This is a genomic window from Leptospira chreensis (assembly GCF_016919165.1).
Classification (GTDB): Bacteria; Spirochaetota; Leptospiria; order Leptospirales; family Leptospiraceae; genus Leptospira_A; species Leptospira_A chreensis.
This window is the reverse complement of the sequence record NZ_JAFFPS010000071.1, coordinates 346,030-403,700: the sequence shown is the minus strand read 5'-3', so window position 1 is coordinate 403,700 and position 57,671 is coordinate 346,030. Positions and strand designations below refer to the sequence as shown.

46 protein-coding genes and 2 pseudogenes (2 of these 48 only partly in view) are annotated in these 57,671 nt (G+C 38.6%); 33 read left to right on the top strand and 15 right to left on the bottom strand.

Features of this window, described 5'->3' with window-relative positions:
- From JWG41_RS20100 to JWG41_RS20060, 9 genes are all read left to right on the top strand, one after another.
- Window positions 1–646, top strand: the 3' portion of a protein-coding gene (locus JWG41_RS20100) for a hypothetical protein (protein WP_205271270.1). 116 nt of this gene lie to the left of the window's left edge; 646 of the gene's 762 nt are visible here — the last part of the coding sequence; its start codon lies beyond the left edge, outside the window; the stop codon is at window positions 644–646.
- Window positions 647–744: 98 nt separating this feature from the next.
- Entirely contained in the window at window positions 745–1,572 is an 828-nt protein-coding gene (locus JWG41_RS20095) for a hypothetical protein (protein ID WP_205271271.1), read from the top strand.
- Between the two features lie 170 nt (window positions 1,573–1,742).
- The gene (locus JWG41_RS20090; RefSeq protein WP_205271272.1) at window positions 1,743–2,471 is read left to right on the top strand and encodes an Ig-like domain-containing domain; all 729 of its coding nucleotides are present in this window, start codon (window positions 1,743–1,745) and stop codon (window positions 2,469–2,471) included.
- Between the two features lie 197 nt (window positions 2,472–2,668).
- Complete coding sequence (locus JWG41_RS20085) at window positions 2,669–3,502, top strand: hypothetical protein (protein ID WP_232374104.1); 834 nt, start codon at window positions 2,669–2,671, stop codon at window positions 3,500–3,502.
- Between the two features lie 229 nt (window positions 3,503–3,731).
- A complete protein-coding gene (locus JWG41_RS20080; RefSeq protein ID WP_332461319.1) occupies window positions 3,732–4,457 on the top strand; it encodes an Ig-like domain-containing domain in 726 nt (241 codons plus the stop codon).
- 100 nt (window positions 4,458–4,557) lie between these two features.
- Window positions 4,558–6,168, top strand: a complete 1,611-nt coding sequence (locus tag JWG41_RS20075) for a TPM domain-containing protein (protein WP_205271274.1) — start codon at window positions 4,558–4,560, stop codon at window positions 6,166–6,168.
- 145 nt (window positions 6,169–6,313) lie between these two features.
- Window positions 6,314–7,252, top strand: coding sequence for a hypothetical protein (locus JWG41_RS20070; protein ID WP_205271275.1), 939 nt, complete (start codon window positions 6,314–6,316; stop codon window positions 7,250–7,252).
- 145 nt (window positions 7,253–7,397) lie between these two features.
- Window positions 7,398–7,904: a DUF1993 domain-containing protein gene (locus JWG41_RS20065; RefSeq protein ID WP_408611797.1), complete on the top strand. Its 507-nt coding sequence runs from the start codon at window positions 7,398–7,400 to the stop codon at window positions 7,902–7,904.
- A 5-nt stretch (window positions 7,905–7,909) separates the two neighbouring features.
- Window positions 7,910–8,116 (top strand): helix-hairpin-helix domain-containing protein, encoded by a 207-nt coding sequence (locus tag JWG41_RS20060; protein WP_205271277.1) that lies wholly within the window; start codon window positions 7,910–7,912, stop codon window positions 8,114–8,116.
- A gap of 33 nt (window positions 8,117–8,149) precedes the next feature.
- Here the strand turns inward: JWG41_RS20060 and JWG41_RS20055 are convergent, their stop codons facing one another.
- Window positions 8,150–8,650, bottom strand: a complete 501-nt coding sequence (locus JWG41_RS20055; protein ID WP_205271278.1) for a hypothetical protein — start codon at window positions 8,648–8,650, stop codon at window positions 8,150–8,152.
- A 249-nt stretch (window positions 8,651–8,899) separates the two neighbouring features.
- Here JWG41_RS20055 and JWG41_RS20050 point away from each other — a divergent pair.
- The 3 genes and pseudogenes from JWG41_RS20050 (at window position 8,900) to JWG41_RS20040 (ending at window position 14,138) form a co-directional block, all read left to right on the top strand.
- Window positions 8,900–12,112: pseudogene (locus JWG41_RS20050) on the top strand (FN3 associated domain-containing protein).
- A 181-nt stretch (window positions 12,113–12,293) separates the two neighbouring features.
- The gene (locus JWG41_RS20045) at window positions 12,294–13,205 is read left to right on the top strand and encodes a hypothetical protein (protein ID WP_205271279.1); all 912 of its coding nucleotides are present in this window, start codon (window positions 12,294–12,296) and stop codon (window positions 13,203–13,205) included.
- A gap of 96 nt (window positions 13,206–13,301) precedes the next feature.
- A complete protein-coding gene (locus JWG41_RS20040; protein WP_205271280.1) occupies window positions 13,302–14,138 on the top strand; it encodes a hypothetical protein in 837 nt (278 codons plus the stop codon).
- A gap of 279 nt (window positions 14,139–14,417) precedes the next feature.
- Here the strand turns inward: JWG41_RS20040 and pckA are convergent, their stop codons facing one another.
- Window positions 14,418–16,010 (bottom strand): phosphoenolpyruvate carboxykinase (ATP), encoded by a 1,593-nt coding sequence (gene pckA, locus JWG41_RS20035; protein ID WP_205271281.1) that lies wholly within the window; start codon window positions 16,008–16,010, stop codon window positions 14,418–14,420.
- Window positions 16,011–16,080: 70 nt separating this feature from the next.
- On the opposite strand from pckA, the gene JWG41_RS20030 reads away from it, so the two are divergent.
- From JWG41_RS20030 to JWG41_RS20005, 6 genes are all read left to right on the top strand, one after another.
- Entirely contained in the window at window positions 16,081–17,511 is a 1,431-nt protein-coding gene (locus JWG41_RS20030; RefSeq protein WP_205271282.1) for a glycogen/starch synthase, read from the top strand.
- A 55-nt stretch (window positions 17,512–17,566) separates the two neighbouring features.
- Window positions 17,567–19,081 carry a hypothetical protein gene (locus tag JWG41_RS20025; protein WP_205271283.1) on the top strand — a complete coding sequence of 505 codons (1,515 nt, stop codon included), beginning with the start codon at window positions 17,567–17,569 and terminating at the stop codon, window positions 19,079–19,081.
- Between the two features lie 231 nt (window positions 19,082–19,312).
- The gene (locus tag JWG41_RS20020) at window positions 19,313–20,929 is read left to right on the top strand and encodes a hypothetical protein (RefSeq protein ID WP_205271284.1); all 1,617 of its coding nucleotides are present in this window, start codon (window positions 19,313–19,315) and stop codon (window positions 20,927–20,929) included.
- Window positions 20,930–21,206: 277 nt separating this feature from the next.
- Window positions 21,207–22,814 carry a hypothetical protein gene (locus JWG41_RS20015; protein ID WP_232374107.1) on the top strand — a complete coding sequence of 536 codons (1,608 nt, stop codon included), beginning with the start codon at window positions 21,207–21,209 and terminating at the stop codon, window positions 22,812–22,814.
- Window positions 22,815–22,916: 102 nt separating this feature from the next.
- Complete coding sequence (locus JWG41_RS20010; protein WP_205271286.1) at window positions 22,917–23,294, top strand: DUF1304 domain-containing protein; 378 nt, start codon at window positions 22,917–22,919, stop codon at window positions 23,292–23,294.
- A complete protein-coding gene (locus JWG41_RS20005; RefSeq protein WP_205271287.1) occupies window positions 23,291–24,160 on the top strand; it encodes an RNA polymerase sigma factor in 870 nt (289 codons plus the stop codon). The genes JWG41_RS20010 and JWG41_RS20005 overlap by 4 nt, the downstream gene beginning before the upstream one ends.
- Here JWG41_RS20005 and JWG41_RS20000 read toward each other — a convergent pair.
- Entirely contained in the window at window positions 24,128–25,024 is an 897-nt protein-coding gene (locus tag JWG41_RS20000) for an AraC family transcriptional regulator (protein WP_205271288.1), read from the bottom strand. The two genes, JWG41_RS20005 and JWG41_RS20000, sit on opposite strands and share 33 nt — an antisense overlap.
- A 147-nt stretch (window positions 25,025–25,171) precedes the next feature.
- Here JWG41_RS20000 and JWG41_RS19995 point away from each other — a divergent pair, with 147 nt between their 5' ends.
- Window positions 25,172–26,020 (top strand): NAD(P)H-binding protein, encoded by an 849-nt coding sequence (locus JWG41_RS19995; RefSeq protein ID WP_205271289.1) that lies wholly within the window; start codon window positions 25,172–25,174, stop codon window positions 26,018–26,020.
- 46 nt (window positions 26,021–26,066) lie between these two features.
- On the opposite strand, the gene JWG41_RS19990 is transcribed toward JWG41_RS19995, so the two are convergent.
- Both JWG41_RS19990 and JWG41_RS19985 read right to left on the bottom strand, forming a co-directional pair.
- Window positions 26,067–27,242, bottom strand: coding sequence for a YncE family protein (locus JWG41_RS19990; protein ID WP_205271290.1), 1,176 nt, complete (start codon window positions 27,240–27,242; stop codon window positions 26,067–26,069).
- A gap of 129 nt (window positions 27,243–27,371) precedes the next feature.
- Window positions 27,372–27,782, bottom strand: coding sequence for a DUF5329 family protein (locus tag JWG41_RS19985; protein WP_205271291.1), 411 nt, complete (start codon window positions 27,780–27,782; stop codon window positions 27,372–27,374).
- Window positions 27,783–28,016: 234 nt separating this feature from the next.
- Here JWG41_RS19985 and JWG41_RS19980 point away from each other — a divergent pair, with 234 nt between their 5' ends.
- Window positions 28,017–28,688 carry a TetR/AcrR family transcriptional regulator gene (locus JWG41_RS19980; RefSeq protein ID WP_205271292.1) on the top strand — a complete coding sequence of 224 codons (672 nt, stop codon included), beginning with the start codon at window positions 28,017–28,019 and terminating at the stop codon, window positions 28,686–28,688.
- On the opposite strand, the gene JWG41_RS19975 is transcribed toward JWG41_RS19980, so the two are convergent.
- Genes JWG41_RS19975 through JWG41_RS19965 form a run of 3 tightly spaced genes read right to left on the bottom strand, consistent with a single transcriptional unit; the run spans window position 28,685 to window position 37,582 of the window.
- A complete protein-coding gene (locus JWG41_RS19975; protein WP_232374108.1) occupies window positions 28,685–30,340 on the bottom strand; it encodes a sulfatase-like hydrolase/transferase in 1,656 nt (551 codons plus the stop codon). The genes JWG41_RS19980 and JWG41_RS19975 overlap by 4 nt on opposite strands.
- Window positions 30,327–32,516: a transglycosylase domain-containing protein gene (locus JWG41_RS19970; RefSeq protein WP_205271293.1), complete on the bottom strand. Its 2,190-nt coding sequence runs from the start codon at window positions 32,514–32,516 to the stop codon at window positions 30,327–30,329. The genes JWG41_RS19975 and JWG41_RS19970 overlap by 14 nt, the downstream gene beginning before the upstream one ends.
- Window positions 32,513–37,582 carry an alpha-2-macroglobulin family protein gene (locus tag JWG41_RS19965; RefSeq protein ID WP_205271294.1) on the bottom strand — a complete coding sequence of 1,690 codons (5,070 nt, stop codon included), beginning with the start codon at window positions 37,580–37,582 and terminating at the stop codon, window positions 32,513–32,515. The genes JWG41_RS19970 and JWG41_RS19965 overlap by 4 nt, the downstream gene beginning before the upstream one ends.
- A 146-nt stretch (window positions 37,583–37,728) precedes the next feature.
- On the opposite strand from JWG41_RS19965, the gene JWG41_RS19960 reads away from it, so the two are divergent.
- Together JWG41_RS19960 and JWG41_RS19955 are read left to right on the top strand one after the other, a co-directional pair.
- Window positions 37,729–38,163 (top strand): hypothetical protein, encoded by a 435-nt coding sequence (locus JWG41_RS19960; protein ID WP_205271295.1) that lies wholly within the window; start codon window positions 37,729–37,731, stop codon window positions 38,161–38,163.
- Between the two features lie 43 nt (window positions 38,164–38,206).
- Complete coding sequence (locus JWG41_RS19955) at window positions 38,207–40,585, top strand: PAS domain-containing protein (protein WP_205271424.1); 2,379 nt, start codon at window positions 38,207–38,209, stop codon at window positions 40,583–40,585.
- Here the strand turns inward: JWG41_RS19955 and ahpF are convergent.
- From ahpF to JWG41_RS19940, 3 genes are all read right to left on the bottom strand, one after another.
- On the bottom strand, window positions 40,571–42,130 hold the full coding sequence (ahpF, locus tag JWG41_RS19950) for an alkyl hydroperoxide reductase subunit F (RefSeq protein ID WP_205271296.1): 1,560 nt from the start codon (window positions 42,128–42,130) through the stop codon (window positions 40,571–40,573). The two genes, JWG41_RS19955 and ahpF, sit on opposite strands and share 15 nt — an antisense overlap.
- Before the next feature lie 44 nt (window positions 42,131–42,174).
- Window positions 42,175–42,738 carry an alkyl hydroperoxide reductase subunit C gene (gene ahpC / locus JWG41_RS19945; protein ID WP_205271297.1) on the bottom strand — a complete coding sequence of 188 codons (564 nt, stop codon included), beginning with the start codon at window positions 42,736–42,738 and terminating at the stop codon, window positions 42,175–42,177.
- Window positions 42,739–42,844: 106 nt separating this feature from the next.
- Entirely contained in the window at window positions 42,845–43,762 is a 918-nt protein-coding gene (locus JWG41_RS19940) for a hydrogen peroxide-inducible genes activator (protein WP_205271298.1), read from the bottom strand.
- Between the two features lie 92 nt (window positions 43,763–43,854).
- Between JWG41_RS19940 and JWG41_RS19935 the strand changes: the two genes are divergently transcribed.
- From JWG41_RS19935 to JWG41_RS19885, 11 genes and pseudogenes are all read left to right on the top strand, one after another.
- Window positions 43,855–45,780, top strand: coding sequence for a SpoIIE family protein phosphatase (locus JWG41_RS19935; RefSeq protein ID WP_205271299.1), 1,926 nt, complete (start codon window positions 43,855–43,857; stop codon window positions 45,778–45,780).
- Between the two features lie 9 nt (window positions 45,781–45,789).
- On the top strand, window positions 45,790–46,527 hold the full coding sequence (locus JWG41_RS19930) for a LytR/AlgR family response regulator transcription factor (protein WP_205271300.1): 738 nt from the start codon (window positions 45,790–45,792) through the stop codon (window positions 46,525–46,527).
- A 126-nt stretch (window positions 46,528–46,653) separates the two neighbouring features.
- Complete coding sequence (locus JWG41_RS19925) at window positions 46,654–47,028, top strand: LIC20211 family lipoprotein (RefSeq protein WP_205271301.1); 375 nt, start codon at window positions 46,654–46,656, stop codon at window positions 47,026–47,028.
- An 8-nt stretch (window positions 47,029–47,036) separates the two neighbouring features.
- The gene (locus JWG41_RS19920; protein WP_232374110.1) at window positions 47,037–47,453 is read left to right on the top strand and encodes a hypothetical protein; all 417 of its coding nucleotides are present in this window, start codon (window positions 47,037–47,039) and stop codon (window positions 47,451–47,453) included.
- Window positions 47,450–47,791: a hypothetical protein gene (locus tag JWG41_RS19915; RefSeq protein ID WP_205271302.1), complete on the top strand. Its 342-nt coding sequence runs from the start codon at window positions 47,450–47,452 to the stop codon at window positions 47,789–47,791. The genes JWG41_RS19920 and JWG41_RS19915 overlap by 4 nt, the downstream gene beginning before the upstream one ends.
- Window positions 47,763–50,279, top strand: coding sequence for a TonB-dependent receptor plug domain-containing protein (locus JWG41_RS19910; protein WP_205271303.1), 2,517 nt, complete (start codon window positions 47,763–47,765; stop codon window positions 50,277–50,279). The genes JWG41_RS19915 and JWG41_RS19910 overlap by 29 nt, the downstream gene beginning before the upstream one ends.
- On the top strand, window positions 50,279–50,782 hold the full coding sequence (locus tag JWG41_RS19905; RefSeq protein ID WP_205271304.1) for a hypothetical protein: 504 nt from the start codon (window positions 50,279–50,281) through the stop codon (window positions 50,780–50,782). The genes JWG41_RS19910 and JWG41_RS19905 overlap by 1 nt, the downstream gene beginning before the upstream one ends.
- Window position 50,783: 1 nt before the next feature.
- The gene (locus JWG41_RS19900) at window positions 50,784–51,398 is read left to right on the top strand and encodes a MotA/TolQ/ExbB proton channel family protein (RefSeq protein WP_205271418.1); all 615 of its coding nucleotides are present in this window, start codon (window positions 50,784–50,786) and stop codon (window positions 51,396–51,398) included.
- Window positions 51,399–51,400: 2 nt separating this feature from the next.
- Entirely contained in the window at window positions 51,401–51,802 is a 402-nt protein-coding gene (locus JWG41_RS19895) for an ExbD/TolR family protein (protein WP_015681199.1), read from the top strand.
- A 170-nt stretch (window positions 51,803–51,972) separates the two neighbouring features.
- Window positions 51,973–52,452, top strand: a pseudogene (locus JWG41_RS19890) (energy transducer TonB); the annotation flags it as partial.
- Window positions 52,453–52,462: 10 nt separating this feature from the next.
- Window positions 52,463–54,379 (top strand): sensor histidine kinase, encoded by a 1,917-nt coding sequence (locus tag JWG41_RS19885; RefSeq protein ID WP_205271305.1) that lies wholly within the window; start codon window positions 52,463–52,465, stop codon window positions 54,377–54,379.
- Here the strand turns inward: JWG41_RS19885 and JWG41_RS19880 are convergent.
- The 4 genes in view from JWG41_RS19880 to JWG41_RS19865 are tightly spaced (at most 19 nt apart) and all read right to left on the bottom strand, a layout consistent with a single transcriptional unit that may run on beyond the window.
- Window positions 54,357–54,923: an SCO family protein gene (locus tag JWG41_RS19880; protein ID WP_205271306.1), complete on the bottom strand. Its 567-nt coding sequence runs from the start codon at window positions 54,921–54,923 to the stop codon at window positions 54,357–54,359. The two genes, JWG41_RS19885 and JWG41_RS19880, sit on opposite strands and share 23 nt — an antisense overlap.
- Complete coding sequence (locus JWG41_RS19875) at window positions 54,905–55,966, bottom strand: multicopper oxidase domain-containing protein (protein ID WP_205271307.1); 1,062 nt, start codon at window positions 55,964–55,966, stop codon at window positions 54,905–54,907. The genes JWG41_RS19880 and JWG41_RS19875 overlap by 19 nt, the downstream gene beginning before the upstream one ends.
- A gap of 19 nt (window positions 55,967–55,985) precedes the next feature.
- Window positions 55,986–56,297, bottom strand: coding sequence for a PLDc N-terminal domain-containing protein (locus tag JWG41_RS19870; protein ID WP_205271308.1), 312 nt, complete (start codon window positions 56,295–56,297; stop codon window positions 55,986–55,988).
- A 15-nt stretch (window positions 56,298–56,312) separates the two neighbouring features.
- Window positions 56,313–57,671, bottom strand: the 3' portion of a protein-coding gene (locus JWG41_RS19865; RefSeq protein ID WP_205271309.1) for a right-handed parallel beta-helix repeat-containing protein. 615 nt of this gene lie beyond the right edge of the window; 1,359 of the gene's 1,974 nt are visible here — the last part of the coding sequence; its start codon lies beyond the right edge, outside the window; the stop codon is at window positions 56,313–56,315.

Below are 57,671 nucleotides of genomic sequence, written 5' to 3'. Positions count from 1 at the left end.
TCTTGGATTGGCTCCATCATCCTATGGAATCACTGGACAGTTGAAATCCAATGGGTCGGCTGTTGTAGGTGCCGTTGTAAGTGTTGTAAGTCCACAATCGGAATTAACAAGCACTACCGATTCAGGTGGAAGGTTTCACGTCATTGGCAAACCGGGACCAATAGAACTCCAAGTGAACCATTCTGGAACCATTTTTAAAATTGAAATTCTAATCATGCCACCTACAGTAAGTTTGGTTAGCATTGGGAATTCTTCCTATACAGTTTCCAATCTTGAAGCCTATACTTCCACCACCAATGCCCCAGTTTATTTAGATATAGCGAATTCAATACCCTATGATGGAATGTACATTGATTTCACGAATATTCAGGCAATATCTGGAGGATTTATGTTTTCGTTTACAGAAGAATTAGAGGAACCTAGCGACCAATTCCTTTGGGTTGCCGAAAATTTTGTAGTGAATCCTTCGATCACACTGAATTCTCCAGGGCTTATGGGTAGCGCAGTATCCATTATGATTGATTCAGGCACAATCACCGCTAATACAATCTACAACCTAACATTAAATTCTGGAATCAAATCCGTTTCGGGAAAATCACTCAAACCAACAAACATCCAGTTCAGAGTTGGAGTTTTAGCGAATTAACGCTTCAATTCCAATAATTCGATTCATTCATGGAAATATAGATACATTTGAAATTTTGTCTTTTGCTTTTTTAAGTCATTCATCGTTGGGAAAAAAAAATGAAACATAGATTTACAATCCTATTTTATTTAATCTTAATTTCTTTAGTTCCCAACTGTTATTTCAATCCAGTTGTGAATGGAATTTTGAATCCGATTAAGGAAGAAAAAAATAATTCATTCCTTGGTTTACTTGGATTCGGCTCAGCCGGTTCTGACCTACTAATCGTTGGTCAAATCCGTGATCAATTTGGAACGGCATTGCCTGAACTCGTTTTAGTTCCATCCCCCGTTTCTCTTTTATCCAAATCTATTTCACCTTACAGGACCGATACGGGAGGAAGGTTTTATATTCCTTACCAATCAGGTAGGATTAGTTTTGAAGTTTTACAGAATGAATCTACATTTTTCACACTCACGTTAAATGTTTCGGATCCAACGGCCATCACATCAGAGACAAGTGGAGGTCCCGCCGGACTGGAAATTTCCAATTTAGGTACCATAAGCGCTAGTGCACCACCTAGCTTCTTTGAATTGGTGGGTGTATTTGCAGTGGAAGGACAGTCCACATTGGTAAACATTCATAAAACGAATTTGGGAAAATCACCAACAAAATTATTATTAATCTTCGATGAAGCTCCAGCATATGTAGACCCCGAAGACTCATCATGGATTCAAAATTCAGTGGTCATTGCACCCGCGCCGTCCGTCGGGTATGGGCTTCCAGAAGTTGTTGGAAATCAAATCACCATTAGTGGAGCTGAAGGTATATCTTCTACCAATGTAACTACTATTGATTTTACTTCTAATATCAAATCTGTTTCTGGAAAATCACTGACACCTCGAGGAATAAAATTTTGTTATGTGCAAAGTTGTAGTTTTTACTAAAAAATTCGATTCTACGAACTTTTGGATTTCAAAAACTAAATACTTTTTCTTTTGCCAAACTAATCCTTTATTCTGTAAGAGAAATAAATTGAACCACCATCATAGATTATTAAAATTTCCTATTTTTTTTCTGTTTATGGATGTTACTGGGAAATTGTTACTTCAACCCTTTGGTAAATGAATTACTCAATCCAGAAGTAAAGGAAGAAAACACATCCGCCTTACTTGGATTAACCGGTGGTTTTAACAACCAATCCATTGCCGTGAGTATCACAGGCCAAATCAAAAGTTTGGGAGTGCCCGTTTCCAATGCCGGACTCCAGCTAATAGGGCCGTCTTTATCGACACAAACAAAGGCAACCACTTCCACTACAAATACTTTCGGTAGATTTTATCTCAATGTATTTACTGGACCCGTAACCTTACAACTCACTGATATTAGTACCATAGTCAACATACAGCTTGAGGTCACTCCCACATCATTGACGGTGATCTCAATCGATCATTCTGAGTATAAAATTTCGAATTTAGAGGTTTATGATTTGGGCGTAGAGCCACCTACGTATTTGGAATTACTATTTTCTATTCCCTACGATGGAATGTTAGTTGATGAAAATAATATCAATTTGTTTGGCGAAAATTTGACCTTTGCATTTTCCGAAGACCTAGAGATGCCGGGAGACTTATCTACTTGGGCGATAGAAAATGTTTCCATTAGTCCCTCGATTGTTGTATCGACTGCAAGTATCTCGAACAGCGATGCACTCATTTATTTAAATAATGAATTCGATGCGTATACCAATTATACCCTAACGCTGAATTCTGGAATCAAATCTATTTCGGGGAAATCGCTCAAACCAACGACGATCCAATTTAGGGTGGATGATCTAGGGAATTGAGGAGATTTTCGAATCAATTTTTTTCGACTTAACTCTTCAGAATCAGTTCAGAAAACGCCAATACCTTTCTGTTAGGTTAAATTTTTTCTGAATATTCTTGCCAAACTATCCCATTACAATAGAATTTACTTCATAGGAAACATAACCCTATCAGAATGCATTTCCAACTCCAATCTTCTGATATCCGGAGAAAAGACATGAACTTACTTTCAACCCGACGAACCTTGCCAATCATTTTGAGTTTGTGGATTTTTCTTGGAAATTGTTATTTCAATCCGATTGTGAATGGATTTTTAAATCCAATCGAAGATAAAAATAACAATGCATCCCTTGGTATCCTTGGGCTCGCACTCGGAACTACTAACCTTCTGATTACAGGTCAACTTCGAAACTCCTCTGGCGAAGCTATGGTTGGACTAGTTTTATCACTACCAGCTACTTCAAACAATACAAAATCAACTCTACCACCATACACAACTGATTCTGGAGGAAGGTTCTACCTTCCCTACCAATTGGGGAAACTTAGTTTTACGGTAAGTCAAAATGAATCCAAAATCTTTACATTGGTATTGAATGTATCTGGGACAGACAACATTACCTCCGAAGTGACTGACACAGTATCCAATTATGAAATTTCAAACTTAGGAACCATAAGGGCTAACGCACCACCTAACTTTTTTGAATTGGTGAAGGCCTATTATCTAGATCAAGGTATGAATGAAGTCAGTTTGCATAATGCAACTGTAACAAATTATATACCTGGTTTCATTTTTAGATTTTCAGAAGCGCCAATGCCTGGATTAGAAACAGGGCCATTGGTTGAAGAATGGATTGCCCAAAATATCGCAACATCGCCACAGATTTCATTTGATAATTTTATGAATGTATCAGAAAATACTTTAACAATTGCGGCAATGACTTTACCGGGTTCGGTCGAATATGAGTTAACTTTAAAACCTGGAGTACTTTCTGCTACTGGGAAGCTATTAACCCAAAGAACGATTCGATTTAATTATCAATACAATCCTTAGAAGCCTGCTCCTTTTCATCCTTTTTTTATAAAGAAATTTCTTGCCAAACAAACCGGAATTCGGTAATATTAATGTCTTGGTTCTTTTCTCCAAGACAAAGTCTCATTTTCTAAAACCATCACCCTGACTTGTGGAGCCCATTCTTATGAACCGACATCCTAAATTACCAACTTCAATTGTTTTAGTATGTTTATGGTTTTTATTGGGGAATTGCTATTTCAATCCCTTGGTGCAGCCCATAGTCAATCCTGAAATTGATGAGAACGATCCTGTCAGTACGTTAGGAATTGCTGCTGTTCTTGCTGGGCCACGAACTGTCCAAATCACAGGCCAAGTTGTCGATCAATACGGAGTTGCTGTATCAGGAGGAACACTTACTATCGTTAGCCGAACGAATCAGTTAGATGGACTTTCCGATTCCAATACGTTAAACCCAGCAGGCAGATTTTATCTAACCCTAAGTACGGGAGAGACAACCATAAGAGTGGATCAAGCTGGCTCGGAGTTGTTTAGGTTTACAATAACTATTCCCTTTCCTGGAAGCGTAATTGTGAATAACATATCAGCAAGTGGTCCCGATTTGGTAAATTTAGAATTCTATGGGCCAGGTTCTACTCCTGAATATTTCGATTTGGTGACATCAGACCCAACACCTAATTCAGCAGATAACTCACTACCAACATATTTTGAATTTACATTTTCCGAACCTTTGGACACCTCTGTATCTGACCAGGCAGCTTGGATTGCAGCAAACGTAATTTCGTCTCCGTCCATTACGTTTAATACAACTATAAATTTTGCTACAAATCAATTCACACTTACTTATTCATCTGGAATCAGCGTGGGGAATACCTATACGATAATCCTTGGAACTGGAATCAAATCGCAAACTGGAAAGTCATTATCGCCTCGTATCATTAAATTTACCTGTCTTTCACCATGCATGCCTTCCTAATTGAATAATAAACGAGAACCATTTCCTTTACATGCCAATCACCTTGTCCTCCTTAACTCCGACTTGACAAACCAAGCATACCCCATACTCTTTAGCGGTCGTGAATGCACCGTTGAACCAAAGACAAATCTACTTCCATAAAATTCTACTGGCTCTTGCAGTAGCAACTTCCCTACTCTTAACTTCCTTCTGCTCTCCTAATCAGGAAGGAATCGACGCACGCGTAGCCCAAGTTCCCAACCCCAAAGAACTTAGGAATAGTTGGGTGGAAGACAGTGCTGGCGTTTTGAGTGACACAGCATCCATTGACCAGTTGATCAACACCGAAGAGGCGTCTTCGGGATTAGAAATTGCCGTCGTCACTTTGCCGACGATTGAAAGTTATGTGCCAAAAGACTTTGCAGTGGCACTCTTCAACTATTGGAAAATTGGGAAAAAGGGAAAAGATAATGGAATCCTTGTCCTTCATGTCATCGACCAAAGGCGAGTAGAAATTGAAATCGGATATGGACTGGAAGGTGACCTTCCCGATATGGTTGTCAAACGAATCATTGATACTTACACCATCCCCGCATTCAAAGCAGACAATTTTCAAAAAGGGCATCTGGATACAGTGGCTGCGCTAATTACCAAACTGAACCACCCAGAACTAGAAGTGGACCAACTCCTTTCAGAAACAAATACTGTGGCCGTCGCCGATGTTGCCGTAGAAGATACAAATAACCAAACCACATCGGAAAGAACTGACTATTATGATTATCAAAGTAAATCTTATACGCAGCTCAGCGAAGAAGAAAAACAAATTTTAGACAAAACCATTGAAACTTATAATACCACTTCCAATTATTTTTTAAATGATGAAGAATCAAGATTGTTAAATGAAAAATTAAGCGAATCGGAAAGGATCGAAAAGGAAGAAACAAGGCAAAACAAACAATACTTCATCTTTGGTTATATTGCACTTTTTTTAATCTTACATTTGTTACAAAGGGTTGTTGTTTGGATCATTCCTTCTCCCACAGCAAAATACCATTTAGTTCATAAAACAGACTTTCCTTTATTCTATGGTGTCATTATCACTCCGATGGTATTTACCATCACACTTCTCTCTGAGTTTTTGGATGATGCCATCTTCCCTGTTTCGATTTTTTTGACCATTGCCTTTATTGTAGTCTATGCCATCTTTTGGGGTGATTTACGTTTGCAAAAGTTAAGTGCAAGACTTTTGAAAATTAGAAACATTCCCAGAAACTGCAAGAAATGTGGAACTGCGATGATCAAACTTTCGGAAGAAGAGGATAACACCCATTTGTCGAAAGGTCAAATTTCTGAAGAAATTGTCAATTCCATCGATTATGATGTTTGGGTCTGTCCAGGATGTGAGGCCAACTCCATTCTCAAATTCCCCAATATCAGTCCTGAATACATTTATAAAGGCACTTCCTTTCCAAAAATTAAGACCTGCCCGGACTGTAAGTTTGAAACCTTTGTTTGTAAATCCAGCAAAATCCTGAGTGAAGCAACCTATAGTAGTTCTGGATCGGTGGAAGTCAGAAGGACTTGTGCCCACTGCAAACACAGTGCTGTCGAATATGAAACCATTCCCAAAAAACAAAAGAGTAGTTCCGGCGGTTCTTCTGGGAGCGGAGGCGGTGGTGGAAGTTTTGGTGGTGGTTCCTCTGGGGGCGGGGGAAGCGGCGGCAGTTATTAAAAAAGATTCAAACTAGCAGAGTATTTCTAAACCGAAAGAGAAGAAAACAAATATAGTATTTATCCCTACTTAAAAAAGTTCTTCTTTTTCGGAACCAAACATACATTCGCCTATTCGATTTTTATAGCAATTTAGAATATGGTTTATGTTCCGATCGTATCAATCTAGAAACAAACAAGGGATTGTTTCTTTGAAACATAAAATTTACTTTCTGTTGATTTGTTCCTTTCTCAGCACCTCAATTTGGGCCGATGAAAACAGCACTCCCCTCACCATTCACGATAAAAAAGGAAATTGGAATATCCAATGGGGATATAACAGAAGTTACTATACTCAAAGCGATATCAATTTTCGTGGTCCAGGATACGAGTACACTCTCAAAGGTGTTGATGCCAAAGACAAACCCGAATCTTTTAAAGCAGAAGTATATCTAAACCCTTCCAAATTTGAAATCCCACAATACAATCTAAAGGTCAGTTATTTCTTCACCGACAGATTCTTTTTGGCATTTGGCCAAGATCATATGAAGTATGTGGTCACCCAAGGCCAGCCGGTAAAGTATTCGGGTTATATTGACCCTGGAGTGATTGCTAAAAACCAAATGGCTTTGTCTCTAGAATCGGCTGTGTTTATCTACCTGTTTCCCGAACATGTCCAACAGATGGCCGGTTACCATGGTGGAGACCAAACCATTACTTTAACTCCTGATATTTTAAAGTATGAACATACGGATGGTTTGAACTATCTATTTTTAGATTTTGGATGGATCACTCCTCTTTATACTGCGTCCGATGGACTGAGTGGAATTAGTTTGGTTTCCACTATTGGAGCAGGACCAGTCGTATGCCGAAGCGACGTACGCGTGTTAGGCAAAGGACAAAACAATAACTTCCATCTTTCTGGTTATGGTGTTTCTGGATATGTTGCCACTCGTTATGAATTCTCTAGAACTTACTTTATAGAATTTGGTGGGAAAGGTGGTTACATCGACCTCACTGACGTTCTCACAAGTGGTGGATCCAACCGCGCTTCACAAAATTTTGGATTCTTAGAACTTGTCCTCTCGGGCGGGATTGCGATCTAAAAACATCTCTACATTGACTTTGGTTTCGACGGCCAAAGTTTGATCATTTTTGTATCTTATCAATTCGATACCAACGCCATACTGATTCAATTTATTAGATTGATTCTGCATTGTCTTCGATTTGAATAGAAGAATGAATGAATCGATCGTATATGAAATCTCCGTCCAAGCTTTTAAAAAAGGACTCGGGAATTTAATTAAAATTTTAGAAAAAGCAGAAGCCCATTCCGTTGCCAAAAAATTCGCCTTTGAGAACTTACTCAACTCACGCCTCTTCCCTGACCAATTCCACTTAACAAAACAAATCCAAATTGCTTGCGATACTGCTAAACTTTGTGTGTCTCGTATTTCCGGTAAAGATGCTCCCGTTCACGAAGATTCCGAAATCAATTTGGAGGAATTAAAACTTAGAATTGGTTCCGTGATCCAATACTTAGATACTTATAAAGCAGAAGATTTTAAACTAGTTTCCGAAATCAAGGTATCCCAACCGAGATGGGAAGGAAAATACCTAACAGGATTTGAATACCTCACCAATCACGCGATTCCCAATTTTTACTTTCACATAACCACTGCCTATGCGATCCTCCGACACAATGGAATTGAAATTGGGAAAAAAGATTATTTAGGGGAGATGCCGTTTAAAAAATAAAGAATATGAATCAGAAGAATGAATCATATTTTTTAGATTTCCTAGGAGCCCCCGCACAGAGGGCTCTTGTGAATGAACTGGGAATTTCACGATTGGAAGATCTCACTCGTTATTCTAAAAAAGATCTCCTTCGTTTGCATGGGTTTGGTCCAAGTTCTATTCCGAAAATCGAAGAGGCCTTAAAGAAAATGGGAAAGAAACTAAAAGATTAAATTACTCAGCATCGACGATAAGATAAGAAAATATCATTCAATTAAAAGTTTCTGATAAACCTTTTTACCACCGCAGGATTGAATAAACGTAACACAAACAACAACATTCCCTGTAACAAATGAATCAATATAAGAGTTTGGACTGTCTGCGATAACGAACTGAGATTGATTGGGATATTGAGGGTTATTCGGATAATCGGCCAAACTTTGAAATACATTAAATGTATGTGACTTTATTTGTGGATCCAGTTTACACCGACACCCAATGGGAGTTCCTTGGGGCACTGAATTCGTGCTTGGATCAATAAAAACATTTGTATCATAACGATAGAAAATAGGATCTTCCGATTTTAAATAACAGGGGTAGACATTTGCCGGATAGGCATCTGTCGCCGCAGAACAAGCACTCGATTCAGAAAGGATCGGATTCAAATACCCTGGAAATTGTTCATAAAACGATTTTTCTTTTTCCCGTTTTACACAGGAAAAGAATGCTAAGAGGAGAATAGAGATGAAGTTACACGGGTATTTCATGGATTGATAGATCGAAAACTTCTAAATAACATAATTTTGATTTTTATGCTTTAACGAGTAATTTTTTCCATTTTTTTTAAGAAGTACCAAATCACAACTGTTATCTTTTCTGAACCATGGTTTCATAACGTTATTAACGGTAAATTCCAACTTTTTACACAAACTAATGAAAATTAGTTGTATGACACAGATCAGACCATTTACATTATCATTTCTGAATATTACTATATATTTTAGGGGAAAATTTAAATGCGAATCCAAAAACGACTTTTCCTTCTTACGTTTCTAACTCTATTTACAAGCCATTGTGCATTATTACCTCCCGGAAACTCACAAACTGACTTTAGCCTCTTTGCCTTCTTATTCGGATTAGTCGGTGGATCCCCGGGCTCTTCCCAGAACCTAACCCCCGGCACCACCATTGATCTGTCAGGCGATGGAAAACCGGATGGAACTTTGGTAGATTCGGATGGGGACGGGGTATCTGATGGGATCAATCTCACCGGTGGCACAACTCCGAACCTTATTTTAATCGATACCAATGGAGATGGAACTCCGAATGACACTGTAATTGTCGCCATCTTAAACGATACCACTGCGCCTACTCTCACTAGTTCTTTATTAGCTGGCATATTTTCTACAACGCAAACCACAACCTTGACTTGTACAGACAATCGAGCTCCCGGTTCCTTAGTTTATTCCTTAGATGGATCCACTCCCGCTTTCTCCCCAAAGAATGGGATAGTCATCACAACCTCTTCTAAAGCTGTATCTCTTTCTACGGAAGGAACGCATACTCTCAATGCATTCTGTCGTGACCTGGCGGGTAACTTATCCACACCGCTTAGCATGGTTTATACGATCGATACCCAAGTTCCCGCCATCAGCATTGTAAGCCAATCCTCGCTTGCCATCAGTTCCCAAGCGGGAGCCATCGGTACCTCCACTGCCACATGGAGATCCAATCGAACTGGTTCTTTTACTGTCCGCGAAGGGAGTGCTTGTGATTCCGGTACCATAGCTGCAACCGGAACGGCAACAGCAAACGTTGACCAAACATTTGTTCGTTCTCATACACACTTTACTGGTGAAGCTACCAAAACCTATCGCATCTGTGTGACGGGTTCCAATGCTCTGGTTGGATTTGCCTCAGCCTCTTTGCAAAGAGATGATACCGCTTCCGTTGTGTCTGCTGATCCCGGTGCTGGGAGTTATGGAACGGCCACTTCGGTTTCTCTATCCTGTTCAGACACTGGCGGAAGTGGATGTGATCAAATCGCCTATGCCGTGCAAGCGGGTTCTGCACCGGCAAACCCTGCCATCCAAGGAACTACAGGAACCGTAAGTAGTGGAACCTTATACACGTCCGCCATTGGTATGACAGACGGTACTGTCACCTATACAAAGTTTGTGGCTCGTGACAAAGCGGGCAATGTATCGAGTGTACATTCAGCAAATTATACTGTCGATACCCAAGTGGCTACGATCACGGTGAACTCGCATACTGCCGCCATTAATGGATCATCCAATGTCACTCTTAGCTGGCAAAGTAGCAAAGCGGGTAGCTACCAAATTCGATTGGGTGGCTCTAGCTGTTCCACCGGAACCGCACTTACCAATACCGGCTCCAATGCCAATGTAACCGGCAATATCGCTACCACCACGGATACATCCACCACCATTGCCAACTCCCAGTTTGTGGAAGGTGAGAATACCATTCGCATTTGTGTGGCCAACCTAATTGATAGTTTTGGTTCCACCACGCGCACTACAAATAAAGACACAACGGCTCCCGTAGTCACCATGTCCTCTCCGTCTGGCTCCGGCCCATTTACATCAGGAACCCAACTCCAACTCTCCTGTTCCGATACTGGCGGGAGTGGATGCGATAAAATCATTTATACATTAAACGGCACATAACCCACGTTTGACGGAAGTGGAGCGCTAACTAATGGAACAGTGTATGCAACACCAGTCGCTCTTTCCAATGGAAGTAACCAAGTGAAATATTTGGCTCGTGACTTAGCGGGTAACACAAGTAATGTTGGAAACCAAAGTTTCCATGTAGGCCCACCAGATGCTCCTTCTTTTGTGGAGGCACAGGCAGGGGGAACGAGTGCCGTGGTGCAATGGTGGCCAGTCACTGGTGCCACTTCTTACAAAGTGTACTATAGCACAAGTCCTGGAGTGACAACGGCATCGAGTAGTTTTGGGCCTGTAACTGATCCGAATGCGACGGTCACGGGACTGAGTGGTGGGACATTATATTACTTTCGGGTGGTGGCGAGTAATGCAATTGGAAATAGTGCGATTTCTTTATTAGAATCATTTGCATTGACGACTGCTACTCCACCAGGAACAAGTGCTACGGGTACATACATGGATATATCGGCAGGCCTGGGAGGAATACAAACTGAAGCACCAGTAAATATTTTTTTTGACTCAACTAACGAAAAATTATTAATTGTTGGTCAAAGGAATACTAATCCTTTGCTGATAAAATGCGATTTGACTGGTTCAGATTGCCAACATGTAGATATCTCTGCAAACCAAGCTGCCTCATCGGGACAAACTCCTCAAGCAGCAATTGATGTTATTAATTCCAAATTAATAGTAGTCGGACGAAATAATAATAATGAAAGAAAATTGAGCCTATTTAGGTGCAATATCGATGGAACCGAATGTGTTCATAAAGATATTTCCTCAGGACAAGGTCCCGGATCTGGGAGAACTCCAAAAGTAATAATCGATTATATTTTTAAAAAAGTACTAGTGGTAGCTCATAATCTAGCAAATGAGAATAAAATTAGTTTATACCGATGTGATTTAAATATTACCAATTGTGCTCATTTAGATGTTTCAGCTGGACAAAGCTCAAATACTGAACTTTCAATCAGTCTGTTAATTGATTATGTTAATTCAAAACTTTTAGTAGTCTCTCATTTCGCTTCTAATAATGGAAAACCAAGCTTAATTCGATGCGAATTAGATGGAACCTCATGTCTACATATTGATGTTTCTGCGAACCAAGGAAACAATTCTGGTTGGCATCCGAACGCAGTCATAGATTTACCAAACAATAAATTGTTGATTGTTACTAAAAATATTGCAAACAATGGCAAACCCAGCCTTTTTAGATGTAATCTTGATGGATCAAATTGCATTCATAGTGATATTTCTGCTGGTCAAGGGACGGACTCTGGTCTACGACCAACCTTAATTGTTGATACCAATAATCTTAAACTACTAGTGACGACGAGAAATTTTCAAAATGGTAATAAACCGAGCCTATTTAGATGCAACAAGGATGGTTCAAATTGCATTCATAGTGACCTTTCTGCTAATCGTGGGATAGAATCTGGCTTATTACCAAGCTCAATTTTAGATACTAAGCATGGAAAACTTTATGTAGTTTCACCGCAATATTCTGGTTCTGCTACACCCGGCCTCTTTATCTGGTAACATCCCCCGCGCCAGGGATCGATAGGGCTTGGTCTCACCCACTTTGGGTGAGACGGGAGCGTTAAGCGCACCCCGGAGGAGCCCGGTCGGTTTTGGGATACAATGTGAATCACCTAACCAAATTGAGGCGCACAGAACTTTACAACTTATGATTCAAAAAAATAAATCCCAAAGGAATTCAATGAGACTAAATAACTTAATCTTTCTTTTCTTCGTTTCTTCTTCTATCTTAAATGCAGAAGGAACCGTAACCAAACCAGCCACTTTTGAATATGGACTCAATGCACAGAACATCACTTATTTCCCTTATGAAACGAACAAATCCTTTGGATACAACCAATCTGAATTAAAAAATAACAAAGAACTCGTTTGCTTACCTTTCTTTAAATATCGAAACACAAATAAAAACTTTGGTTTTGATTTTGATATGGTGGATATAAGAACAAGTAACCTCTATTACAAAGCATATTACTTTAATAATAGTATTTATCCGACTACCTATGGATTTGGAAATGCCCAAAGGCAGGAATATAGGTTCCATTTCTATTATTTGCCTTTCGATCATCAAATTTTCTACTTTGGACTTGGATTATTAAAAATTGATCGCTTTTACAATGTTGAAAATTACCAAGTGGCCAGTTTAATCAACTCTGACAAAATCAATTCTTATGGAATTTCTGTACTACTTCGCAGTAAAATTCAATTGATGGATGGTTTGGAATTAAATTTAGGATTTGATCCTTACGTAACCTATGGAAATCGTAATTTTGTAAATCAAAGAGTTAGCAATGGTTATTATGCTGATGGTGCTGTGGGCCCATACTTTTATCTATCCAAAACGAATCCAAATAACATTACGGAAATTTTAGGGTTTCAGGCAGAGATTTCGCTCTCTTATCAATTCTATGATCACTTAAAATTCTATGTTGGATTTAGCAGAAACCAGTCAACCATTCGATCCATTAACTTTGACAAAACGAACTATACTTATGTAGGCGCAATAGACCATCTCTATGTTACCAACGAAAAAAAATATGATCGATTGGTTGATACATATAATTCGATTTATTTTGGAATATCAAATTCACATTAATTAAACTTCAGAATATTAAGTTAATTCAACCTACAGGATACAATAACAGATATTTGTTGTGAAAAATTCACATCCAGAAAAAATAGTGATTCCATCATGAAACTAAAAATAATTTTTATTCTAAGTTTACTTTTTGTTACAAATCTATTCTCCCAATCCAACTCGATTCGAAATCGTTTTTATCTGGAAGGCAATTACGGGGAAAGTTTTGGTTCTCCTACAAAACCTTCCGATATCAACAGTTCTCTGATGAATAAAAAAAACAATTTCCATAACCAAGGAGATGTGTTTGGGTCTTATACGACAGCCTATGGAACTGATTTGGAAAAATTGGCAAGTTTGTATGCGTTTGAAAACTCACCCAAGGGGAAAATCAATAGCCAGTCGAAGTCTTTGTTTTTTGAATATATTTTTAATTCAGGATTTGGACTTGGGTTTGGATTGTATGGGGTTGATTTTCAAGCCAACGATATCGCTAACAAAAAATTTGATACAATATTTGAATTAGGAAATTTAAGTCGATTGAATCCGAATTTTAATGGGTATCCATTAACGCAGGTCATCCATTATGAAATACTATCACCATACCAAACCTATTCTGATAATGATTTCTTACATATGCGTTATGCAAATGTACAGTTGGCATACCATTTTCTGCAAGATTCCATTTTCGATCCATACATTCGAGTGGGTTTTGGTCTAGGTAAGGAAAGATTTTCGAAAGCAAATATTCTACAATCGAATGTAACAGTTGGTACAAGGATCTTTCTCTCGGAGCGTTTGTATTTAGTATTGGAAGTAGTTGGCACCAATTACGATGCTAGAAAAAAAATCCAAAGTCCCACTATAACCAATCTATCAAGAATGAAGGACGAACACATTTGGTCATTGCAAGATTATTCTGCTAAGGTAGGACTTGGAATTCGTTTTTAAAATTCAAATGAATCTTTGATAAAACCATCTCCTGCGCCAGGGATCCGAAGGGCTTGGTCACCTGCCATCGCTCGATGGCGGGGGACGGGAGCGAAAGCGCACCCCGGAGTGAGCCCGGTCGGGTTTCGATAAGACTACAATCACCTAACCATTTCGAGGCGCACAAAAAAAGCCACTCCCCGTTTCCGTTAGAGTGGCTTCCTTGTTTCCGACTTGGCCGTTCACCAACTTACTTACGTAAGCCGGCGAAATTGGTTTGGTGGGAACTGACTCTTTTCTTTAAGCGACAGGTCCGTATTGGCTGAAGTCAAATTCTTTGGAACCAGTGAGGTATTTTTTGTAGTTCTCAACAAATTGTTTTGCAAGGTCAGCTGCGGTTTTGTCGTAGTCTTCTTTGTTTTCCCAAGCGTTACGTGGGTTGAGGATATGAGAATCCACACCTTCTACGGTTTTAGGGAAGGATACTTGGAAAACTGGGTGTTTTTCAAACTCGGATTTTTCAATGTTACCGTTTAGGATTTCATTGATGATTTGGCGAGTGGCAGGAAGGTTCATACGTTTTCCTACACCATACTTTCCACCAACAAGACCTGTGTTGATAAGGTATGCGTTTACTTTGTGCTCATTCATTTTTTCACCAAGTAACTTTGCATAGTATGTTGGGTGAAGAGTCATAAACGCCTGACCAAAACATGCAGAGAAAGTTGCTTGTGGTTCTTTCACACCACGCTCTGTTCCCGCAACCTTTGCTGTGTAACCAGAAAGGAAGTGATACATAGCTTGTTCGATAGAAAGTTTAGAAACCGCAGGAAGAACACCGTAAGCATCGTAAGTAAGGAAAATCACAGTGTTTGGGTGACCTGCTTTAGATCCTGGTTGGATGTTATCGATGTGAAAAATGGGATAAGATACACGAGTGTTTTCTGTTTTTGCGGCAGAAGAGTAATCCACTTTCTTAGAAGTTGCATCATACACAACGTTTTCGAGAAGGGCATCACGACGGATGGCTGCATAGATTTCTGGTTCTGTTTTTGGATCTAGGTTGATGGTTTTTGCATAACATCCACCTTCAATGTTGAAGATACCATTGTTGTCCCAACCATGTTCATCATCACCGATGAGTTTGCGGTTTGGATCTGTAGAAAGAGTGGTTTTTCCTGTTCCCGAAAGACCAAAGAAAAGTGCGCTATCTCCGTCTTTACCAACGTTCGCTGAACAGTGCATAGTGAGCACGTTTTTCAGTGGTAAGTAGTAGTTCATTACGGAGAAGATTCCTTTTTTCATCTCTCCACCGTATTCGGTTCCACCGATGATACATATCTTTTTTGCTAAGTGGAAGATCACGAATACATCGGAGTTAAGACCGTGTTCTTTGTATTTTGCGTTTTTGTAACCAGAAGCGTTGATGATAGTAAATTCTGGATGAAGTTTTTCAAGTTCTTCCTTAGTCGGGCGAAGGAACATGTTGGTGCAAAAATGGTGTTGCCAAGCTCTTTCAGTAACCACACGGAGAGAGATTCGTGTGTCATCGTTAGTTCCAGCATGACCATCAAAAACATAAAGTTTTTTGTTATCGAGAAATTTCGTTACTTCTGCATAGAGTTCAGTGAAGATGGCTTCGGAAACCTTTGTGTTGACCGGACCCCACCAAATGTTGTTTTGGGAAGAAGGTTCATCGACAAAATATTTGTCTTTAGGGGAGCGACCCGTAAAAATTCCGGTATCTACCATCATCGTTCCGTTATCGGAAGTTACGCCTTCTTTGTTGTTCAATTCGTGCTGGTAAATTTCTTCGTAAGATAAGTTATGGAAGACTTCGGATGGTTTAAGGCCTAATTCAGCAAGGCCGCGCAGATTAGTAGATACTGACATGGATCTCTCCTCGATTTCACTTTGTGTTTTTCTAGCTTCTTATTTTGCGAGTCGGTGTCAATAACAGAAAATGAAGATTCTACATGCATCCGCAGAATATTTTCCCTACATCAAGATGGGTGGCCTTGCCGACATGCTTGCTTCTCTTACGAAAGAGCAGGCAAAGACGGAAGAAGTTTATGTCGCATTGCCTCTGATTGGCAAGTTGGGAAAACCTCCCCAATATACGGGCAAAGTGTATCCTGCCCTACTCCCCCAAGATGCCGAAATAGATTCCCTTGTGGTCTCGGTTCTCAAAACTTCCCGGTTTTTGGAAGCCAAAGAATCCGGGGTCACTTTGTACTTTTTCCAATCAGACCTCTTCCAAACTTTAGATTCCATCTATGGACACAAAGAAGAACACTTTCGGTTTGCGATGTTCTCTTACGCTTGTTATGCTTTAAGTCAAATTCTGAAAGTGGATGTTTTTCATGCGCATGATTGGCATACAGCCCTTTCCCTTGCCTTACAAAAAGATTCCGCCTTCCCCATCCCCACAGTTTTCACCATCCACAATTTGGCGTACCAAGGAGATCATCCGTTTTGGATGACTGGATTCTTAAAAGAAGAACCCTTTCGGCTGGTGACAAGTCCCTTTGACCACGATGGGAAATGCAATTATATGAAGGCCGGAATTCTTTCCGCGAACCAAATTACCACCGTCAGTCCCGGTTACAGAGAAGAAACACTCGCAGAGCCCAATGGATTTGGTCTGAGTTATTGTTTGAACCAAAGGGCAAAAGACTACTCGGGAATTTTGAATGGAATTGATACGGATGAATGGAATCCAAAAGAAGACAAACGAATCGATCAAACTTTTTCGGATGCAAACTGGAAAGCGGGCAAGTTAAAAAACAAAACAAAACTGTTTCAGGAAATCGGAAGGCCACTGATGCCTTTGGATGCCCCTTTGGTAGGACTCATTGGCAGACTTACCTACCAAAAAGGATATCCTACATTCTTAAAAGCAGTTTTAGAAAGACTACACCTACCACACCGTTATGTGGTTCTTGGTTCCGGTGACCCAGAAACAGAAAATGCTTTCTCTCAACTTTCAGAATCCATTCCCGATGTATTTTATTTTTACAAAGGTTACAATGAAAGTCTAGCCCACAAAATCGAAGCCGCCAGTGATTTTTTTCTGATGCCATCCCTCTTTGAACCCTGTGGGCTCAACCAAATGTACAGCCATGCCTATGGAACGATTCCCATTGTATCGCGTGTGGGGGGATTACGTGATACAGTCGAAGAATCCAGTATTTTAGAATACAAAACAGGTATTGTCTTTGAACCGAATGATGTGAGTTCGCTGGGATATGCATTGGAACGAGCCAAAGATTTGTTCTTTTCACAAGAAAGAGATATCGTAGTGAAAAACATTATGAATTTGGATTGGAGTTGGGAAAAAAGAAAAATAGAATACCAATCAGTCTACTCGAAAGCCATTGAATTGAATATTTAGTCAATTTATTCTATTCATTAAGAAGGGGTTTGGATTCGATTGTTATCACTAGTATATGAAATTTTTCTCTTTTCCTGTTTTTGTTTTGGTTCTTCTCACATCTTCCTGCAAATTAAAACTCAATAACCCAAGCGACCCTACCTCACAAGATTTTTTCCTTACCAATCTAATCAGAGCTTATTTATTATCTGATCCTTGTTTAAACTTTCGAACTTGGAAAAAAACGTATGGAACCGGAACCTTTAAAACAACGGGATCCGATTTAATCACCCTCTCGAATGGAGACTATTTAATATCTGGGGTCACACAAGAATATTTGATTTCGGGTTCTCCAGCAGGAGTCACTAACAGTTTCGTTGGCAGTTCCGGAATTACTTTGAATACGTTCTTAATGCGTGTTTCAAAAGATAACGGAGAGATTCTTTGGGTGGATTATCTGGGTGAAGCCAGTGGCGAAGTAACCTATAAACCAAAATTAAGAAAATATTCAAATGGCGACATTTCTGTTGCTTTTATAGTTACAGGTGCATCGCAACCAACTCCCCTCAATGCCAAGTCAGGAATCAACATCCCTTCTCTCTTTGTAGGTAGGATTCGTGAAAATGGAACACGCGTTTGGTATACCTACTTTGATTCAGACAGTATTGGAATCTATGTTGTCTCTGCAATGGATGTATCCAACAGCTTACATGTGTTTATTGAAAATATTGGAAGCCATATAGCATTTGTCGATGGGCCAGGCATTAATAACTCAACTCTTGGTGGAGGAACTGACTCAGACTTCATCCATGTTGCCGTAAATGAAAATGGCTCAATGGCCTACCAAAGATACTTTTCCAGCTCAGGAAATGATTTTATCTTTGGAGCTGAAACCAACTCGTCTGGATTATTTATCACCGGGGCCACAAACCAAAGTGTCAGTGGAACTTCACACCCTAACGCTGATTCTGTGGTTCCTTTTGTCATGAAATTGAATGAAGCAGATGGAACTATACTTTGGTATTCTTATTTGGGAATTGCGGCAGAAGGTGACTATGGCGATCCTAATCGTTTCCTTGTGAAAGATGATATGATTTATACAATCGGCTCAGCTCGTTTTACCTATGGCAGTCCTGCGGAACCAACGGTAGCAGCTGATGGAGTCAGAAAACATTTTCTATTTTCCAAATTGAATACGAATGGTGCGGTTCAATGGAATTCTTTTTTAGGAAATTCCTCTGAGGATGTGTTAGCCATGACAGAAGCAGAACCAATCATCCTTTCCTCAGGCCAACTTTTGGTAAGAACCCAAGCCACTGCCACTAGCGGTCGTTTCACTTCGTTACCCGATGCAACCACTGGCGGGGGAGTTGGCCCTTATACATTGGCTGATGTTTTTATCAACCCACAAGTAGGAACTTTCAATCGCTTTCATTATTCTTCCAACTTAACATCCCCAACACAGGAGCGAACAGAAGTGATGCGAGAGGTTTGTTCAGGAAAATTGGCTCGTTTGAATTATACAAAATTTACAGCGTCGCCTTCTCCCAATCCGACACAAATCTCAATCGAGAATGTGAGTTTGCCTTAAGTGTAAAAAGAGAACTGAACGTAAGACAAATCAAAGCACTTGCAGAAAAGTTCAAAATCTCAATAACCTATACCCAACCTCAACCTCGTACCCCTCGCAATTCCCCAAAATTTTTCTTATATAATCCCACAAATGACTTGAGAATCTTCCTCCTTTCTGTTCTCTTTTAGAATCTAAATTCAATAATTAATTTCCATCTTCCGTTTGGGGTTGATGGATTTGGAAAGAACTATGGTCTCGCATTCAAGAATTCGGAAGTTTGCCTTTCTATTTCTCAGCCTTTTCTATCTCAGTTTCTCTTTTGGTCATTGCAAATTGGATTTAAACAATCCGAGTGATCCGAGATCGAGAAGTTTTTTGGAGACGGCGATTTGGAATGCGTATCTGAATTCTAGATGTATCCCCGATGCCCGAGGAAGTTTTTCCTTGGGGACAGGAAATACATTAATCGTCCCTCTTTCCATCAGAGCATTAAGGAGTGGAAACACTGTAGTCACAGCTGTGACTCAAGAACCCTTGGTTTGGAATGGAAACACCTACGGAATCCATAACAACCACCAAAACTCTGCTTTAAATGGAGTGGTCTTTGTCATTGATAGATATTTTTCTCGCATTCTTTGGTTAGACTATATTGGAGAAATGAGTTACGGAGTTGAAACTTGGGCTCATCCTGACGTCATTTCAGTTGATGAGTATTCCAATGGGGATCTAGGATTTTTTGCACTTGTTAATGGAACTGGCAGAACCAATACATTGAATGCAAAAACCGGTACACTGGCATTTTTTCTTTCTAGATACAATCAGTATTCTGGTGAAATTGTTTGGCAAGGATATGCAAACAAAGACAATACAAGATTTTCCAATAAGGGTTATTCCATGACTGTCACCCCTTCTGATCAAATGGCGATTTTGTATCAAGGGATCTCCGAAGCGTCTACACCTACTATTGATTCCACGGGCTTAAGTTATCCTGGTTTGCCAGCACCAGCAACTTCATCCAATTCTTCTTTAGCAAGTCAGAAAGAAATTGCCATTGCTTTAGTTGATGGAAGTGGACATGGAATCAGCCAGAAGTTTTTACCTAACACTGGTTTATCGACGGAGGCATTTTTTTTCAAATCCTATTTAGATAGGATATTAATCGTAGGCGATACTTTCAATGAATTTGCATCATTCTCCGGCCACCCAAGACCGACTGAAGCACGGGGTTTTTATGGGATTCTAAATTCATCTTTTAATTGGGATGCAGTAAGTTACTACGGTCCAACAACTGCTTCTACAACTTACAAAACACAAAAAGCAATTTTGAACAACGAGGAAATTTTTATTGCAAGTCTAATAGATCAACCCTATTCAACACCTAACACGATCCATTTATACCAAGGAAGCTCTGGAAGAAGAAACTATCAAATTCTAAAGCCAGATCAAAGTTCAACTAGTTTACTCTGGAGTCAATACTTAGGAACGACAGGTTATAATGTGCCGGATGTTCTTCCTGGTAATCTTATCTATAACAATGCTCGAGGAGAGGTAGTAGGAAACCTACTTACAGTTGATAATGGAACTCCATTCACAGGAATTTCACCAGCACTTATTTCTGGATCTGTTCAATACGCGTTAGGACAAGCCAGATTAAAAATGAATCCTTCTACCGGTGCATTCAATCAAATCCAACTCTATGAAGGAAGTTCTGATGTCAGCGGAAATAACGGAAGATTTATTTCGAACCAAGCAGAAGTTTGTTCAGGAAGAATGGTGACTATCTTCAACTTGTTTAATTCCTTCTCGACGATTACTACAGCGAGATGGATGGAAGTTTCGACTCGGCCTGCGGCTGAGGAACCTTAAACCATAAATATATCCGCTACGAACCACAGGGATTTATACCCAAGACATCAAAACAATTGAGACACTTTTTTAGAGAATAAGCGCATTCGAAATACAGAATATTCAATTTTTAATAAATAAGAAAATCGATCAAAATCAATACTTACTTAAAATATCTTTAAATTACGAGTGTATCGCTTTAGGGATTTCAACAAAGGACTTGAGGAATTCACCACTTCTTCCAATATGACCTAAATAGAAAAAACCTTTCTCATCAGAAAGTAAATTTAGTTTGGCAATGAAACAACATATAAATATCGATAAGAAGTTCTTTGTACTTCTAATTCTTTTGACTACCCTAACACAATATAACAACTGTAAAATCAAACTGAACAACCCAAAAGATCCGACGTCCCAGAGTTATATGGAAACTTGGTTATGGGAAGAATACCTTCGTAGTTTGTGTAACCCAGATTTAAAAACGTCAGTTCGTTTGGGAACTGGAACCTACAAAACATATCCTTATAAATTAGTTAAACTCAAAAATGGAAACTTTGCCGTCACCGCTGGTGTCTTTGAGGAAGTTAATTGGAACGGTAAAACTGCAGGAAAGAATTTTTCTTTTTCAGGTACACCTGGTTCGGATATGAATGTCATCCTATTCCTAGTGAATGGAAAAACATTACAAATTGAATGGTTAGATTATATCGGAGAACTATACGCTGCTTCTGACAAAAAAGAAGTAGCACCAATCACTGAATTATCTAATGGAGACATTGTCGTAGCAGCCTATGTCAAAAATTCGCAAGGATCACCCATATCTCCAAAATCTAACGTTAATGCTTTGTTGCTCGCAAGATTTAATTCCAATGGGAATCGTGTTTGGAATACCTACCTAGACAAATCAGATAACTCCATTGTAGAATCCAGATTTTCCCTTGTCACAGATGCTTTGGACAACCTTCATTTATTTTTTAATGGACGCGGTGCGGGATCCCCGGCTCCCGATACAAATGGTTTTAGTGAATTTCCTGCAATGGAAGTTTCTTCCAATGGAAACAACACAAGTCATGAAGAAATTGGATGGGCTGTTATATCACACCAAGGAGTTCCAATAAAACAAAGATACTTACCATCTAATGGAAGTATATCGATATTGAATGCAGTTATTGGCCAAGATCAATCAATTCTCTTATTTGGCGGTGCAGATGACAATTTTACAGGTTCTACGGGTCATCCGCTTCCATCATACAATTATAGAAGGCCAATGGTCACAAAGCTTTCTCTATCTGGTTTTTCTATTTCTAATATTACTTATCTTGGATCCATTAGCCCAAGTTATACAATTGGGACTATTTATGGAATAACGCCAGGTTCGGATGGAATTTATACAACCGGTGTTAGTGCAGGAGATTTTGGAACATCCATCCACCCATTCCAAAACTATTCAGGTTCTACAAACTTCAGGAATAATATTTTTTCAAAATTTGATTGGAATGGGAATCTGCTTTGGAATCAGTTTCTAGGTTCTACAACTACCGACACATTAGAAATTTCTCCTGTCATTACTTACATCCCAGAAACAAATTCAGTGAAAGCGCATTTATATTCTCCTGAAAATGGAAGTCTTTATACGGGGTTAACCATAACTCCGGTAAGAAATGGAACTAATCCGTTGCAAAAAACCACTGTAAACATCGCCGGTTTTAATGGGCAGTACCAATCAATCGATTATGAAACCAGTTTTGTCAATTACCCACCCGCAGCAGATGAACCTATGGCCGATACCATTTCTTTTGCACAGGCCTGCGGTGGTAGACTAGTGCGATTGAAGAATGTATTTGATATCTCAACAGAAAAAGGAGTTCTCGAACTTTCGACTCGGCCTGCGCCCGAGGAACCTTAATCATTCAAAACCAGTGGATTTTTTTTATTTTTTTCTCGTAATTCTGTCACAAACGGTAAAATCAATTGTCCCAATAGGAAAATCATTCTTTAGGAGAATTGTATGAAACTCACTTCCCTCATCTTGACTGGCTTTGTGGCCGTAGAACACGTGTTCATTTTAGTATTGGAAATGTTTCTATGGAAAACCGAGTTTGGAATGAAAGTCTTCCAACTAACACCAGAAACAGCAGAGATCACGGCTAAGTTGGCAAAAAACCAAGGTCTTTACAATGGATTTTTAGCTGCAGGACTTTTTTGGGCTCTACTCTTTATCAAAGACCAAAATCAAAAATTCCAAACCATTTTGTTTTTTCTCATCTGTGTAGTGGTCGCAGGAATTTATGGTTCGGCAACGGCTAAGTTTTCCATTCTCTTTTCACAAGGTCTACCGGCATTACTTGCACTCATTGTTCATTATATAGCCAATAAAAATCGATGATAGAAGATCCGCATCTTTCTCTATTAGAAAGTTCACTCGCTGGAAAAACTAATGCTTTGGAGGAGCTCATTCAAATCTTCCAACCAAAAGTATTTTCTCTGGCATTGAAATTTTTATGGAACCCGGAAGATGCGGAAGACGCCACCCAAGAAATTTTGGTGAAAGTGATTACAAACCTAGGCGGGTTTCGAAAAGAAAGTAAACTTTCGACTTGGATCTATCGGATCGCCAGTAACCACTTGATCAATGTACAAAAATCGAAAATGGAACGAAGGAAAGTGCATCTTCGGGCCATTCGGGAAGAACTTCACCGAACGCAAAACACATACAATGTCCCTCCCGAATTTCCAACCGTTACCATGGAAGAAGAGCCCTCTCCCCAAGTTTCCGAACTTGTTTTACATGTGCAGGTAGCTTGCACCTACTCTATGTTACAAGGTCTGTCGAGACCGTATAGAATGGCCTATCTTTTAGGAGAAGTGTTTCAAACTTCGAGTGAAGAAGGAGCATCCGTGATGGGAATTCGTCCAGAAGCGTTTCGCCAGAAATTATCTAGGTCCAGAAAACAAATGGAAACATTTCTTGGAAAAGAATGTGGTCTCACAAAAGCAGAAAACCCTTGCCATTGCCCCAATCGATTAGGTTATGCAACGAGGGCCGGAAGGATTAAATCCTATCTCAAACTTTCAGAACAAATGAAATTAGATGGGAGATGGAAAGAAATCAAACCCATGATGACCGATACTTCTAAAATTAGAAAAGCAGCAGAAGTATTTCGCAATCACCCCGAATTCTTACCAAAAAAAAATCAGTTAGAAAACATTCGGACGCTTTTACACAACTCGTTTCCACTCACGACTCGGTGAATTTCCAAAAATACGTTTGTACGCTTTCGAAAAAGAAAAAGCAGACGCATAACCTACATTTTGTGCAATTTCCTCAAGCCCCATATTTCCCTTTTGAAATAATTGTTTGGCTTTTTCCATTCTGAGTTTTGCCAAGTATTCCATCGGAGGAATTCCGAGAACGTCACGAAAACGGTTGGCGAGATTGGCCCTCGAGACTCCAGTCTCCTTTGCTAAAGATTCAATGGTCCAATCTTTACTGTATCCATTGTGTAATTTTTCGAGGGCATACAAAACTTGTGTGTCATGAAAGGCTTTGATCCAACCCGCTTGGGAATCTACATTTTGGCCTAGCCACATTCGTAACATATAATACAACAAAATGTCTGTTAATCTTTGTACAATTAAATCGGTTCCAAGATTGAGTTCCAATTCACGAGAAAGGATTTGAATGATATCTCCAAGGGCATGGTGGGCTTGGATGGTTTCATAAGATATATGAATGTATTCTGGTAGTTCCAAAAATAAAGGGTGGATGGGGCCTGGCGGGACTTCGTAACGAACGGAAACAAAGGTGGTGACAGGGTTTTCTTTTTTGACCCGAATTTCTTTATCACCGAGGAATCGTTCTATGGTTACTACTTTAGCTTTGGGGTCGGACAATAATTCGTGATTGGTTCCTCTCGTGATAAAGATAAGATCCCCTTTGTGCAAAGGGATAATGGTTCCGCCGATCCTCGCATAACAACTGCCTTGTGTTACGACATGAAAACCTCCACTTTTTTCACAGGGGAAATGAAACCCAAAACTATCAAAAATTTGACCCTTGGAAAGTAGGTCGTTTTTCCAACCAGCCGAGGCGAGAATATCAGAAAGTAGATCCATAGTCTTTTTTTCTCAAATATTCACCAAATGTCTATCAATTTATACGTTTGGATATATTTTTAATATTTTATGACATAGACAGTCTATATTTTTCGGAGTATTATAGAGAAACAATAACGGATTCATTTCCGAATTCAAGGATTAACTATGAAAGTATTTGTATATGGCGGTTCTGGACTCGTTGGCGGTCATCTCGTAACCGAATTATTAAACGCAGGACATGAAGTCTTCGCAGGATCAAGAAAACCGGAATCTCAAAAGAGTTCCGAGAAATTACATTGGGTGTTTGCTGATTCTAGCGAACTGAACAAAGGTTTGGAAGTTTTGGAAAAAGTGGATGCCGCTTATTTTTTAAGCCCTCCCGGCCAAACCAATCAATATGAAATTCTTTCCCCTTGGATCGAAAAAGCAAAACAAGTTAGTTTGAAGAAACTTGTGCTGATGACGGCAATGGGTGTGGAACACGCACCACCGGAAGCACCATTCCGCAAAACGGAACTACTACTCGAAGGCGCGGGAATTCCTTGGAATATCATTCGTCCGAACTGGTTTATGCAAAACTTCCATACATTTTGGATCTCAGGTATCAAACAGGACGGAAAGATTTATTTCCCAGGTGGAACTGCAAAAACAAGTTTCATTGATGCAAAAGACATTGCTTCTGTTGCTGCCGTGCTTCTCACAACATCCAAAAACGAAAACCAAGCCTTCACTTTGACAGGACCTGAATCCATCGATCACAATGAAGTTGCAGACCATTTAACGAAAGTAAGTGGAAAAACAATTGGATATGTAGATGTGGATCCAAAAGTATTTGAATCTTCACTTGTATCTGCTGGTCTTCCCAAAGATTATGCGGCTTTTCTTGTGATGATTGCAGGTGCCTTAAAAGACGGCTTTGCATCAGCAATCGTTGATACAATTAAAACTTTAACAGGAAAAGATCCTATCTCCTTTAGTCAGTATGCAAAAGAAAATGCAGGTGCTTGGAAATAAATCCAAACACTTCGTTTAGGTTGCATTCCCTTAAAGGGAATTAATTTTAATCGGCGATTAAGATACGGTTGGCGGCACCGCCAGTCGTATCTTCCAATATATTGCGAAGGAGTAGTTTACGAAATGGCAAAAAGGTCGACCCACTCACATTAATTTGATTCTTATAGAATTTTTTTGTCGGAATGACTTTCTTCTGCTTTAGAGTGATGGGATCATAAATATGAAGCCCAGAGTTACGAACCCAAACCAGTTCCCCTTCTTTCCAAAACCCCAATTTATGACCATGTGTTCCCCATTTAGATTTTTTCATATCGGAAAGATTATCTGTATTGTACATACGAACTTCACCTGTGTCAGCAGCTGCCATATATAAATACTTTCCATCTTTAGAAAAACTAATACCATAAGGAGTGGAAGGAATGGAAAATTCCTGGAATGAATTTGAGTCTACTTTATACAAATATCCCATTGGATTTCTTTTTTGAAAGTCTTCCGCATAACAGGCGATTAGGATTTGTTTTGATTCTGGATGGAATTCCGGTGTATAAGGATAAAATTTTGATTTGTATTCTTTTAACTTTTTTAAACTTTGATTTTGAATTTGATAAATAAAAACAGTTACATCAACGGATTCATTGTCTTTTAAATCTGCATCTACGGCAAAGGTAAAATAACCCGTATTATCTTCCCTTGAATACCCAACAACAGAACTGATGGCAAATGATTTTTTATCGACTTCACCAATTTCATAAATTGGTTCCACTACATCTATGGCATTGGTCGAAAGATTCCACCCCATAAAAAAATACCGTTTACCATTGACTGAATTGTGTTTGTTTTCAATCACAAAGCCTGCACGGTGATTCACTTCATCATAAAATAAAAATTCATAAATGGTCAGTGGTAGGCGTTTGCCTGTTGTTTCTATCTTTCCGAAAAATTCGGTTGGATGGGAAAGGTAATATGTTTCCAGTGGAACAGGACGATAGATTTTCTCTTTGGATTCGGTATCATAAAAATACAATCCAGGTTCATCAAAGTCGGCAGTCCTTCCCAAATAAACCCACTTACCACCATTCACAAAGAATGGGTTATCCCCTTCCACAAATGTAGGTCGAACAGCGAAGTCCGTTTTAAACGAAAACTCTGATTCTATTTTCTGTGCCGATAAGGAAAAACTAAAGAGTAGGATCAAAAGATAAAAAAACGAAAATCGAAACATAAGGGGCTCCTACCGTATGGGTATGGTGGGTTATGCTATATGAGTTTTATTTTTTTACAACCATTGTTTATCAATTTTTTTTCCCAATTGTTTCCCACTGATGCTCAGTAGAACATTCGCTTCTTTCAATTATAAACAAGATTCTATTTTATTTAATTCTGCGAGTAACCAGTCTCTTGACTTGATTTCTTTTCCATCAAAGAATTTGATCTGGTACGGTGTTCCGGTTAAAAAGGATTTCGAAGCAATTTTTTCAATGAATAGTTTGGCAGTCCATTCTTTGGGATCGGGAGCAAAGAAGGATTTTTTTGCTTCTTCCAATTTATAACGAAGGTGTTTCTCTGCCGCTTCTGCGGAATGAGTTTCTCCATTACGAATCAAACTTCCTTGGAGTTTTCCAACTCCAGACAAAAGTTTTTCAATCTTCTGTTCTTCCGTTAACTGTGGACAATTACTTGTTTTTCCATAAAGAAGTGGAAACTCCAGACCAACGAAAAACAAAGTGAAGAAAAAAATCCAACTGATTCGACGAACTTTCATAAACACATCCTAATTTTCCGATTGGTTAGAAATCAAAAAATAAGTTTATCTTTTGATCGAATATTGATTCGTAAATTTAATTTTGTATAGAAAGATTTAACCAAATCCTTACAAAAAATAGGAATTTTATGACTATAAGTCACATGTAAATGACCGCTGGTTACTTTAAATTGACCTCTAGTCAATAATCGTTTTTTTCTAGCATATTTTTTCAGAGTTTCCTAGATTGGAGGTATGAGTCGCGTGTTGGTTGCAGAACGATCGCCAAAAAAAAGAGCCGTATTGGAAAAAGACAAACTTTCCAAACGAACTACAATTCTCCAATCCGCAGCCTTCCTTTTGCAAAAAAAAGATTGGGCGGAACTCTCTATGGATGAAGTTGCCAAACGAGCCAAAATTGCGAAAGGAACTTTGTATTTATACTTTCCAACAAAAGAAGACCTTTGTCTTCGTGTTCACAATGCCGATTATGAAGCGTGGTTTTTGGATATGGAAAAATTTCTAACAGAAACAAAACCAGTCGATGCCGATGTGTTTTCCAAATGGTTTGTTGACTCCATGGACGGACATGTTCGATTTTTAAAACTACTTCCTATTGTCCCTACCATCTTAGAAAAAAATGCCAGTGTGGAAACCATTCGTGAATTCAAACTGAGTTTAAAAGGACAAATCTTTCGAATCCTACCACTTCTTTGTCAAGCCTTCCCATTTCTAAATGAAAAATCAGGATTTTTGTTTCTTATGCAATGCCATGCCTTAGCGGTTGGTTCTTGGTCACATGGATTTCCTTCGAACCAAGTAAGAGAAGCAGTCAAAGAAGATGGATTGGACATCTTTGTTTTAGATTATAAAAGTTTTCTTCGAACTTCGATCCTAACACTTTTAAATGGTCACAAAACCGTTTAACGAATATTAGAATATATTTCATCCAATACTTTTTTTTTCAAAAGGGAATTTGTAATCGGAACTCTTTTTTCTTCCATAAAATCTGTTTCGATTAATAGATCCCGATCACTATGATATATATACTTTTTACCTTCGGTAATCCAAGATTTTTGAATTTCAGAATTCCATGTTTTTAAAACTAAATTCGGACTGTAATCGGGACTAAAGAAATTTGATTTTAATATTTCTTCTTTTTGGTTCGAGTGAGTCTCGAGTAAACTTAAGATCGTATCTTTGAAATCTACCGAAGTTCCTAGTTTTGGAATGTAGAGTTGACCCGATTTGATAAAATACAATAAAAAGGGAACATCGGTTTCCTGATTGTATAAAGAGTAGTTATGGGCATGAGCTCCCTCTTCTCCAAAGGATTCTCCATGGTCGGCAGAAAGGATAAGAACCGTTTCCCGTGAAGAGTTTTCTTTCCAATAAGAAATAATAGAATCCAACACCTCCACTTCTTCCTCAAGCGAAACCATATAACGATCCAAAGGTGATCGAAAGGAAACTCTGGATTTTTCATTGGATACAAAATAAGGACTATGGGTTTGGCTAAGACCGATCAAAACAAACAAAGGTTGTTTGCTAAAATCAGAGGTTTGTTTCAATGCAGGTAAAACCACTCGGTCATCCATTCCCCAGCTAAAGGAGGGATACAATCCTCCATAACGTTTTTCCAAATCACCCTTTTCCCAAACAGTTTGAAAGATTTTGGGGAAAAACTGATCCATCCCTTCAAAGAAGATGGATTGGGTGTAGATCATAGAAGTGTGATAATTATGTGTTCTCTCTAATTGTTTGGGAAGATTGGATTCCATTACAGAGCCGTCCAACTGCAAACGAGTGTGATTCAGTTGTGAAATCCCTGTCATCCAAGTGAATAGACTTTTGGAAGTATGTGGCATAGGGATCCAAAAATGAGATCCTTCTAAGTTCGAAAAATTAATGTAACGAGATTTGATTTTTACCAAATGTTTTCTCGGAACCCCTTCCAACAAAACCAAAACAAGGTTTGGTTTACCAGAAATAGATTCCAGGTTTGATTTCACTCTCTGTACATTGTTAGGTGCCTTTTGGTTTTGATTCCAACTTAAGTCGGGATTCATCCAAGAACCAGAGCGTAAGAAAACAAGTAACAACAAACCAAAAGACAGTAGGAACCAATGTCTTTTTTGTTCTTTCTCCGGATTCCAAACAATCAAATAAAATCCGATTCCCAGTGCCATCCACTGGATCAGTTTCCATTCCAATAAAAAATTAAAAAGATCAGAATATAACAAAGAGATGTGTTGGAAAAAATAAATCAAAAGATCCAAAGTCAATGCTGTTTGGTAGACTTCTTGGTAACTGAATGCCATCACAAAGAGAGTCCATAGAACCAAACGGAATATCGTATTTAACTTAAAGTTTTTGTTCCAGTTATGATCGAGAAAGAAATCTATAAGTAATACAAGGATTGAAAATAAAGTAATAAAAACTCCGTGAAAGAAAATCCAAACTCCAAATGAAAAAGAAATGAAACCATACAAAAAATAAGAGAAACTATAGAAAATAGCCATTGGTGATTTTTTCCAAAGGATATTTTTCATCAAACCACCCATCTTATCTAACTTCAAAATCAACAGAGGCCTTCTTCAATTCTCCATCATACAATACCAAAGACTGTTTTCCACGGACAATGGGGAGACGTAAGTCCCCACTTGTGGATGGTTTGAATTCTTGTTGGCCATTCCAAATGAGTTTCGGATCTTTTAGAGTTTTGATTTCACGAATCCGAACCGGTATCTCTTGTGTTTCTTTTTCATAAGATGGATGGTATAAATAGACTTGGCCCATAGAAGGATACACAAAACCAACCCCTAATATGGAAACATTGGACTCTTCGCTATGTTGGTCACATGGTGTGGGGAGTAAGATTTTTTTTCGCACTCTTAAAACGATGGATGGACATTTGGGAAGGGCTAACTTCCCAGTAAGCCTACAAAAATTTCGGGGTTCGGTGAACTGAGAGTGATAATCTAGTTTTGGTTTGTCTTTCATCAAACTTCGAAATATATTCTGTACAATCCGTCCAGCTCCAAAGGAACCGGAAACATCCATGGTTCGTTCTCCAGAAAAATTTCCTACCCAAGCGCCGACCACATAATTCTCGTTAAATGCCACTGTCCAAGAATTTCTATAGTCTTTAGAAGTCCCTGTTTTAATGGAAACAGGAAATGGAAAATCCAAATAACTCCTCCGACCAAAAGCCCTTTGCCTTAATTTAGGATCTTTCAAAACAAATTTTATTTCTTCGGCAGTTTCACTCGAAAAGAGGCGCATTGAGTCACCGAAATACAATGGTTTTTTATCCATTTTCCCCAAACGAATTTTTGGTAACACCCCATCCAAAGGGAATGAGCCATATGCACGCGTTAGCTGCAAAAGACTCGTTCCGCCAACACCAAGAGCAAGACCTGGACCATAAAACTGTGGAGATTCTTTTAAATGATCAAATCCGGCTGATTGTAAAAATCGATAAAAAGGAGTCACACCCATCTGGTTGATCGCAGTGACGGCGGGAATGTTCCTTGAGTTTCCGAGAGCTTCGGCCAAAGTCAAATCTCCCCAATACCGAAGGTCGGCATTTCTCGGAAGGTAGTTTCCTCCCTGCCCTAAAGAGAAGGAGTATTTTTCATCAGAGAAAATGGAATTAACAATATAATGTCCCTTTTCAATTGCGATGGCATATAACAATGGTTTGAGAGTACTACCCGCATCTCGATATGCCAAACTACCGTTCACCATTCCATTACCATCTTCAAAGAAATTTTTGGATCCGATCATGGCTTTGAGTTCTAATTCATCGTCTTTACCAGGAACACGTTCCAAAACAATGGCAGAGGCATTGGATACATTCCACCTTTTTAGCCCTTCTAGTTCTGAGTTCACAATTGAATGTAATTCGGAATTTAATTCAGAAGATAAGGAAGAAACAAATTCTTCGGAAGGGATAGAAATCAAAGTTCGAATCCAATTGAGAAAGTGTTGGTGTTCCCCTTTCCATGATTCCGAAAAATTCGGCTTGTTTGAAGAAGAAAAACCAACCGTGAGTTCGTTTGGATTTTCTAACTTTGGAATTGTGTAGGGAATTCGATCCCTTAGATTATGATATCGAAGGGATAATTCTTCTTCTGAGGGTTTATTTTTCCGAATGAGAACGGTCAGATAAACTGTTTCTTCAATCGATAAAAATCGGATATGTTTTCCAAATAACGTCAGTGATGTGGATGGAAATCCAACCAGATTGGAATGGATGGAGACAGAATTTAAATAGGCTTCTAAAATTTCCGATTTGGTAAGCCAAACTTCGTAGCGAAATGCCTCAAAAATTTCAAAAGTTTTTCGTAAGAAAAATGGATAAGATCGAATTTCTGGATTTTGAATCCGCACAAGTTGCATTGTGATGGTGGATGCCCCTCCACGTTTCCCCTCCGAAAAAATATAGGAACGAAGGGAATTGAATCCTGCCAATACATCGATCCCGTGATGGGAATCATAACGTTTGTCTTCTGCAATTTTTAAAATCTCTGGGACAAAGTTGGGATACTCACGAATGCTTTCCCAATCTTGTTTGGTTTGATTTTTGTTTTTTCCCCGACCAATGAGAGTCCCTTCCTGGGTTAGGATTCTGACAGTTGAATGGTTGCGAAGGGATTCAAAAGAAACGGGTCTTAGTAAAAATCCTGTTAGTGGAATGATCATACTTCCCACTAACATAATATAAATGGTAATTTTGGTCTTAGAAATCACTCCACTTTCACTCGAATGGTATTGGTATTTCCATAAAATTGTGGATGATACATCAAAAAGGTTTTGGAAGCCGGCATAATGGAATTCCCTTTTGCCACAGGTCTTAATATATAATTAAACTCTGTTTCCCCCTTTCCAATTCGATCTTCTGAAAAGATGACACGATCATCCCTGTATTCTTTGTATCCACCATAGTAGTTCTCTGTAACTTCGGTTTCTTCTCCATCGGATGCTTTTTCTGTTAAAAAGGATGTGTTTACAATCTCTGTATTACTTGGAATTGGATCCACAATCATCCCGAAGGCTTGTTCTAAGTTACTCAGTATTTTCACTTTTACAAGATAAGTGGATCCTCGTTGTAAACTCGTTACTTCTTTTAAGATGGCATCTCCATTGGAATTTCTTCCATCAATGCGATACAAAGTTTTCTTTATTTCAAGACCATTAAACTTTTGAGTGGTGGTATCCTTTACAGGAACATACATCAACCTAGTTTGAAAATACAATCTACCTTCGGAACTGGTTCGTTTGAATACCAATGGTCGGCCCGATGGATCTTTTCCTTCAAACAGACGATCGAATGTAATCTCTTCTTTGTAGATAGAATCGGAAGAGGAAGAAAAAGATTCTTCGATTAACGTTTTTTCTCCAAAGATGGCCTCTCCTTCCGTATCAAGAGATGTGGATTCAAAACGATTCCGATATTCGGCGAGTGCGAATGCGATGGTTCCAACACTATGACTGTCTGACCAAAAATGATTTTGGCGATCCATCATAATCGATTTCACAAGCTCCACAATCCTTGGATTTTTTGAATCTACCCTAAGTAACAATCGCAAATAATGGCCAAGTACAGAAGAAGAACTATAATATGAATAATAATAGTATTCATCTGTATTCTGCTTTAAAGGTTTGATTGCAAATAATTCTTTTTCATAGGCAATGTACTTTGTGTATTCTGCGAATAATTTTTTAAACACAGGATCGGAATCAACAGTTTCTAACTTATGTACTTCAGCATATGCCGTAAGAAAAATTCCGCGCGACTTTAAATTCAATTCTTCGAAATGATCCACCAAAGTTTTTTCTAAAGAATGAATTTCTTTTTTGTCTTTAGAAAGAACAGAATAAATCAAACTGAGAGTTTGGTATGAGTTGATCGAGGTCTCTGTCGGATTCTTTACATAGTTTTCTAAATATTGAATTGCCAATTTATAGGCTTGTGCGTTGGATCTTTTCCCTTTGTCTTTTCCAATCTGCATCACTGAGGCGATGTAGGCAGTCAAATAAGGATACCCTGTTCTACCATGGCCTTTCCAAACTCTAAAACTTCCTTCCGATGTTTGAAACTCAGACATCTCATCTAAAAACAACTTTTCAATTTGAGTAAAATCATAAGAATCTTTCGCTGGAGCTTTGTATTGGAATTCTTTTAATAACTCTCCGGCACTCAAAGAAAGAAGATAAGCCGATGTCCTCTGTTCCATACAAAAGTAAGGATTGGATTCATAAAAATCGAAGGCAGATTTTAAGGCAGTAAGAGCCGTTCCCGACATACGAATGTCAAGTGATCCTTTGTTTAACAAAATAGATTCTTTTTTAGGGAAGGAAATCAATGTTTTGTGTTCCGAATCCGTATATCCCGAAAATTGAACCGATGTTACTGGATCAAATTCTTTGATTGGCAAGGTCACCACCAAAGCGTCAGACAAATCGGATTTTTTTAAGTCGGCAAACTCATTCATGTTCTCTGGTTCCACAGAAATTTGGTAAGACGCTTGAATTTCATCCTTAGGATGGTCTAGTTTGAGTTTGATGTATTGTGATTCTGAAATCTGGAAAGTTCGAAGTACTTCCTTGGTTTGACCTGCAGCAAGTTCAATTGAGATCCAACCTTTATCCTCAGAAAGAAACTTGGAGTCGATTTTATATTTAAATTTACCTTTTTTCTTAGTATTGTTGGTGATACTTCCACCTAACTCTAAATTATCGCCAACACGAATGAACCTTGCGACGGTTTTTTGTAAAACTAGATTCTTTTTGACGATAAACTCGGAATTGGAAGCACCAAACTTTCCATTGGCGGAAGAAGCAACCATAATCCTAAATGTAGTTAAATTGTCTGGTAAAGTAAAACTGAGATCGGCATTCCCGCTACTATCGGCAATCACAACCGGATTCCAATAAGCGGTATACCGAAAGTCTTTCCTCGCACCAGATTCCGATTCTGCCGAAAACCCACCACCCGAATCTTCGCCGTAATCCCCACCGGGACTATCTCCTTTGTTTTCGTATATATAATGTTTGATGATCATACTACGAAGTTCATATGTTTTTACAATACTATACCAATACTGATAGAACATTTGCACAGGACTTTGAAAAGAATAACCAACCAAATCTAAAACACCGCGGTCAGCGACTGATACTGTGAGTTCCGCACCGGGACTTGATTGAATCGACAATTTCACCTGTTCTCTCGGTTGGTATTCCTGTTTGTCCGTTTTGATCACAACAGGTGCCGTTCTTGATGCCAAATTGACTTTTAAAGTCACAGATCCCGTTTTGGCTTTCGGAGCACCTAAGTCTTGTTCATTAAATTCTTTAATATCATCAGAAGATAGTCCCTCAGGCACAGGCAACCTACCCGACAACATCACCACATTGACATCCACATTCGGAAGATAAGACTCTTCAATGGGAATTTCAAGAGGAGCGCTGTTTCCTTTCATCAAAAAAGATTTTTTGAAATAAACGGAATCTCTTTCTACTGTCACGATAACACGAGCGTTTTGCAGAGGAGATTTGATGAGGATTTTTGCTTTATCCCCAATTTTGTATTCTTTTTTATCGGAACGTAATTCGATGGAGTCGTCCCCACGAAAGTCCCAAGTATAATAAGATTCTTTTTCATAAGCATAAAAATCCACGCGGGAAAAAACTTTATCTTTGTTTAAAACTAAAACAGTGTAACTTCCGGAATCCTTTGCCTTATAATCAAAAGAAACTCCATCGGCTTTCGAAACGAGTTTTTTGACCTCAACAACTTTCTTTGTTAGTTGGTTACTTCTAAAGAAAAACTTCCCGATTCCTTTTGACAGAACAGAAGTCCAGTCATTATAAATAATATAAGCCTTTAACTCCGCACCGGCAACGGCTTTTCCTTGTAGATTGATTGCAAGAGCTCCAAATTGAAATGGTTTATCTATCGCTTGGTATCTATCGTTACATTTCAAACCTACATAAGTTTCCGAGGGATTGTAAGGGATACTCGAAGATTTTGTAACCGACTTTCCATCGACATCAAATACAGAGGATTCCACAACCAAATTGAAAGGATCTGCAATTTCGATATCTTCCCCATCTGTCGCAAATTTACGAGTTAAGTCTTGGACAGGAATGTCCAAAGCAAAAAGGCCTTTGGAATCCAAAACACCTTCCGATCCACTTACATAATCTGAGTTACCTTCGGAATATTCATCTTCGTAATCATACCAAGTATCAGAAAAATCATAACTCACAAATGATTCGAAGGAAATATGTCTTTTTCTTTTTAAGACCGAGTAACTGATCTTAGCTCCACCCATAGGAGCACCAAACATGTATTTCCCTTCCACCGTTCCCTTTATGTTTTGGTCTTTGTTTACGACATTTGCTAAATTGACGTTCACCATAAAGTTCACAGGTCGAAATTCTTCGACTTGGAAGGTATCGTAAGTGATGGAATCATTTTTTCCAGCGGCATAAACGGTTACAGAATAATGCCCAAGAGGTGCATCCGAAGGAATGGTATACCCTGTGGCAACTCCCCCCTGCCCTGTGGAACTAAGATTTGTATTACTCACATCCTTTCCACGAGAATCTCGAATTTGTATATTTACACTTTTAGAACTATAAGGAACAAGTGTCCCATTCTTTCGATCCGCAAGTACAGCTTTGATCTCCACACGGTCGCCTGGTCTGTATAACTTTCGATCGAAGTAAATTTTTCCTTTAACATGGTTTTCTGTGTAATAATCGCTATATCCTTCGATATGTGTTTCATTAAAATGAAGAAAGGCTTTATCACCAGAAGAGTCTTCGGCAATTAACACCGATTTATCGTAAGATTTTGTATCACTGATGGACGGCACTGTACAATGTCCATCTTTATCTGTTTTACATGTCCCACGCAAACTTCCTTTTTCATACAAACTGATATTGGTATTGGAAACTGGTTCTGCTTTGGAAAGAGTATGTACCCAAACATGGAGTGTATTTGGATCTAACTTGGTTGTGATGCCTAAGTTGGTGGATTGTAAAAATATAGATTCTTTTTTGTATTCTTCCTTGTTACCTTCGCCAATGACATCGGCTCCTAACTGAAAAGCGATCCATCCTTTTGTATTCGGTTTGGCACCAAAATAGGAATCAATATCCATACCTTGGTTTCCAAAGGCATTCACTTTGATACCGGACTTCCATACCGTTTTTTTCCAACTCAGTTGGTTTTCGAATTCATAATATTTGTTCCCGAGTGTTGCGATTGCATTCACAAGAACGGGGATTGACAATTCAGAAGATCGAATTTGAAATTCGGGAACATTCGAAATGAAAATAGGAAGGACTTTGTTTAAGTTGGATTCAAATATATTTTCACGAGATAAATAGAATGAAGGTTTTCTTGCCATCACTGGAAGTTTAAAACTAACAGGAGTCTCTAAAAAACAATCGTTCTCTGCATAAAATTTTCCAATTTTGATTTCATACTCTATATTCGGATCAAAGTTCCAATGGTCCAAGGAAATCTCTCGGGTCACATAATCAGAATAATCGAATCGAAGGTTGGATGGTTTGGGAGAGATCTGAACGGCTGATGCAAATTCTTGCAAATTGGTATCTTCGGAAACTGTGAAGCGGTAATCCCAAAGATCTTCTAAATATTTTAGGTCAGTAGTGTCTAGTTTGACTTCGATGCGACAACTGCTAGGAAAGATAATGCGTTTGATAGAGCGAAAAACGCCGCTGATAGAATTGCAAGAACTGAGGAAAAATAGAAAACTAAAAGCCAATACCAACTTACGCATGAGAACTCCGAAATTCGAATGTTCCCTGTTCTACGACGGACTCCCTTGTTTGCCAACTCTTTCCTGAATGAAATGGAAAATCTTTCTATATTTTTTTGATTGTATCAGAATTTTCGCTATGCTTTTGGGATTTTGGAATTTGATTGATGACGATGTCTCTCTTCAAAATCAAAAAACAATTTCTTGAATTAAAGGCACCCGATTCCTTTCCTACAGGGAATTTTCGAGCCGAGTGGATCGGTCCCAAATGGTTGCAAACAGGTGCTAGTTTCAGTTTGAACTTTATGTCCTTTCGGCATTGGTGGGGGAAATCATTTGATGGTTCAGAGATTGCTTATAATTTGTTTTTGTCGCCTAAAGAGACAGAGTTCCAGTTACGCCACCCCATGCATTTGTCCATCGCTCCGTCACGACTGGACGGAAACCCAAGCCTTGTCCTAAAATATACAAAAAATGCCCCTTTTCCCTGGCCTTATTTTGTGGATGAGTTCCGCGTTTTGAACGAGACGGATCTACTCGGGATGAGTTACAACCAGTTTACACCTAGTTTGGCGCTCCCATTTCTTATTAGAAAATCCTAATTTAGTTTGTAGATATTTCGGAAAGATTCGTCCAATGGACGGTATGCAAACTCCTCCGCCTTCATTGGAAATGCAAATTCTCTCCGCCATGGAGGAGGTAGTCTTTTCAGCTAGTTTTCCGGAGTTAGAAATTATTTATGTCAGCCCTTCCGTGGAAACTCTCAGCGGATACCCAATAGAATTTTTCAAACATGAGTTAGGTGCTTGGCGAAAAATGATCCATACCGAGGACATACATATAGTCGAACACGCACTGAGTTCGTTAAACGAAACAAATAAGTTTCGAATCCGATATCGAATCCAAACGAAAGACAACCAAATCAAACTTGTCCAAAGCCAAGGCCGATTGATCCGAGATGAATCTGGAAAAATCTTACGATTTGATGGAGTGGTCACCGATATTTCAGAATTACTTTCAGTACAAGATTTTATTAAAAGTGAATCTACAGAAATTAAACAACTGTTACTCGAAAATAATATTCTTTTTAATGGAAGCCAAGATTCCATGTTCCTTGTCGAAGTGATGGAGAATGGAGATTTTGTCATCCGTCGGGTCAATACAGCTTATGAAAAAGCAACCGGTGTCATTCAATCCGCCATTCAAGGCAAAACTCCTATTGATCTTTTAGGGGAAATATTGGGATCCCCTGTGATCAGAAATTATAGAAATGCGATTCGGGAAAAACATACAATCTCTTATGAAGAAAGTATCCCTATGCCTGCAGGAACAAAAATCTGGACTACGGCACTCACTCCTATTGAAGTCGATGGAAAAATAAAGTTTATTGTCGGATCAAGCAAAGACATAACAGAACAAAAACGTGCTGAAAATGCCTTAAAAGAATCTAACGAAAGATATGCGTTAATTTTAGAAGTGAGTTCCGATGGATGGTTTGACTGGGATTTGGTGAACAATACAGTAATCTATTCTAGGCGATGGTGGTTAGAATTCGGAAACGACGAAAAATCAGATAATGTACCGATCAGTTTTTGGAAAAGTTTGATCCATCCCGATGATTCCGAATGGGTCTCTGAATTTTTAGAAAATATTTTATCCTCACAGAGAGAAACTTTCGAGTTCAGTTTCCAGATGAAAAAAAGAAAAGGAAATTATGCTCATGTTGTGTCTCGGTGTTATATCCAAAGAGATGCATCGGGAAACAAAATCAGAATGGTTGGATCCAATTCAGATCTAACAGAAGTCAAAAAAATAGAACATACCTTACGAAAAGCAAAAGAAATGGCAGAAGCCGCCAACCTTGCTAAGGGCAATTTTTTAGCCAATATGAGCCACGAAATTCGAACTCCACTCAATGGAATTATTGGTTTCACAGAACTATTGTTACATGCATCACTTTCAGATGAACAAAAAGAATATTTACGTAGTATCTATATTTCTGGAAAAAGTTTGTTATCCCTAGTCAATCAAATCCTTGATTTTTCAAAAATTGATTCCGGAAAGATGGAATTAGAACTAATCAGCACGGATCTTATCGACTTAGTTCAATCTACGGTAGATCTCTTTCAAATCTCTGCCGCCTCCCAAGCCATTCCTTTAAAACTAAAACTAGATCCAGGTTTACCCAGATTCGTATTTCTAGATCCTTTGCGAGTGAGACAAGTCCTTTCCAATTTGATTGGAAATGCCATCAAGTTTACTCATGAAGGGAAGGTAGAAGTTTCCGTAAAACCAATCAAACAAACAGGAGAGATGATCGACATTGAGTTCTCTGTGTCTGACACAGGAATTGGAATCGACATCAGTTCTCAGACTAAACTTTTTGATTCCTTCTCACAAGCAGATACTTCCATCACAAGAAAGTACGGTGGATCAGGACTTGGTCTCACGATCACAAGTGAACTCATTCACAAGATGGATTCTCTTTTACGATTCGAAAGTGAATTAGGAAAGGGGAGCACTTTTTATTTTGTTTTATCCCTCCATGTAAATTCCTCAGGATCAGTATCTTCCAATTTATTTGAAGAAAAACAAACCATTCCCGATGAATCTGCAATCATTGAAAACAATCAAATTCAAAATGATATTTTGATTGTGGAAGACAATGATCTAAACAAAAGACTGTTATCAAAAATGTTATTAAAAAGATATCCCAATATACAAATGAGATATGCCGCCGATGGTGCTGATGCCATCAATCAATTCAAACAAAAAGTTCCGGATTTAATCTTTATGGACTTACAGATGCCAGTTATGGATGGTTATACGGCCACAATGGAAATTAGAAATTTAGAAAAAGATACAAAGAAAAAAACTCCCATCATCGCATTGACGGCGGGAGCGTTTTTTTCAGTAAAAGATACGGCAATGGAATCGGGAATGGATGACTTTCTTACCAAACCACTTTCCTCTGCCGATCTTTACAAAACCGTTGAAAAATGGTTATCTTCAAGCCGCGTGTAATAGATATTCAAAAGCACTAATCGCAGCCTTTGCTCCCTCACCCATAGCAATGATGATTTGTTTGTAAGGAGTGTTTGTGACATCTCCACAAGCAAAAATTCCATCCACATTGGTTTTACATTTTTCATCGACCAGTATTTCTCCAAAACGATTGGTAGCTACTAAATCCTTCACAAAACTACTGTTTGGGACAAGACCAATCTGAACAAAAACTCCATCCAGTGGGATGGTTTCTGATTGTTCGGAACTTCTATCCTTATAAGTAAGTCCTGTCACCTTTTCCGTGTTGGTTTGGATTTCCATGGTTTGTGCTTTTACCAAAGTTTTGATATTGGAAGACTTGGCCACTTTGTCGAGTAACACTTGGTCCGCATTCAACCGATCACCAAACTCAATTAAGGTGACTGATTTTACAATCCCACTCAGATCCAAAGCAGCTTCCACTCCGGAGTTTCCTCCACCCACAACAGCCACATCCTTATCTTTAAAAAATGGTCCGTCACAGTGAGGGCAATAGGCAACACCTTTCCCCACGAATTCTTTTTCGCCGGGAACATTCAGTTCCCGCCATTTAGCTCCGGTAGAAAGGATGACTGTTTTTGTAAGAATCCGTTCTCCCGTATTCAAATGAATGGTTTTTAAATCCCCGGATTCAATTTTCAAAACTCGGACATTTTCTTTTTTGCGGATTTGGTTTTTATCCAATTGTTCGGACAAAACATGAGTGAGTTCTGGACCTGTTGTATAAGGAATAGAAATAATATTTTCAATTCCCAAAGTATCCTTTACTTGACCACCTAACCGATCAGCTATGACAAGAGTTTTTAATCCTTTTCTTGCTGAATACACGGCGGCAGTCACACCAGAAGGCCCACCACCAATCACAGTTACATCATAAATATCGGATGGATTTGTAATACCGGCATTTTCTTCTGTAGATTCAGGAACAGAATACAATTCTAAAAGTTTATCGAAGATAACGGAAGCTTCCGCCTTCCCAGAAAGAAAACGTTTTCCGTTTAGAAAAACTGCCGGAACCCCTTGGATGTTTTTTTCTTTCACAAGGTCTGGATACATAGCTCCATCAATCATGTTATGTGAGATCGAAGGGTTGACTAAAGAAAAACTATTGAGAGTTTGTACGACTTCGGGACAGTTATGGCAATCAAGAGAGATAAAGGTTTCAAAGTGTAAAGTTTCTTTTAATTTTGATACGGCAGAAAGGATTCCTTCTTCCAATTTGATTGGATTTCCACCCGATTGCAGAATGGCTAAAATCAAAGATGTAAATTCATGTCCCATAGGAATTCCTGAAAATTCAATTCCTGTTGGTTTTCCTTCCGAAAGAATGGAAAAACGAAGACCATCATTTTTATCCGAAGAATGTTCGAGACTAATGTTGGAACTTAAAGAGACGATATCATTTAAAAATTCAATCAACTCCTCACGTTTTTCATGAACTCCCGAAAACAAACGAATGTTCACCGGACTTTTTATCCTTTCAAAATATTGTTTTACTTGTTCTTTTGTTGATTCATCTAACATAATAACCTCCCGATTTAGGCGGGTTTCACCCCGCCTAATTTAGTTTAGATTTTTCCTACCAAGTCAAGACCAGGTTTCAAAGTGGAATTACCTGGTTTCCATTTTGCAGGACAAACTTCGCCGTCATTGTTTGCTACGTATTGTGCTGCTTGCACTTTACGAACGAGTTCTTCTGCAGAACGTCCAATTCCAAGGTCATGGATCTCCGCCGTTTTGATTACACCTTCTGGGTTCACTACGAAGGTTCCTCGAAGTGCTTGACCATCTTCTTCGATCATAATTCCAAATCCTCGAGTGATCTTCCCAGAAGCATCACCTAACATTGGATATTTGATTTTTTTGATGGTCTCACTTGCTTCGTGCCAAGCTTTGTGAACAAAATGTGTATCAGTAGAAACGGAATACACTTCCACTCCTAGTTTTTGGAGTTCTTCATAATAATCTGCTACATCGCCAAGTTCTGTAGGGCAAACAAAAGTAAAATCCGCAGGATAAAAAACAAATACGGACCATTTTCCGAGAACGTCTTTTTTGCTAATTTTTTTGAAAGCGCCGTTGTGGAAGGCTTCCGTAGTAAAGTCAGGAATTTGAGTGTTGATATTGGACATTGAATATCCTCCTTTGATGTTAAGAAGAATATACTCCCAATTTGATCATTTGTAAAATAAATACTATAAATGACAAGATTTACAAAAGCTATTGCCCAAATTTGGTCTAATCTTGGTTTAAAGACACTCCAATGATTTTGAATTTTTCTTTGGAATGGTATTCGCTTGGAATCACACTGAGGATCAAACTTGTGAGTTTTTTTAGAATTTTGGTTTTGTAAAATCCCTTCTTATAAACCAAACTAATCTCCCGAGCCGGTTCCGGAGAATCAAAAGGAACAATTCGTTCCGAGGATTTCTCCACAGACAACTTAGGGAGGAGAGTGACACCAATTCCCATATCCACCATTCTTTTGAGTGTCTCCACACTTCCACTTTCAATCTTTGCCAGTGAGTTCCGATTACAGATTTTTAAGGACTGATGGCGAAAACAATGTTCCTCACCTAGCACAAGTAAAGGATACTTTTCAATATGTTTCATGGAAACCGAGGAGGATTTTTCTTTGGCATTTTTCGGATAGTAAACAACAAAGGGTTCATAGTAGAGCGGATGTTCTACGATATTAGGAATTTTGAGCGGGGTCGCAAGAATTCCCAAATCAATCTCTTCCGATTCCAATTTTTCCAAAATAGAAAGAGTGGGTAGTTCCGAAATCCGAAAGTTCACCTTAGAAAACTCTGTTTGTAAACTCTGGTAAACAGAAGGAATCAAATAATTACTGACTGTCGGAATGATTCCAATGGAAATATTTCCCGCAGGTTCGTCCTTCCACTGGCCTGCGATTTCAAAAAGTTTGTCGGCCTCTTTCAGTGTATTTTTAGCCTGATCGACTACCGCTTTCCCTAATTTGGTGGTAATGACGGGATTTTTTTTCCGATCAAACAATTCAAAACCCAGCTCTTGTTCTACTTTTTGAATTTGTAAACTCATTGTAGGTTGAGCAACTAAACAATGTTCGGCGGCTTTAGCAAAACTCTTAAACTGATCTAAAGCGACGATATATCGAAGTTGGGTGATTGTCATCTACTTACTCTCCAAAAAAATAACTAAAGTGAATGAGAGACGGAAAATCAACTTGCATTCTCTCTGTACGCAACTATCTTTAGCCGATAGCGATGAGATTTCTCTCATTTATTTTCCCCTTTTTACTTACTGCGGTATTTTCGCTTTCCTCGGAACCACTCAAAGTAAGTTCTAAGTACCTAACGACTTTGTCCGAGGGCTGGACATTTACGTCCCAAGGGGAAACAAAACCCATCCAAGTCGGCAAAGGCCTCTCCTTACAAGGAATGAACCCACCGGTTCACGGATCTTACAAAACTAGCTTTTATTACGAGCCAGACAACAAACCCCTGGGTATCTACTTAGACCGTGTCCAAGAAGTCGACAAACTTTTTATCAATGGAATTTTGTTAGGGAGTACTGGTGGTATCTCAAAAGAAGGATTGTATTTACCCAATTGGTATTACAAACGTTTGTACTTTATTCCAAGTTCTGTACTCAAAGCGAACGATGTCAACGAACTCGAATTAGAAATTCACTTTCGGAACCAAACCTTTCAAGGCGGAATTTTTAGAAAGATTCCCGTGATGGGAAACTATGACCACTTACAAGAATTTATTATCAACGAAGATGGACGAGATTTCTGTTTCATCATGTTGTTTTTTGGAATTGGGGCTTACCAAATTTTTTCAATAATATTAAAAAGACAGGCAAAAGCAAATTTTTATCTTTTATTATCCACGTTAATTTTTGTTATGTGGAGATTACCGCTCTTAAATATTAGTTATACCTATACCAACTTTTCTTTTTTCTTTTGGTTAAAAGTATTTTTTACATCACAAACTCTTCTTCCTATTTCGATTTTTCTATTTAGTTATTCCTTGTTCCAAAATAAGTTTCATCTGAAAGAAAGGTTGCTTGTTTTTTTCCTACTCTGTATCGCTTTTATGCAAACTTGGGATATTCAAATTCCAACGAGAATCTTACTTCTACGAATTTGGGAATTCTCTTTGATAGTGGTTGTGTATTTTATCATCCGAGGAGTGGTTCGAGCAGCAAAAGAAAAAAAGGCCGAAGCTTATTTTTTAGCAGTGGGATTTATTTGTATCTGCATAGGTGCTACGATCGACATCATGATTGATGTTACCTCAGGAAAAAATATCTACTTAACGCAGTATGGTTTTTTAATTCTAATGATCCTCTCTGGGGTTGCTATCTCCTATCGACATGCAAAAAACGAAAAAGAACTTTCTGTATTAACTAAAGATTTGGAAATTCGTGTTCACGAAAGGACCATTGAACTTCGAGAAAAAAATCAAGACTTAGAACAAGATTTATTTTTTGCATCCCAACTTCAAAGTTACCTTCTACCCAAAGAACACCCGAATACATTAGGAATCCGAATTCATACAACTTATTTACCAATGAAACAAGTAGGTGGAGATTTGTATGATTGGGTGGAGTTAGACAACAACCGTCTGCTTTTGTTAATTGCTGATGTTGCAGGACATGGAGTTCCCGCAGCCTTTATATCATCAATGGTAAAAGTACAATTTAGAGAGTCTACAAAAAGTATCAACTCACCGAAAGACGTACTCGAACATATGAACCGAGCTCTTACTTCTCTTGTGAGTCGGTATTTTATCACAGCCTGTTGCGCACTCCTTGATACAAAGGAAAAAACAATCACCTTCTCGACTGCGGGCCATCCAAATCCACTCATTTACAATCGGATCAAAGCCAAGTTCGAACTTATGCAAGTAAAGGGTCCCATCATTGGTTGGAAAGAATCCTTCACGTATAGTGAATGGACCCACAAAATGGAAGCCGGCGATCGTTACTTTTTTTTCACCGATGGTGTGACAGAAGCTCGTGCCGAAAATAAATTGTTTGGTGAAAGCAAAATACTTGATCTACTGGAGAGAGGAAAAGACAAGGATATAAAATCATTGTCCCAGGAAATCATAGTTCAAATTTCAAAATTTTCGGAAGAGGAACTGAAAGACGATGTCACTTTTTTCTTTATTGATGTAACATAAATTAAATTCATGGATTCTTCCACCTATTCAGTATTAATCATTGAAGATGAATATCCTGCCAGGATGCTCATGATGGACTATATCATGAACTGTTCCGAATTAAAACTGGCAGGCATCGCAGAAAGTGGGGACAAAGCTTTAAACCTTTTACAAGAGAAAAAATTTGACTTAGTTTTTATGGATATCAACCTTCCTGCTGTGAATGGAATGGATATCTTACGAAAGGAACACAACAAATCCACATTTTTTATCATTACCACTGCCTACAGTGAACATGCCGTAGAAGCTTTTGATTTGGATGCAACGGATTATTTACTCAAACCCTTTTCCTTTGAACGATTTCGAAAGTCTGTAGATAAGGCCTTACGGTTTTTACAAGAATCGAAACAAATAACTCCACCGGCACAAGAAAAACAAACTCATCTCAAAATTCAGTCCGATTCGGCAGTATTTTTATTACCGTTTCAAGACATTCACTTCATTTCTGCAAATAACAAAAGTTGTGTGATACATACTTCCCAAAAAGATTACGAAACTTCAAAACTACTGAAAGAAATTGAAGAAAAGTTACCTTCCACACAGTTCATTCGCATCCACAAAGGATTCTTAGTAAATCTGGATTTTGTGACAAGTCTCCGATATGATAAGGGTGGGTCTTACACCATCCAACTAAAAAACGAGGACGAAACCACTCTTCCCGTTGGCCGTTCCTTTGCTCAAAATTTAAAAGAAGCGCTCAAACTGTAACCCATTCTGATTTCACTCCGGAATATGTAGCGTTCATTCCGAGTTAAGTAGTTAATCACCGTTAGTATAATTATTCCGTTGACCAAAGCCAAAGAAATGCGATTTGGATACGAACGGAGTCTTTTTATGAAACATCTTATTACCGCTGCCAGTATCTTTATTTTGTCTTTAGGTTTAGTGAATTGTGCCTCTTCTTCCGTAGGACTTGCGACTAGCAACAAACCAATACCAAACACTCCTTACGAAACTGTAAAAACCGTAGAAAAAACCTTTACTTGGTATGCACTTGACTTCATTATCTTTGGCCTTCCGTTTACAGAACCACCTGTCGGCGACTTATACGAAAAAGTTATGGAGGAGGATTCTGGGGACGCACTCGTTAATATTCGTTACTGGAATGACAAATCCATCTTTGGACCTATCACAAGATACAGATTCACTATCAAAGGTGATTTGGTTCGATTTTCATCATCTGCAACAACGACTAAAACCAAAAAATAATATTACCAATGATAACTTCTATTCTCAAAATCTTTATAAGTTTCTTCTCAGCTTCCATTATGCTTATGGGATGTATTGGCTCTCATGTCTCCAAAGAGATCTATTTGTATGATTCAGCTACAGTTGTACGTTCCACCGATTATAAAATTCTCGGGAAAGGAAAAGGGCAAGATTCCGCTTTTTATCTCTTAGGAATGTTTCCTGTGACAAAGGCACCTAATGTAGAATTAGCGATGAGTCAAATTTTAGAAAAATATCCTACAGGAAAAACTCTAATCAATATCAAAATCCAAAGAGAGGATAAAGCTTATTTCCCTCTTGGTTTGGTGACTGCAGTCAATGTAACCGCTGATGTAGTGGGTCAACCAGAAGTAACGGACATCACAACCACTGGAACAGGGACAGGGGCAAAAGGTACCAAATGAAAATCGGGACAATTACCTTTTTAATTGCTCTTGGATCTATCATCCATTGTGGACCCTCAGTGGATCGTGTAGACACTAGTGATGCACAAAGCCAAGTATATGCTGCTGCTAAATTTGCTTCGGAAAAATGTGGGAATCCTATTCCCAATCCACCGCTAGTCATCGTAAATAAACCAATTAAAAGAAATTTGGATTTGTGTACAATCTCGATCACCCGTACGGAATGTCCGTTTCTTGGATATCCCCTACCTTGCACCCTCATTTACCTCGAACAAGAAACGGGAGATATCCCTTGGTATTTAAACTTCAATGAAATCAGCAAAATTCAAATTAAATAATCGTATTTTAGTCGGGATTTTTCTCTTTAGTTTTGGATCCCCACTCCTTGCTGTGAGTATCCGTGCCAAATTGATTAATCCAAAAAAGGAAATTGCAGAAAAGAATTTATCTGTATTGGTTTTTGAAACGAAAAAATTTGCACAAACTGATGCGGAAGGAAATATAACTCTCGATTTTCCATCGCCGGGTGATTACACCTTGCGTTTGTTACGTGATTCAGGAATCCAGGAAATTAAAATTTCTGTTGGCTCTGAAGATGAATCAAGAACCATCTATACCGAAAAAAAAGCAAGTGCTCCAAAGACAGGTATTGTCGTAGAAGGAGAGCGGGAAAAAACGGTAGCTTCAAGAACTAAAGTTCGTTATGAAGAAATCAAAAGGATGCCGGGTACTTTTGGAGAAGCTCTTCGTGCCTTGGAAACACTTCCTGGAGTCATTCCCAATATTGGATTTGGTGGTGGTGCCAATGGTATTATCGTACGCGGTGCCAATCCCAATGCGAACACGTATCTTTACGATGACCTTCCAATTCTTTATCCATTCCACTTAGATGGATTAACTTCTGTCATTCATAATGATTTAATCAAATCCATTGATTTATACTCCGGCGCATACCCTGCTAACTTTAATAATGCGACTGGTGGTGTGATTGAAATTGAGACAGTAGACTCAATTCAAAAAACTAAAGGTGCCTTTCAAGTTTCCTTATGGAACACAACAGCTTATGCTGCGACACCTACTTCCGGAGGGAAAGGTTATCTCGCCATCGCCGGGAAACTTGGTTATTTGGATAAATCTTTGGGTGCCACAGGACTTTTGCCAGAAGGGATCAGACTTCCGCGTTATAACGATTCACAGATTAAATACGTTCATAACTTTACGCCAGAACACCAAATCTCTTTTTATAACCTATCGGCTCAAGATAACTTTGCCATCGACGTTCCCAATAAACCTGCAAATGACCCTACAGCTTCACCATTGGCACTTTTAAGCGGTGCGAAAGCAAGTTTCGGACAAAGTTTTCGAACAACAGCCCTTCGATACAGTTGGATTCCAGGTGATAAGTTTCAAAACCGTGTTACTTTAATTAACTTTGATCCTATCGGTGAGTATAATGTTGGTTTTGGAAGTATCCAAGGAAAACAATACCAAAGAGGAAGTTATGTAGGTGTTCGTCAGGATGCGTATTGGACAGCAACAAAATTTCTAAAAGTAGATTTTGGAACAGAAGTGAGAAAATTTTCCTTCAGAGATTATGGAACAGAGGTTGCCTTACGTGATCCCACCAATCCATCACCTAACCCTTACAACTCGGCAAGTCCTGATTTCGTTGGTCGGCCCCTTAGTATCCAAGGAAATACCCCATATTACAATGCATATACGACACTCCATTTTAAATTTGGAAACTTTCTATTCGAACCAGGTGCACGTTATGATTATGTTCAAGTCACTGGTAATGGTGCCTTAACACCGAGAGCCACAGCTTCCTATACGTTTCCAGAAGTTGGAAAAGGGATGACAATCTATGGAAGTGGTGGAGATGTATCTAGATTTCCTTTAACTACTAATTTTAATGCGGAAACAGGAAACCCTGATTTACGATTCGAAAGAGCAAGAAAAGTCAGTGCCGGTATTGATCAAAAGATTGATCAAGTGTGGCAAGTAAAAGTAGAAGTATTCAAAAACCAGTTCACCGATACTATCATTGATGATCCATATATTTCCTCTCCTGTTGGTATGAATCCGGACAAAGGACAATGGTTAACTCAACCCATCGTCGCCAATCGTCCGCTAAACTATTCAAACAGAGCATCTGGTTGGTCCCATGGATACGAACTTTTGATTCGTAAAAATGCGCGCCCAGGTACTAGAGATTGGTTTGGTTGGATCTCTTATACTTGGTCACAGTCCTTTCAAAACACAAATTTATACCAAGTTTATGAAGGTGACAATTCGCAAGTTGGCGGGATTGAAAGAAAAATCCTTGCGGCTTACTTTCCAAACTCAAAAGAACAATTAGCTCCATGGGACAGAACTCATGTTGCCAACTTTATTTATGGTTGGAGAATGAGTGAAGGTTTTCAAATTGGTGGTCGATGGAGTTATTTAACATCGGTTCCTTCAAGACCAGTGGTTGGTGACGATGGTGGTAGATTTTCGAATCCACTCAATGGACTTACCTATTGGAACCCACAGTATTCGAATAACCCTAATTCACCCCAGTATGGATATGTGAAACGCGGAACTGACTTTCATAGATTTGATATTCGATTTGATATCTTTGAAAACTATTCCTGGGGTTTTATAAACTGGTATTTAGAAATCGTAAACGTTTACATGAGAAAAAATAAAAATGGTTATGATTATGATAACTCAAGACCGTTCTCAGCGACAAACCCTAGACAAAATGATACCTTCGGAACCTTAGAACTTCCGGGAGGAACAGTCATTCCTTTCTTCAACGTAGGTATGGAGGTACACTTCTAATGAAATATGTAATCCTTCTTATTTGTCTCACAACCACCTTTGCTTGTAGTGAATCTAAAAAAATTGAAGATTCCTACAAGGAAACAGTTTTGTTACAATATCTCGCCACACCAAACGCACCGCAAGAAACATGCGAATCAATCATCACAAATAAAGATTTATGTTTCAAGGCTTATGCTACTGCTGTTGGTGGAACATTCACAGAAACGACTGCGGCAGTAAAAACATCAACCTGCCAAAATATGATTTCAAATTCAGCTTATAAATACATGTCTGGTATTGCACAAACCTGTGCCTTTAACTGCCAGGTAACCGATTGGAAATCAAAAACCAGTTCAGGAATTTGTGCTCAATCAACAATCCCTGCACTGATAGAGTCTAGTCTAACTTCTAGTTCAGCAATTTCTTGTTTAAGATCTTGTTTTGCGACAACTAACAATCAAATTAGCGCGGATCAGATTCCATTATATTTATTATTTAATAACATTCAAAACGGAGAATAGTATGCAAGAGTATGTAGAAATAGGTGAAGAATTAATCTTTATTGCAATGGGAGTGGCGAGTGTGATCGCATTAGCAGTATTTGCGGAAAGGTTAATTTACTATAAAAAAACTTTAGGTAAAAAAAACGAAGACTATCTAGCAGAAGTTAGAACTTCATTACAAGAAGAACCAGAAATTCACTGGAAAACTGATGCCGGCGAAGAATCCATTTATACAAGATTCGTTCAATTTGCACTCAAACAATTAAAACTAGGGCGAAAGGGATTGGATGAAAGTTTAGATGGCCAAATTCTCTCTGAAAAATTGGAACTAGAAAAACGTTTACCGATCCTAAACACATTGGGAAACAACGCTCCTTTTATTGGATTGTTAGGAACAGTTCTTGGTGTCATCAAGGCATTTTATGGTTTGGGAACCTTGGGAAGTTCTGGTGCGGAAGTGGTGATGCGTTCCATCTCTACAGCCCTACTCGCAACGGCAGCTGGTCTTGCAGTCGCAATTCCTGTGGTAATGGCAAACAATTATTTTTCTAGAAAGTCCAAGGTCATTTTGCAGAATATGGAAATTCTGAAAAAAGAACTACTCTCTTATCAAATGAATAAGACAAAGGTATAATTATGGCTGGAGCATCAGGTTCACAAGACGAAGAAATTGGAAGTATAAACATCACTCCCATGGTGGATGTGATTTTAGTTCTTCTTGTCATCTTTATGGTAACGGCAAACTTTCTTAAAAAAGAAAGTTTAAATATCAATTTACCAAAAGTACAAGCTGCTGATCCGAATGTTGCCGAGTCGGTACAGGTAGCAATCACCAAAACAGGCGCCATCCTTTTGGAAGGCAAAGACACAGATATTTCTGGTTTAGTTCGAAATCTCGAAAGAGAAGCAAAAATCAGACCTAATATGCGTTTAACGTTGTCTGCAGACGAAAGCCTCCCTTATGGAAAAATTACGGAGCTGATGGGAATCATCCGAAAAGCGGGTGTCACTAAAATTGCCCTCAGTGTAAAAAAATGAATCGTATCGCGGAATTATGGGTAATCTTTAAACAATCTGTCAAACAGAACAGAGAACGTTTGTTCCACGTATGTTTGATTGGTAGTTTGTTTGTCCATACCGCAACTTATGCTGGTTACAAAATTAGCCAATTACGTGGTGATGAAGTTGTTGAAGAATCAAACTTCGAAGATGTAGATGTTAGTTTCGAAGACATTCCTCCGGAACTCATTGGTGGTACATCCTCTCCTGCACCTATCGAAAAACAAGAGTGGGTAGAAGGAAGTAACAAAGACAAGGCCGATGAACCGGACAACTCCGATATCAATCCCAACCAACTTTCCGGAAATGGAACAGATAAAGATGGATACCTTTTCTCTTTCAACGGAGACAAAATGCCAACTGCGATCATTGACTTTGATTTGAAGGACTATTTTCCTCCCCAAGCCAAAGCAGCCAATATTGTAGAAAAACAAGTTGTACTTTTAGTACAAGTGAATGAAGACGGAAGTTTACAATCGGCAAAAATTGTTTCTGGTCGAGCAGGTTATGGGTTCGAAGAGGCCGCGATGAAACTCATCAAACGCGTTCGTTTTAGTCCAGGTTATGTGCAAGGCCAACCGAAAAAAATGGCGCATAGATTGCCTATTTTGTTTTCCTTAGAAGATTAACATACTCTCTATGAAAAACTTGGGGAGCAGATTTTTAGAAAGACCAACTCTATCCATCTGCCTCCTTTTCGTTGTTGCAAGTGTATCTATCACTTCTTATTTTTATTCCGTTCTAAAACCAACTGATGGTTCACTATCCGAATATTACTTAACAGAAAATACAGAATACTTTGTTGGTGACATCCCCACTGATGACTACGGGGTAATTGATTTTCAAAAGATGCACAAAGTGTATTGGGAATCAATTTCAGGTTGGATTGATGATACAGAACTCAAACGGATTACCGATTCCGATTTTATTTGGTTACGATCCAAAGCTTTTCCCAACCGACAAGAAAATAGAGAACTATATTTTCTACTAGAACATGCCGGACTCAATATAGAAATATTTAACTCATATGGTGATTCGATATTTAAATATGGAGAATTTTCAGAACAAGATAAACTTCCGAACATATTCCAATCAAAATTCGATTGGGTTAAGGTTCCAAATGATGATTCTGAATATTACTATTTACGATTGTATCACAAAAAAGGAATCCTCTTTTTAATTTCGATTATCGAAAACTTAGTGGGGAAACAAACTGCCCTATACCGCGAGATTGCTTTAAAAAATCTTACAGCAATATTCTTTCATTCATTCTTTTTAATGATTGGAATTATTTGTGCGCTGGTTTACTTTATTGAATACAAAAAACAGTATAATATCCTTCTCGATTTTGCATCGTTTTCCTTATGTTTTGGCCTCTTAGGACTTACGTCAAACGTACTCATTCGTTATCTATTCACCAATTCAGAAACATTATTTATACTCACGACCATATCTTCGAATTTTGTTTTTATCCCTATGTTATCCGGGGTTCGTCGGCTTTTTGGAACGGGAAGTTACCGCACACTTGATATACTCATCTACATAAACGTATTTATATGTTCGCTCACAACGGTATTAGTTTTTTCCCTTCCATTTTTTGATTCTTCACACTCATTACTAATCAGCAGTAGAAGTTTTTTTATTCTATTCAATCTTTTAAATATCATCGGCCCCATTTATGTAACTTTTGAAGCATGGAAAAAAGGAAACCAGGAAGCCTTCGGACATTTTATTGGATTTAGTGTTACCTTGTTTCTTGTATTTTTAGAAATTTATTTATCTATCAAATCCAATGATAACTCAAATTCCAAAGTGGTTCTTTGGGGAGTTTTATTTGGTGTGATCTCGCAAGGTTTTGCTTTAGAACGTACGATTTTTGCAAATAGACAAAAAGCTCAAGTCTACAAAGAAGATTTGTTAAAAGCAGAAAAATCTCTCAAAGAAAGCCAACTCAAAACCTTACAAACAAAAATGAGTCCACATTATTTATTTAATTCTTTAAATACCATCCATGCCCTTCACAAAATCAAACCAGAGTTAATTGGTGATGCGATTTTAAGTCTTGCAAACAATTATAGATTCATTTCAGACAGAACTGATAGAGATTGGATTCCCTTCGAGGAAGAATGGAATTTTTTAGAAGATTACCTTCACTTACAAAAACTAAGATTTTATGATACAATCCAAATTGATTTTAAAAAATCTGGGGACTTTTCTTCCGTAGTATTGCCACCTTTGTTACTCCAACCCATTATAGAAAACTCCTTTAAACATGGATTCCGTGGATCGGCTGATGACCAATTTCAATTATTCATTCATGCAAAGATGGTTCGGGATTCTGTTTTTAGTTTTGTAGTGTATGACAATGGAATTGGGATTCCAGAAGAACTACTTGCAGATAAATCAAAACTTTTAGAACGATCTTTGGGAAATATAAAAGAACGACTCAAGAATTTATATTCCGAGTTTAGTTTCGAAGTAACGCGAAATTATCCTGAAGGTGCAAGAACCGAGATTGAAATTATACTGACTTCTAGAGTTCCGCAAGTTCTCTAAGTTTGGTAGCCAAAACATTAGCAGAAACTCCACCGGGAAAGTTTGTGAGTGTGTTTAAGTTTTCATCCAACACATAAATAAAATTAGAATGATCAATTCTATAAGTATTTCCAGTTCCCACTTTCTCTCTGATAATTCCAAATAAATCTGTAAGTTTGATTAAAGACTCGGCATTAGGAGAAAGTGCTGTTAGATTTTTTCCCGGAAAGTTTTCTATATAGTTTTTCAACGTCGCAGGGGAATCCCTTTCTGGATCTAGTGTTACAAAAATAAATCGGAACCGATTCGACTTTTCGCCGAGTATCAAGGAAGCTCTTCCAAAATTTGTCAAAGCGAGAGGACACATATCGGGACAATGGGAAAATCCAAAATACAAAACCGATTTTTTTTCAGACCAAAACTTTGGTTCGAGTAAACTTCCATCTGGTTTGACAAAAGATAACTGTTTCCATTCTTCTTTGATTGTATCTTCCTTTGTTTTACAAAAAGAAAAAAAACTGAGCAAAATAAAAATACTTACTAGAGTTATACGGCGACGATCCAACCCATTCCTCCATTTTCAGCCATATGTGTTTGGTGCGGGTGGAACATATACCGACCTTTTTTCTTCAGAACAAACTCAATGACCACTCGTTCTGTTTGTCCCAGGGACACTACATCAGAATGCCCATCGGGAACGACACTTCCTAAATTTCGGATGATATCAAAAGTCTGAGCGTGTAAATGGAAAGTAATGATTGGTTCTCGTTCCATCATATTTTGAATGTAAAAACGAACTCTTTCCCCAACAGGAACTTTCATTGGATAACGATCATAAATCCCTGCAACACCATTCCAAGTATAGTAGTCGTTTTTACCCTTACCTTTCGTGTCCCATCCAGAGAATGTCAGAACAAATTCATGCGCTGGTTTTCGTTTCACCGGTGGATCCACAAGTAGAGCACCATACAAACCTTTGGCGGTGTGAACCATAAGTGGAGGGACATGGCAATGGTAAGGATGAAGCCCAATAGGTCCCGCTTCTATTTGATACGTCCTTTCACCGAATGCAGGAATTGGTTCCCATCCATCTTCTAAGGGATCATGGGTTCCATGAAAGTGCAAAGAATGGGGATCAGGACTAGAATTTTTGACATGGATTCGGAGTGTATCTCCTAAATTGGCTCGAAGTACGGGCCCTGGAACCAGTCCGTCAAAAGTCCAGGCAGGATAGTTTACATTATGTGCGATATTCATACTCAAAGGAAAAAGATTTAACTTAAAATCTTTTACTTTCGAATTCGTATTTTTATAGTTAGGTGGGTAGTAAAATCTTTCGGTGTATTCTTCTTTAATATAAAAAGGTGGATGGGCCATACTTCCATAAGTATTTGTTCCACGTAAACTCCCGCCAGCTCCAATTGAATTTTGGTAATCGTCGCTGACGGTGGGAGTGGTCACCACTCCAAAGTTAGTTGCAGTAGAAGGATCAGAAGGTCCACAAATTTCCTCAGAGTTTCGCGAATTGAATTTGATGGATCCAAACAACGACCCAACAAGTCCTGTAATTCCAAATCCCAGTGTTGTTAAAAAACTCTTCCGATCCATGATACCGCTCTCTAAAATCTTAAATGTGAGAAATTAAACTGAGTACCCAAACAAGAACCAACACCCCAAAACCACCGCCAACGGCGATTTGTTTGAATTTTTTTTCGTATTCGGTATCAGCTACTAGTAAATAGACAGCAGGTCCAAGAACAGGAACCACCAAAATCACAAGTGACCAAATGATTTGTTTTGTAGTATCCATTCCCTTTTGTTTCGAAAGTCCAAAGAGTGCTAGTGGCGCCCAAACCATTGTTAAAACAAAGGGAAGGTAATATGCGTAAGATCCGATAAAATAGGTCCAAAAACCTGGGTTTGCAAAAGTTGTTTCCATAAATAAACTCCTATATTAAACTACAGACGGTTCTGTAACCGCCGTCATCGCATAACCGGCATAAGCCAGAATCGTAAAGAAAAGAAAAATACCACCGATCACTACTGTGTTCCGAACAGTCTTAGAAATTTTAGATTCTTTAGAGTATAAATAAACCAAAGATCCAATAAACGGAACTAGTAGAATCAACCAAAAGTAATAATCTAACTTAGAACCTTTCGCAGAGAATCGATCCAAGATAGCAAGTCCCGTCCATGCGGCAAAAATGGCAAAGGGCAACAAATATCCCATAAGATGGAAATACCATGTTTTGATGGTTCCCGGAAAATGAACTCTCCAGCCCGAAGTATACATAGGATTAGTTGCTGCATCAAATTCAGCTTGGCTGAGTTTTGGTAATTCCGCAGAAGCAATCAAACCTTTGTTTGTTTCAAAAACATCATGGGCAGGGCTTACATTTCCAAAATTTTCTTTAGGCATAGTCAATTGTGATGGTGGGATTGGTTGGTTTTTATAAGAACCAAGTACAAACTCACGAAGGTTTGCCTGCACAAAGAGAGCCAATAGTCCAATACTAGAAGACAAGTCACCTACATGAGGATAACGAATGCCCGTGCAGGACTGAAAGGTTTCGAGGAGAGGTGGACTGGACACTCCATAAGAGTTTCCTTCAAAACAGTTCCCCACATTCACAGGCCCACTGAGCGCAATGTCTCCCCTGCCGGAATGATAAACTTTATTGTTCCTCACTACGTTGTTATTGGAGATCCAAATGTTTTCGTCGATATTCATCGTGACTAAAATTCCATAGTTTTTGTGATTAAAAACTAAGTTATCTTCCACTAAATTTTCTAAGGCACCAAGCAATGCGATTCCGTTTCCGATGGATGGGTATTCCAACTTTTTGGAAGGAGCATTGGTATTGTTATTATCATAAACAATATTTTTCTTTACCACAATTTGTTTTTGTGGAGGAAGTAACTCACGATCCAAGGTATTTGGACCAATTCCCAATTGGTTTTTTCTCCATATAGAAGATAATAGGTATAAGTTTCCACTCGAGTTGGTTCCGGAATATCCAAGTGCATTGTTCTCTGAAATGATGTCATTGATTATCGCATTACATGGATTACACTGCCCTACATAAAATCCAGAATCTGGAGATCCGGAAGCATAAGAATGTTCCATCAGTCCATCAACCGAATCAAAGGCATAAATTCCGTAATCACCATTGTTATAAGCTGTTAAGTAAGATCCGCGGTAACCTTTCACTCCAGTCCAATACACACCATTCAGTGTAGCATTTCTTGTTGTTAGGTTTTCTACAGCGACACCGTCAGCTCCCACAATCATGATCCCGTTTCCACGTAGAAA

Bases quoted from the DNA above. Each gene is read 5' to 3' on its own strand.
- JWG41_RS20095 (WP_205271271.1), top strand. From the start codon at position 745: ATGAAACATAGATTTACAATCCTATTTTATTTAATCTTAATTTCTTTA.
- JWG41_RS20085 (WP_232374104.1), top strand. From the start codon at position 2,669: ATGAACTTACTTTCAACCCGACGAACCTTGCCAATCATTTTGAGTTTG.
- JWG41_RS20070 (WP_205271275.1), top strand. From the start codon at position 6,314: ATGTTCCGATCGTATCAATCTAGAAACAAACAAGGGATTGTTTCTTTG.
- JWG41_RS20060 (WP_205271277.1), top strand. From the start codon at position 7,910: ATGAATCAGAAGAATGAATCATATTTTTTAGATTTCCTAGGAGCCCCC.
- JWG41_RS20055 (WP_205271278.1), bottom strand. From the start codon at position 8,650: ATGAAATACCCGTGTAACTTCATCTCTATTCTCCTCTTAGCATTCTTT.
- JWG41_RS20045 (WP_205271279.1), top strand. From the start codon at position 12,294: ATGAGACTAAATAACTTAATCTTTCTTTTCTTCGTTTCTTCTTCTATC.
- JWG41_RS20040 (WP_205271280.1), top strand. From the start codon at position 13,302: ATGAAACTAAAAATAATTTTTATTCTAAGTTTACTTTTTGTTACAAAT.
- pckA (WP_205271281.1), bottom strand. From the start codon at position 16,010: ATGTCAGTATCTACTAATCTGCGCGGCCTTGCTGAATTAGGCCTTAAA.
- JWG41_RS20030 (WP_205271282.1), top strand. From the start codon at position 16,081: ATGAAGATTCTACATGCATCCGCAGAATATTTTCCCTACATCAAGATG.
- JWG41_RS20025 (WP_205271283.1), top strand. From the start codon at position 17,567: ATGAAATTTTTCTCTTTTCCTGTTTTTGTTTTGGTTCTTCTCACATCT.
- JWG41_RS20020 (WP_205271284.1), top strand. From the start codon at position 19,313: ATGGTCTCGCATTCAAGAATTCGGAAGTTTGCCTTTCTATTTCTCAGC.
- JWG41_RS20015 (WP_232374107.1), top strand. From the start codon at position 21,207: ATGAAACAACATATAAATATCGATAAGAAGTTCTTTGTACTTCTAATT.
- JWG41_RS20010 (WP_205271286.1), top strand. From the start codon at position 22,917: ATGAAACTCACTTCCCTCATCTTGACTGGCTTTGTGGCCGTAGAACAC.
- JWG41_RS20005 (WP_205271287.1), top strand. From the start codon at position 23,291: ATGATAGAAGATCCGCATCTTTCTCTATTAGAAAGTTCACTCGCTGGA.
- JWG41_RS20000 (WP_205271288.1), bottom strand. From the start codon at position 25,024: ATGGATCTACTTTCTGATATTCTCGCCTCGGCTGGTTGGAAAAACGAC.
- JWG41_RS19995 (WP_205271289.1), top strand. From the start codon at position 25,172: ATGAAAGTATTTGTATATGGCGGTTCTGGACTCGTTGGCGGTCATCTC.
- JWG41_RS19990 (WP_205271290.1), bottom strand. From the start codon at position 27,242: ATGTTTCGATTTTCGTTTTTTTATCTTTTGATCCTACTCTTTAGTTTT.
- JWG41_RS19985 (WP_205271291.1), bottom strand. From the start codon at position 27,782: ATGAAAGTTCGTCGAATCAGTTGGATTTTTTTCTTCACTTTGTTTTTC.
- JWG41_RS19980 (WP_205271292.1), top strand. From the start codon at position 28,017: ATGAGTCGCGTGTTGGTTGCAGAACGATCGCCAAAAAAAAGAGCCGTA.
- JWG41_RS19965 (WP_205271294.1), bottom strand. From the start codon at position 37,582: ATGCGTAAGTTGGTATTGGCTTTTAGTTTTCTATTTTTCCTCAGTTCT.
- JWG41_RS19960 (WP_205271295.1), top strand. From the start codon at position 37,729: ATGACGATGTCTCTCTTCAAAATCAAAAAACAATTTCTTGAATTAAAG.
- JWG41_RS19955 (WP_205271424.1), top strand. From the start codon at position 38,207: ATGCAAACTCCTCCGCCTTCATTGGAAATGCAAATTCTCTCCGCCATG.
- ahpF (WP_205271296.1), bottom strand. From the start codon at position 42,130: ATGTTAGATGAATCAACAAAAGAACAAGTAAAACAATATTTTGAAAGG.
- ahpC (WP_205271297.1), bottom strand. From the start codon at position 42,738: ATGTCCAATATCAACACTCAAATTCCTGACTTTACTACGGAAGCCTTC.
- JWG41_RS19940 (WP_205271298.1), bottom strand. From the start codon at position 43,762: ATGACAATCACCCAACTTCGATATATCGTCGCTTTAGATCAGTTTAAG.
- JWG41_RS19935 (WP_205271299.1), top strand. From the start codon at position 43,855: ATGAGATTTCTCTCATTTATTTTCCCCTTTTTACTTACTGCGGTATTT.
- JWG41_RS19930 (WP_205271300.1), top strand. From the start codon at position 45,790: ATGGATTCTTCCACCTATTCAGTATTAATCATTGAAGATGAATATCCT.
- JWG41_RS19925 (WP_205271301.1), top strand. From the start codon at position 46,654: ATGAAACATCTTATTACCGCTGCCAGTATCTTTATTTTGTCTTTAGGT.
- JWG41_RS19920 (WP_232374110.1), top strand. From the start codon at position 47,037: ATGATAACTTCTATTCTCAAAATCTTTATAAGTTTCTTCTCAGCTTCC.
- JWG41_RS19915 (WP_205271302.1), top strand. From the start codon at position 47,450: ATGAAAATCGGGACAATTACCTTTTTAATTGCTCTTGGATCTATCATC.
- JWG41_RS19910 (WP_205271303.1), top strand. From the start codon at position 47,763: ATGAAATCAGCAAAATTCAAATTAAATAATCGTATTTTAGTCGGGATT.
- JWG41_RS19905 (WP_205271304.1), top strand. From the start codon at position 50,279: ATGAAATATGTAATCCTTCTTATTTGTCTCACAACCACCTTTGCTTGT.
- JWG41_RS19900 (WP_205271418.1), top strand. From the start codon at position 50,784: ATGCAAGAGTATGTAGAAATAGGTGAAGAATTAATCTTTATTGCAATG.
- JWG41_RS19895 (WP_015681199.1), top strand. From the start codon at position 51,401: ATGGCTGGAGCATCAGGTTCACAAGACGAAGAAATTGGAAGTATAAAC.
- JWG41_RS19885 (WP_205271305.1), top strand. From the start codon at position 52,463: ATGAAAAACTTGGGGAGCAGATTTTTAGAAAGACCAACTCTATCCATC.
- JWG41_RS19875 (WP_205271307.1), bottom strand. From the start codon at position 55,966: ATGGATCGGAAGAGTTTTTTAACAACACTGGGATTTGGAATTACAGGA.
- JWG41_RS19870 (WP_205271308.1), bottom strand. From the start codon at position 56,297: ATGGAAACAACTTTTGCAAACCCAGGTTTTTGGACCTATTTTATCGGA.